Source organism: Pseudoalteromonas sp. S8-8, assembly GCF_000497875.1.
GTDB lineage: Bacteria > Pseudomonadota > Gammaproteobacteria > Enterobacterales > Alteromonadaceae > Pseudoalteromonas > Pseudoalteromonas arctica.
The window spans coordinates 1-57,671 of the sequence record NZ_AUTR01000027.1 but is presented as its reverse complement, the minus strand read 5'-3'; the positions used below and the strand labels follow the sequence as shown (position 1 = coordinate 57,671).

The 57,671-nt window shown below is 39.6% G+C and carries 53 protein-coding genes and 1 other RNA gene; 21 read left to right on the top strand and 33 right to left on the bottom strand.

Annotated elements, in window-relative coordinates; genetic code table 11:
* Window positions 1-110: 110 nt before the first annotated feature.
* The 3 genes from gcvH to L659_RS0108490 all read right to left on the bottom strand — a co-directional run bounded on the left by gcvH (window position 111) and on the right by L659_RS0108490 (window position 2,354).
* Window positions 111-500: a glycine cleavage system protein GcvH gene (gene gcvH / locus L659_RS0108500; protein ID WP_024590231.1), complete on the bottom strand. Its 390-nt coding sequence runs from the start codon at window positions 498-500 to the stop codon at window positions 111-113.
* Window positions 501-573: 73 nt separating this feature from the next.
* Window positions 574-1,656, bottom strand: a complete 1,083-nt coding sequence (gcvT, locus tag L659_RS0108495; protein WP_024590230.1) for a glycine cleavage system aminomethyltransferase GcvT — start codon at window positions 1,654-1,656, stop codon at window positions 574-576.
* 98 nt (window positions 1,657-1,754) lie between these two features.
* Entirely contained in the window at window positions 1,755-2,354 is a 600-nt protein-coding gene (locus L659_RS0108490) for a hypothetical protein (RefSeq protein ID WP_002958026.1), read from the bottom strand.
* A 126-nt stretch (window positions 2,355-2,480) separates the two neighbouring features.
* Here L659_RS0108490 and L659_RS0108485 point away from each other — a divergent pair, with 126 nt between their 5' ends.
* Both L659_RS0108485 and L659_RS0108480 read left to right on the top strand, forming a co-directional pair.
* Complete coding sequence (locus tag L659_RS0108485) at window positions 2,481-3,326, top strand: LysR family transcriptional regulator (protein WP_002958025.1); 846 nt, start codon at window positions 2,481-2,483, stop codon at window positions 3,324-3,326.
* A gap of 211 nt (window positions 3,327-3,537) precedes the next feature.
* Complete coding sequence (locus L659_RS0108480) at window positions 3,538-5,694, top strand: TonB-dependent receptor family protein (RefSeq protein WP_024590229.1); 2,157 nt, start codon at window positions 3,538-3,540, stop codon at window positions 5,692-5,694.
* Window positions 5,695-6,092: 398 nt separating this feature from the next.
* Here L659_RS0108480 and rlmB read toward each other — a convergent pair whose 3' ends face one another.
* The 5 genes from rlmB to L659_RS0108455 form a co-directional block, all read right to left on the bottom strand.
* Window positions 6,093-6,836: a 23S rRNA (guanosine(2251)-2'-O)-methyltransferase RlmB gene (gene rlmB / locus L659_RS0108475; RefSeq protein ID WP_007378377.1), complete on the bottom strand. Its 744-nt coding sequence runs from the start codon at window positions 6,834-6,836 to the stop codon at window positions 6,093-6,095.
* Complete coding sequence (gene rnr / locus L659_RS0108470) at window positions 6,833-9,328, bottom strand: ribonuclease R (RefSeq protein ID WP_024590228.1); 2,496 nt, start codon at window positions 9,326-9,328, stop codon at window positions 6,833-6,835. The genes rlmB and rnr overlap by 4 nt, the downstream gene beginning before the upstream one ends.
* Window positions 9,329-9,517: 189 nt before the next feature.
* Window positions 9,518-10,252: an enoyl-CoA hydratase/isomerase family protein gene (locus tag L659_RS0108465; protein WP_024590227.1), complete on the bottom strand. Its 735-nt coding sequence runs from the start codon at window positions 10,250-10,252 to the stop codon at window positions 9,518-9,520.
* A 262-nt stretch (window positions 10,253-10,514) separates the two neighbouring features.
* Complete coding sequence (locus L659_RS0108460) at window positions 10,515-11,129, bottom strand: response regulator transcription factor (RefSeq protein WP_010554318.1); 615 nt, start codon at window positions 11,127-11,129, stop codon at window positions 10,515-10,517.
* Entirely contained in the window at window positions 11,126-12,229 is a 1,104-nt protein-coding gene (locus L659_RS0108455) for a sensor histidine kinase (RefSeq protein ID WP_024590226.1), read from the bottom strand. The genes L659_RS0108460 and L659_RS0108455 overlap by 4 nt, the downstream gene beginning before the upstream one ends.
* Window positions 12,230-12,556: 327 nt before the next feature.
* On the opposite strand from L659_RS0108455, the gene L659_RS0108445 reads away from it, so the two are divergent.
* From L659_RS0108445 to queG, 4 genes are all read left to right on the top strand, one after another.
* Entirely contained in the window at window positions 12,557-13,423 is an 867-nt protein-coding gene (locus L659_RS0108445; protein ID WP_007579930.1) for a DMT family transporter, read from the top strand.
* Window positions 13,420-14,124: a glycerophosphodiester phosphodiesterase gene (locus L659_RS0108440; protein WP_024590225.1), complete on the top strand. Its 705-nt coding sequence runs from the start codon at window positions 13,420-13,422 to the stop codon at window positions 14,122-14,124. The genes L659_RS0108445 and L659_RS0108440 overlap by 4 nt, the downstream gene beginning before the upstream one ends.
* A gap of 45 nt (window positions 14,125-14,169) precedes the next feature.
* Window positions 14,170-15,390 (top strand): methyl-accepting chemotaxis protein, encoded by a 1,221-nt coding sequence (locus tag L659_RS0108435; RefSeq protein ID WP_024590224.1) that lies wholly within the window; start codon window positions 14,170-14,172, stop codon window positions 15,388-15,390.
* A gap of 66 nt (window positions 15,391-15,456) precedes the next feature.
* Window positions 15,457-16,590 (top strand): tRNA epoxyqueuosine(34) reductase QueG, encoded by a 1,134-nt coding sequence (gene queG / locus L659_RS0108430; protein ID WP_024590223.1) that lies wholly within the window; start codon window positions 15,457-15,459, stop codon window positions 16,588-16,590.
* Between the two features lie 46 nt (window positions 16,591-16,636).
* On the opposite strand, the gene L659_RS0108425 is transcribed toward queG, so the two are convergent.
* From L659_RS0108425 to L659_RS0108415, 3 genes are all read right to left on the bottom strand, one after another.
* Entirely contained in the window at window positions 16,637-17,764 is a 1,128-nt protein-coding gene (locus L659_RS0108425) for a response regulator (protein WP_024590222.1), read from the bottom strand.
* A gap of 53 nt (window positions 17,765-17,817) precedes the next feature.
* Window positions 17,818-19,812, bottom strand: coding sequence for a hybrid sensor histidine kinase/response regulator (locus L659_RS0108420; protein ID WP_024590221.1), 1,995 nt, complete (start codon window positions 19,810-19,812; stop codon window positions 17,818-17,820).
* Window positions 19,813-19,931: 119 nt separating this feature from the next.
* A complete protein-coding gene (locus L659_RS0108415; RefSeq protein WP_007579917.1) occupies window positions 19,932-20,420 on the bottom strand; it encodes a GNAT family N-acetyltransferase in 489 nt (162 codons plus the stop codon).
* 81 nt (window positions 20,421-20,501) lie between these two features.
* On the opposite strand from L659_RS0108415, the gene L659_RS0108410 reads away from it, so the two are divergent.
* The 6 genes from L659_RS0108410 to L659_RS0108385 all read left to right on the top strand — a co-directional run bounded on the left by L659_RS0108410 (window position 20,502) and on the right by L659_RS0108385 (window position 25,958).
* The gene (locus L659_RS0108410; protein ID WP_024590220.1) at window positions 20,502-21,077 is read left to right on the top strand and encodes a glutathione peroxidase; all 576 of its coding nucleotides are present in this window, start codon (window positions 20,502-20,504) and stop codon (window positions 21,075-21,077) included.
* Between the two features lie 86 nt (window positions 21,078-21,163).
* On the top strand, window positions 21,164-21,445 hold the full coding sequence (locus L659_RS0108405) for a peptidylprolyl isomerase (protein ID WP_002958009.1): 282 nt from the start codon (window positions 21,164-21,166) through the stop codon (window positions 21,443-21,445).
* A 64-nt stretch (window positions 21,446-21,509) separates the two neighbouring features.
* The gene (locus L659_RS0108400) at window positions 21,510-22,088 is read left to right on the top strand and encodes a glutathione S-transferase family protein (protein ID WP_007579913.1); all 579 of its coding nucleotides are present in this window, start codon (window positions 21,510-21,512) and stop codon (window positions 22,086-22,088) included.
* Between the two features lie 17 nt (window positions 22,089-22,105).
* Complete coding sequence (locus L659_RS0108395; RefSeq protein WP_007579911.1) at window positions 22,106-22,456, top strand: DUF2750 domain-containing protein; 351 nt, start codon at window positions 22,106-22,108, stop codon at window positions 22,454-22,456.
* 99 nt (window positions 22,457-22,555) lie between these two features.
* Window positions 22,556-23,236, top strand: coding sequence for a hypothetical protein (locus L659_RS0108390; protein WP_024590219.1), 681 nt, complete (start codon window positions 22,556-22,558; stop codon window positions 23,234-23,236).
* A gap of 148 nt (window positions 23,237-23,384) precedes the next feature.
* Window positions 23,385-25,958, top strand: coding sequence for a M1 family metallopeptidase (locus tag L659_RS0108385; protein WP_024590218.1), 2,574 nt, complete (start codon window positions 23,385-23,387; stop codon window positions 25,956-25,958).
* A 76-nt stretch (window positions 25,959-26,034) separates the two neighbouring features.
* On the opposite strand, the gene L659_RS0108380 is transcribed toward L659_RS0108385, so the two are convergent.
* Window positions 26,035-26,400, bottom strand: coding sequence for a hypothetical protein (locus tag L659_RS0108380; protein ID WP_007579906.1), 366 nt, complete (start codon window positions 26,398-26,400; stop codon window positions 26,035-26,037).
* A 75-nt stretch (window positions 26,401-26,475) separates the two neighbouring features.
* A complete protein-coding gene (locus tag L659_RS0108375; protein ID WP_024590217.1) occupies window positions 26,476-27,351 on the bottom strand; it encodes a hypothetical protein in 876 nt (291 codons plus the stop codon).
* A 157-nt stretch (window positions 27,352-27,508) separates the two neighbouring features.
* On the opposite strand from L659_RS0108375, the gene L659_RS0108370 reads away from it, so the two are divergent.
* The 3 genes from L659_RS0108370 to yjjG all read left to right on the top strand — a co-directional run bounded on the left by L659_RS0108370 (window position 27,509) and on the right by yjjG (window position 29,708).
* Entirely contained in the window at window positions 27,509-28,408 is a 900-nt protein-coding gene (locus L659_RS0108370) for a phosphoribulokinase (RefSeq protein ID WP_007579904.1), read from the top strand.
* A 66-nt stretch (window positions 28,409-28,474) separates the two neighbouring features.
* Entirely contained in the window at window positions 28,475-29,020 is a 546-nt protein-coding gene (gene yjjX / locus L659_RS0108365; protein ID WP_007579903.1) for an inosine/xanthosine triphosphatase, read from the top strand.
* Window positions 29,021-29,033: 13 nt separating this feature from the next.
* Window positions 29,034-29,708 carry a pyrimidine 5'-nucleotidase gene (yjjG, locus tag L659_RS0108360; RefSeq protein WP_024590216.1) on the top strand — a complete coding sequence of 225 codons (675 nt, stop codon included), beginning with the start codon at window positions 29,034-29,036 and terminating at the stop codon, window positions 29,706-29,708.
* A 93-nt stretch (window positions 29,709-29,801) separates the two neighbouring features.
* Here yjjG and lpxC read toward each other — a convergent pair whose 3' ends face one another.
* From lpxC to mraZ, 16 genes are all read right to left on the bottom strand, one after another.
* Window positions 29,802-30,713 carry a UDP-3-O-acyl-N-acetylglucosamine deacetylase gene (gene lpxC, locus L659_RS0108355; RefSeq protein WP_024590215.1) on the bottom strand — a complete coding sequence of 304 codons (912 nt, stop codon included), beginning with the start codon at window positions 30,711-30,713 and terminating at the stop codon, window positions 29,802-29,804.
* A gap of 106 nt (window positions 30,714-30,819) precedes the next feature.
* Window positions 30,820-32,067: a cell division protein FtsZ gene (gene ftsZ / locus L659_RS0108350; protein ID WP_007582938.1), complete on the bottom strand. Its 1,248-nt coding sequence runs from the start codon at window positions 32,065-32,067 to the stop codon at window positions 30,820-30,822.
* A 21-nt stretch (window positions 32,068-32,088) separates the two neighbouring features.
* Window positions 32,089-33,321: a cell division protein FtsA gene (gene ftsA / locus L659_RS0108345; protein WP_007582937.1), complete on the bottom strand. Its 1,233-nt coding sequence runs from the start codon at window positions 33,319-33,321 to the stop codon at window positions 32,089-32,091.
* Window positions 33,318-34,097 carry a cell division protein FtsQ/DivIB gene (locus tag L659_RS0108340; protein ID WP_024590214.1) on the bottom strand — a complete coding sequence of 260 codons (780 nt, stop codon included), beginning with the start codon at window positions 34,095-34,097 and terminating at the stop codon, window positions 33,318-33,320. Before L659_RS0108340 ends, ftsA begins: the two co-directional genes overlap by 4 nt.
* Before the next feature lies 1 nt (window position 34,098).
* Window positions 34,099-35,019, bottom strand: coding sequence for a D-alanine--D-alanine ligase (locus L659_RS0108335; RefSeq protein WP_024590213.1), 921 nt, complete (start codon window positions 35,017-35,019; stop codon window positions 34,099-34,101).
* A complete protein-coding gene (murC, locus tag L659_RS0108330; RefSeq protein ID WP_002957994.1) occupies window positions 35,016-36,467 on the bottom strand; it encodes a UDP-N-acetylmuramate--L-alanine ligase in 1,452 nt (483 codons plus the stop codon). The genes L659_RS0108335 and murC overlap by 4 nt, the downstream gene beginning before the upstream one ends.
* On the bottom strand, window positions 36,468-37,544 hold the full coding sequence (gene murG, locus L659_RS0108325; protein ID WP_024590212.1) for an undecaprenyldiphospho-muramoylpentapeptide beta-N-acetylglucosaminyltransferase: 1,077 nt from the start codon (window positions 37,542-37,544) through the stop codon (window positions 36,468-36,470).
* Window positions 37,541-38,716: a cell division protein FtsW gene (gene ftsW / locus L659_RS0108320; RefSeq protein ID WP_007582927.1), complete on the bottom strand. Its 1,176-nt coding sequence runs from the start codon at window positions 38,714-38,716 to the stop codon at window positions 37,541-37,543. The genes murG and ftsW overlap by 4 nt, the downstream gene beginning before the upstream one ends.
* Window positions 38,713-40,047, bottom strand: coding sequence for a UDP-N-acetylmuramoyl-L-alanine--D-glutamate ligase (murD, locus tag L659_RS0108315; RefSeq protein WP_024590211.1), 1,335 nt, complete (start codon window positions 40,045-40,047; stop codon window positions 38,713-38,715). Before murD ends, ftsW begins: the two co-directional genes overlap by 4 nt.
* Window positions 40,048-41,130 (bottom strand): phospho-N-acetylmuramoyl-pentapeptide-transferase, encoded by a 1,083-nt coding sequence (mraY, locus tag L659_RS0108310; RefSeq protein WP_007582922.1) that lies wholly within the window; start codon window positions 41,128-41,130, stop codon window positions 40,048-40,050.
* Complete coding sequence (locus L659_RS0108305) at window positions 41,130-42,512, bottom strand: UDP-N-acetylmuramoyl-tripeptide--D-alanyl-D-alanine ligase (RefSeq protein WP_024590210.1); 1,383 nt, start codon at window positions 42,510-42,512, stop codon at window positions 41,130-41,132. Before L659_RS0108305 ends, mraY begins: the two co-directional genes overlap by 1 nt.
* Window positions 42,509-43,987, bottom strand: a complete 1,479-nt coding sequence (murE, locus tag L659_RS0108300) for a UDP-N-acetylmuramoyl-L-alanyl-D-glutamate--2,6-diaminopimelate ligase (RefSeq protein ID WP_024590209.1) — start codon at window positions 43,985-43,987, stop codon at window positions 42,509-42,511. The genes L659_RS0108305 and murE overlap by 4 nt, the downstream gene beginning before the upstream one ends.
* Window positions 43,980-45,797 carry a peptidoglycan glycosyltransferase FtsI gene (locus L659_RS0108295; protein WP_010554293.1) on the bottom strand — a complete coding sequence of 606 codons (1,818 nt, stop codon included), beginning with the start codon at window positions 45,795-45,797 and terminating at the stop codon, window positions 43,980-43,982. The genes murE and L659_RS0108295 overlap by 8 nt, the downstream gene beginning before the upstream one ends.
* Window positions 45,794-46,120 carry a cell division protein FtsL gene (gene ftsL, locus L659_RS0108290; protein ID WP_007582915.1) on the bottom strand — a complete coding sequence of 109 codons (327 nt, stop codon included), beginning with the start codon at window positions 46,118-46,120 and terminating at the stop codon, window positions 45,794-45,796. Before ftsL ends, L659_RS0108295 begins: the two co-directional genes overlap by 4 nt.
* Entirely contained in the window at window positions 46,117-47,055 is a 939-nt protein-coding gene (rsmH, locus tag L659_RS0108285; RefSeq protein ID WP_008167099.1) for a 16S rRNA (cytosine(1402)-N(4))-methyltransferase RsmH, read from the bottom strand. The genes ftsL and rsmH overlap by 4 nt, the downstream gene beginning before the upstream one ends.
* 28 nt (window positions 47,056-47,083) lie before the next feature.
* Window positions 47,084-47,542: a division/cell wall cluster transcriptional repressor MraZ gene (mraZ, locus tag L659_RS0108280; protein ID WP_007582904.1), complete on the bottom strand. Its 459-nt coding sequence runs from the start codon at window positions 47,540-47,542 to the stop codon at window positions 47,084-47,086.
* Window positions 47,543-48,038: 496 nt separating this feature from the next.
* Here mraZ and L659_RS0108275 point away from each other — a divergent pair, with 496 nt between their 5' ends.
* The 3 genes from L659_RS0108275 to L659_RS0108265 are packed head-to-tail and all read left to right on the top strand — an operon-like array spanning window position 48,039 to window position 49,083.
* A complete protein-coding gene (locus tag L659_RS0108275) occupies window positions 48,039-48,377 on the top strand; it encodes a hypothetical protein (protein ID WP_010554292.1) in 339 nt (112 codons plus the stop codon).
* Between the two features lie 6 nt (window positions 48,378-48,383).
* Window positions 48,384-48,830 carry a hypothetical protein gene (locus tag L659_RS0108270; RefSeq protein WP_024590208.1) on the top strand — a complete coding sequence of 149 codons (447 nt, stop codon included), beginning with the start codon at window positions 48,384-48,386 and terminating at the stop codon, window positions 48,828-48,830.
* Between the two features lie 10 nt (window positions 48,831-48,840).
* Entirely contained in the window at window positions 48,841-49,083 is a 243-nt protein-coding gene (locus L659_RS0108265) for a hypothetical protein (RefSeq protein WP_024590207.1), read from the top strand.
* A 3-nt stretch (window positions 49,084-49,086) separates the two neighbouring features.
* Here L659_RS0108265 and L659_RS0108260 read toward each other — a convergent pair whose 3' ends face one another.
* Window positions 49,087-50,061, bottom strand: coding sequence for a glutathione S-transferase family protein (locus tag L659_RS0108260; RefSeq protein WP_024590206.1), 975 nt, complete (start codon window positions 50,059-50,061; stop codon window positions 49,087-49,089).
* Between the two features lie 21 nt (window positions 50,062-50,082).
* Complete coding sequence (locus tag L659_RS0108255; RefSeq protein ID WP_024590205.1) at window positions 50,083-50,925, bottom strand: pirin family protein; 843 nt, start codon at window positions 50,923-50,925, stop codon at window positions 50,083-50,085.
* Between the two features lie 201 nt (window positions 50,926-51,126).
* Here L659_RS0108255 and L659_RS0108250 point away from each other — a divergent pair, with 201 nt between their 5' ends.
* A complete protein-coding gene (locus tag L659_RS0108250) occupies window positions 51,127-54,231 on the top strand; it encodes a bifunctional diguanylate cyclase/phosphodiesterase (RefSeq protein ID WP_024590204.1) in 3,105 nt (1,034 codons plus the stop codon).
* A gap of 89 nt (window positions 54,232-54,320) precedes the next feature.
* The gene (locus L659_RS0108245) at window positions 54,321-55,208 is read left to right on the top strand and encodes a LysR family transcriptional regulator (protein ID WP_010554286.1); all 888 of its coding nucleotides are present in this window, start codon (window positions 54,321-54,323) and stop codon (window positions 55,206-55,208) included.
* A 3-nt stretch (window positions 55,209-55,211) separates the two neighbouring features.
* On the opposite strand, the gene L659_RS0108240 is transcribed toward L659_RS0108245, so the two are convergent.
* Window positions 55,212-56,165: a YihY/virulence factor BrkB family protein gene (locus L659_RS0108240; RefSeq protein WP_007582878.1), complete on the bottom strand. Its 954-nt coding sequence runs from the start codon at window positions 56,163-56,165 to the stop codon at window positions 55,212-55,214.
* 117 nt (window positions 56,166-56,282) lie between these two features.
* Here L659_RS0108240 and L659_RS0108235 point away from each other — a divergent pair, with 117 nt between their 5' ends.
* A complete protein-coding gene (locus L659_RS0108235; RefSeq protein ID WP_024590203.1) occupies window positions 56,283-57,362 on the top strand; it encodes a mechanosensitive ion channel family protein in 1,080 nt (359 codons plus the stop codon).
* A 74-nt stretch (window positions 57,363-57,436) separates the two neighbouring features.
* Here the strand turns inward: L659_RS0108235 and rnpB are convergent.
* Window positions 57,437-57,671: RNase P RNA component class A (rnpB, locus tag L659_RS1000000123205), an RNA gene on the bottom strand; the annotation flags it as partial.

Sequence of the window (57,671 nt, the reverse complement as noted above, 5' to 3'; positions counted from 1 at the left end):
AAATATTTGACGATTTAACAGCTCACTCAGTATGGAGTTGTGCGCTGTAAAATCATAAAAGCCCCATTTTTATACATTAAACGGGGCTTTTAGTTATCTTCAAAAAATGATTATTCTTCGTCGATAGTGTGCGAGTAACCTTCAGCGTCTAATAAGTTGTCTAGCTCAGACTCGTCAGATGCTTTAATACGGAATAACCAACCGTCGCCGTAAGCGTCGTTGTTTACTGTTTCAGGTGAGTCTTCAAGTTCTTCGTTAATAGCAACAATTTCGCCACTGATAGGTGCGTAAATGTCTGATGCTGCTTTAACCGACTCTGCTACTGCACAGTCTTCGCCAGCGTCTACTTCGTCGCCAACTTCTGGTAATTCAACAAATACCATGTCGCCAAGAAGTTCTTGTGCATGCTCAGAAATACCAACAGTAAATGTACCGTCGCCTTCACTGCGAACCCACTCGTGTGAAGGTGCGTATTTTAACTCGCTAGGAATGTTGCTCATTTTATTTGTCCTTTGGTTTATATTGGGAGGATATCAATCACTGTAATTACACTGATTGATATAACCAAATTATTTAAATTATTGATTTACCGTTACGTACAAAGCTAGGCTTTACTACTTTAACGTTTACTAATTTTTTACGCATTTCTACTTGAGCTGTATCGCCTGTTGAACGTGGTACACGTGCAAGGGCTACACTAAAACCAAGTGTTGGTGAAAAAGTACCAGAAGTAATAATACCTTCACCACCATCAACAATTACTTTAGAACCGCTACGCAAAACGCCTTTTTCTTCAAACACTAAGCCAACTAGTTTGTCAGTGCTTTTTTCTGCGCGTTGCTTAACAAGTACGTCACGGCCAATAAAGTCACGATCTTCTGGTTCCCATGCAATGGTCCATGCCATGTTAGCTGCAAGTGGTGATACGCTTTCGTCCATATCTAGACCGTAAAGGTTCATACCTGCTTCTAAACGTAGCGTGTCGCGTGCACCTAAACCAGCAGGCTTAACACCTGCGTCTAGCAGTTGTTGCCATAAATCGGCTGCTTGGTCGTTCGGTACTACTATTTCGTAACCGTCTTCGCCAGTATAACCCGTTGTGGCAATAAATAAATCACCTACTTGAACACCAAAAAACGGCTTCATACCTTCAACAGCGGCTTGTTGCTCAGCATTTAAAAGAGTGGCTGTTTTTGCTTTAGCGTTAGGGCCTTGTACTGCAATCATTGCAAACTCTGGGCGCTCTGTAACAGTTACGTCAAAGTCGCTCGATACGTTAGCTAAATGCGCTAGGTCTTTTTCGCGCGTTGCTGAGTTAACAACTAGGCGGTAAAACGTTTCACTAAAGAAATAAATAATTAAGTCGTCTATTACACCGCCTTGCTCGTTAAGCATGCCGGTGTAAAGCGCTTTGCCTGGTACGGTTAATTTTGCAACGTCGTTAGCTACTAGCTTACGTAAAAATGCTTTTGCTTGAGGCCCTTCAATATCAACAATAGTCATGTGTGATACGTCAAACATACCAGCATCGGTACGTACGCTATTGTGTTCTTCTATTTGTGAGCCGTAGTTGATTGGCATTTCCCAGCCATGAAAATCAACCATTTTTGCGCCCGCTTCTAGGTGCTTAGCATGTAGTACAGTTTTAGAAGTCATAACATTCCTTCACGTTTAAATTAACCCTGTTTAGGGCGTGGCTTAAATAGATATAAAAACAGGTAAACATTGTTATGCTCGCCTGTTGTTTTTATTCGTTATGCGGCTTCACTATGCATAAGTGCAAAGCCTTGCGCTTGCATGTAGCTTTGCCATTTTTGTAATTCTTGTTGTTTAGCTACTAATACAAAGTGTTGTTCGTCGTTTTTATCAATGGCGGTAATAAATACATCACCGCTTTGTGCACCGTAGCAAAGTTGCGCATCAGAAAGGCGCAAACCTGGTGTTAATTTAAAAGCATTAACTAGGGTATCAAATGCGTTGTCGCCACTTAAAATAAAGCTTGCTAGGTCCGTGCGTACTACATAATCAATATCAAAACGTAATTGCTGCTCGTTTATAAGCGCTTGTAGTTGAAGGCTTGCGTTGTGTGGTAGTACGAATCTAAAGGCGGTTTCGCTAAAGTAATAAACAGCAAAACTGTAGTCAGAATTATAGTCGCCATCAAGCGTGCCTTTTAAGCCTAAACCGCTGGCGGTAAGCTTAGTTAAATCAAGGCCTAAAATAGTGCTTAAAAATACACTGGTTTCGGTGCCGCTAAAATCCATTACAACGTGATTGTTGTTAGTTTGCAAAGCGTTAGTAACCGCACTACTTGCGTTGCTGTGGCGGGCAAACATTATTGGGTTAAAAGTCATAACAAACACCTGTGTATTTTCGATTACAAAAGTATATTGCCCACGCCTATCAACAACAAATTGTAATTATTTATCAATTGATAAATAATACTTATATATATGGCTATATAAATTGTAATTTTAAATATGAAAAACATATCAACAGACGGTTTACGTACTTTTGTAATGGTAGTTGAAATAGGTGGCTTTGCTAAAGCAGGCGATTTACTTGGCCTGTCGCAACCTGCTGTAAGTTTGCAAATAAAGCGCTTAGAAGACGTGCTTGGCTATAAACTATTTAAAAAACAAGGGCAGCGCCAAGTATTAAACCAGTACGGCGAGCTATTATTGCCTATGGCAAAACAAATGATGCAACACAACGATGCTATTTTGCAGCAGTTCACCTCAGAAAACATTGCAGGTAAAGTGCGCTTGGGTATTCCGAGCGAATTTGCAGCGCGTATTTTACCCTCAATTATTGGCGACTTTGTGGCGCTCTACCCTGAGGTGTCGTTAGAGGTTAAGTCGCGTTTAAGTAAGCATTTGCTTTCGGCTTCTCGCCAAGATCAGTTTGATTTAGTACTTGCGCTAAATGAGCGACTCAACTCTGATAAGTTTCCTATTTTTATGCAAGACGAACTTGTGTGGGTGGGCGACCTGTCACTTGCGCATAATGAGGTGGTTACCCTAGTTACCGCACCAGAGGGGTGTATTTATCGTCGCCGTGCTACTGATGCATTAAAAAGTGCAGGCATTAAATACCGAATAGTTTATAGCAACGCCGATTTAACCGGCCTTATAGCTGCATTAAAAGAAGGCTTAGGTATTACCGTACTTGCCAAAAGTACAGTACCGAGTGAGCTTAACTATCAGGTTCAAACCAAGCATTTACCAGCTCTTGGTAATATTGGTATTAGCTTGGTTAAAAGTTCGGGTGAGTCGGAAAATGCAGTAGATAAACTCGCTGAATTTATAGCCCTACGCTTGGGCTAGCGCTTACGTAGCATATATAATTCGTTCAGCCTTTATAGTTAGTAAAATAATACAAAATAATACAAAAGAAACAATTTAGTTAATTAAGTTGCATAAGCAGGTGTTTTTAGTTCTATTAAACTGAATAATTAAATAGTTAATAACATTGATTCGTATTCGTTAACGTGTTCAAATTACGCCAATTAAGATAATTGACATGATTAGGAACACAATGAACCCTAAGTTTTTAGTATCTACTTTGGCAACTGCGGTTGCTTTGTCTTTTAGTGCTACTGCAATAGCAAAAGACACCAGCGATAAAGAACAACGCTTTGAACAAATTACCGTTATTGGCTCAGAACAAGCAATTAACGATATTCCTGGTTCGGCTACGTTTATTTCTGATGAAGAACTTCAAAAATTCAAATTTACTGATATTTCTCGCGTTTTAGCGTCTGTTCCGGGCGTTTACGTGCAAGAAGAAGACGGCTACGGCCTTCGTCCTAATATTGGTATGCGCGGTACAGGTACTGGCCGTAACGATAAAATATCAGTAATGGAAGACGGTGTATTGGTTGCACCAGCACCATATTCAGCACCATCTGCTTACTACTTCCCTACTACGGGTCGTATGGAGTCTATTGAAGTATTAAAAGGCGCGGCATCAGTTAAGTATGGCCCGCGTACTACGGGCGGTGTTTTAAACTTACTTTCGCGCAGCTTACCTACGGAGCCAAATAGCTCAAAAGGTATGGTAGATGCAGCCCTTGGTGGTGATGGTTATTACAAAGGTCACGCTTACTTCGGTAAAGAAAAAAACAACACAGCAGGCTTAATTGAAGTATTTACTTACGGCGCAGAAGGCTTTAAAGAGCTGCCAGTAGGTAATGACAACACCGGCTTTGAAAAAACAGATTTACTATTAAAGTTTGGCCATACGTTTGGTCAAAACGATGCGCATAATCTTGAGCTAAAAATTAAGTACTCTGACGAAACATCAGACGAAACATACATGGGCTTAACTGACGAAGACTATCAAGAAAGTCCTTACCGTCGTTATGCTGCATCGCAAAACGATGAAATGAATACTCGCCATAACGCATACCAACTTAACTACGCGTACCGTTTTGGTGATGGCTATGAATTTTTAGCTACGGCTTACTTAAACGATTTTCATCGTAACTGGTATAAAGCCAGCAAAGTAAGCGAAAGCTACCTTGAGCAATACAGTGAATTTGAAGCAAACCCGACAAGCGAAGGTATTGAAGGTATTGGTATTAAAGCTAATAACCGCGACTACCAAGCTAAAGGTATTCAGTCTGAATTACATATTCCTGCAGGCGATCACTACGTGACTGTTGGCGTACGTTACCACGAAGACGAAATGGATCGTTTTCAGTGGGAAGACAAATACACACTTAATCAAGACCTAAGCTTAACACTTACAGAGCAAGGCGTTCCGGGCTCTGACAGCAACCGTGTAGATAGCGCAGAAGCAAGTACCTTGTTTATTCAAGACGAGTGGACAATTGATGCATTAGTAGTAAGTGCAGGTCTTCGTTATGAAGACATTACTATTACGCGTGAAGAGTGGTCTAAATCAGATCCAACACGCAGCAACGGTTTAACTAAAGATGTGTCGAACGACACTGAAATTTTAGTGCCGTCACTAGGTGCTACTTACACGCTTAACGAAAGCGTAACGCTACTTGCGGGCATTCAAAAAGGTTATGCACCAGCAGCACCTGGTAATGCTGACCAAGAAGAAGAAGAAAGTGTAAACATTGAGTTTGGCTCTCGCTTTAATATGGATGGCTTTAGCGGTGAAGTAATTGCGTTTTACTCTGACTACAGCAACATGCACGGTAACTGTACTGCAGCGGTTGGTTGTAGCGACGACAACATTGGCGACCAATACAACTACGGTGAAGTAGAAGTAGCGGGCTTTGAATTTAGTGCAGCACGTACGTTTGCAACTGATACAGCTATGTTCCCAGTTAAATTAACGTATACCTACACAGACTCTGAGTTTAAAAACGATTTTGATTCAGAAATTTGGGGCACGGTAGAAAAAGGCGATGCAATGCCTTACGTACCAGAAAACCAAGTAGCGTTATCGTTAGGTGCTGAGTTTTCTGCGTTTGTAGTTAACAGCCAAATACGTTACGTATCTGATGCGCATGCTAACTTAACGCAGTCGGGCTTAAACGCAATTGATAGCCGCGTAGTATGGGATTTAGCTGCTAAATACTTAATCGATGAAAATCAAAAAGTATACCTAAGCGTTGATAACTTGTTTGATAAAACATACGTTGCTAACCGTTCAAACGGTGGCATTCAACCAGGTAAGCCGCGTACCCTTCAGATGGGCTACACTTACTCATTCTAAATTGAAAGCTGGTTAAACGGTTCACTAACAGCGTTAATAATTTTTTATGTAAAAGCACTACACATCTAAATTATTGCCTTGTTATTAAACCGTTTACCTGCGCTTTGTATAGGAGAAATAGTTCACTAACAGCGTTAATAATTTTTTATGTAAGAACACTACACATCTAAATTATTGCCTTGTTATTAAACCGTTTACCTGCGCTTTGTATAGGAGAAATGGTTCACTAACAGCGTTAATAATTTTTTATGTAAGACCACTACACATCTAAATTATTGCCTTGTTATTAAACCGTTTACCTGCGCTTACAAAGTTAAAGCGTAAATTACAGACACAAAAAAGCCGAGATTGAATTTCAATCTCGGCTTTTTAATACATAAAACTTATCGTTTTATATATTAGTTATTTGCGTTACGTTGGCGTAATACTTCAAACAAACAAATACCGGTGGCTACCGATACGTTTAAGCTTGAAACAGTACCCGCCATTGGGATTTTAACGAGCATATCGCAATGCTCACGCGTTAAGCGTCGCATGCCCTCGCCTTCTGCGCCCATAACAATAGCCATTGGCCCCGTTAAGCTTGCATCAAATACGTGGTTATCAGTTTCGCCAGCAGTGCCTACAACCCATACGCCTGCATCTTTAATTTCGCGAAGCGTACGTGCAAGGTTAGTCACTTGAATTAGCGGTACTGTTTCGGCTGCACCACAAGCTACTTTACGTGCTGTGCCGTTAAGCTTGGCAGAGCGATCTTTAGGTACAATTATAGCGTGAACACCTGCAGCGTCTGCACTACGTAGACATGCGCCTAAGTTATGCGGATCGGTAATACCATCAAGCACAAGTAAAAACGGGGTGTCTTCACGAGCGATTATTGCATCAAGATCTTTTTCGTTAAACGTTGGCGCTGCTTTTACGTTGGCAATAATACCTTGATGCTGCTCACCCTTTGATTTGCTATCAAGGGCTTTACGCTGCATAAACTGTACTGAAATACCAAACTTACGTGCTTCATCAATAATCGGAGTTGAGCGTTTGTCGTCACGACCTTTAAGGGCGTAAATTTCTACAAAGCGCTCTGGCTCGCTTTCTAAAATTGCTTCAACAGAGTGAAAGCCAAAAATTAATTCATTACTCACGTATTATCTGCTCCTGGGCTAGTACTTTTACGGGCATTTTTGCCAGCTCTTTTAGGCTTTTTAACTGCCTTCTTCTTCGGCTTTTTCTTTACGGCAGTGTCTGCTGCTTTTTTATCTGCGGGTTTAGTTGCAGACTTATTTGCAGGCTTGCCTTTATCTTTATTTGCTGGCTTTTTTTTACCTTTTGGTTTGTCATCGCTGTGCGACTTTTTACCCGGTACTTTGCCTGCTTTTAATTGCGAACGCACACTTGCTGGCGCATGCTCAGATTTACCTGAACCTTTTTTTGGCGCACGACGACGTGAGTATCTGTCTTGTGCAACATCGCCTTTAAGCGTTAAGTTGATACGGCGATCGTCTAAACTAACCGACGCAACTTTTACTGTTACTTTATCGCCAAGGCGATAAACTTTGTGCGAGTGCTCACCTATTAGGGTGTGTTTTGCAGCGTCATGTGCAAAAAACTCGTCGCCTAAATTAGTAACATGAATAAGCCCATCAATTTGTAAATCGTCTAAACGAATAAACAAACCAAAGTTAGTGACCGATGAAATAACACCGTCAAACTCGTCACCTACGTGATCTTGCATAAACTCACATTTAAGCCAATCGGCAACTTCGCGAGTTGCATCATCGGCGCGGCGCTCTGTGGTAGAACACTGCTCACCTAGTTGATCAACTTCGTCGTCGGTATAAGCGTATTCGCCAGACGTTTGCTGACCTTGTGCTTTTATAACTGCTTTAATAGCACGATGTACTACTAAATCTGGGTAACGACGTATTGGCGATGTAAAGTGCGCATAAGCCGATAACGCTAAACCAAAGTGACCAATGTTATCTGGCTGATATACAGCTTGTTTCATTGAACGCAGTAGCATAGTTTGAATTAGTTCGGCTTCTGGGCGGTCACCTAGTCGCGCTAATACTTGGGTTATTTCTTTTGGTGTTGGCTCGTCGCTTAATGTGCTTTCGATACCTAACTCGCCTAAAAACTTAGTAAAGTTACCTAGCTTTTCGCTGTCTGGTTCGTCATGCACACGATAAAGCGCGCTTGCTTCGTGCTTTTCAAGAATTTTAGCCGCCGATACGTTGGCTAAAATCATACATTCTTCAATTAGTTTGTGCGCATCGTTACGAATAACAGGCACTATTGATTCTATTTTACGCTGAGCGTTAAATACAAAACGTGTTTCTAGGGTTTCAAACTCAATGGCACCACGGTCTTGGCGTGCAGCTTTAAGTGCCATATACATTTGCTGTAAGTCAGTTAAATGTGGCACTACGGCTGAGTATTCTTCGCGTAGTTTTTCGTCGTTTTGTAAAATGGCATTTACTTTGGTGTAAGTTAAACGTGCATGCGAGTTCATTATCGCTTCGTAAAACTTATAGCCCGAAAGTTTACCCGCGCTCGACACGGTCATTTCGGCAACCATACATAAGCGATCTACTTTTGGATTAAGCGAACATAATCCGTTAGAAAGCACTTTTGGTAGCATCGGAATTACTTGCTCAGGAAAATACACTGAGTTACCACGCAAAATTGCTTCTTTGTTAAGCGGCGTGTTCATTCCTACGTAATGCGATACATCAGCAATGGCAACCCATAAGCGCCAGCCACCTGATTTTTTAGGTTCACAATATACGGCGTCATCAAAGTCGCGTGCATCTTCGCCATCAATAGTTACAAGTGGTAAATCACGTAAATCTACGCGACCTTGTTTGTCAGCTTCTTCAACAAATTCACCTAGATGAGCAACTTGTGCTTCAACTTCTTCTGGCCATACATGTGGAATATCGTGATTGCGCAGTGCAACTTCAATTTCCATACCTGGGGCTAAATGCTCACCAAGTACATCTATAACTTTACCTACCGCGTTCATGTTACGGCTTGGGTTTTGCGTAATTTTAACCTGCACCATTTGGTTATGGCGGGCACCGTTTTCGTTGCCTGGTAAAATCATTATATCTTGCGTTATGCGCGGGTCTTCAGCGACTACAACAGCAACACCGTGCTCAACAAAGTAACGGCCAACAATTGGCGCGCGCTCGTTAGTAAGCACTTTTATAATACGTGCATCGCATTTTGAGCCAGAACCACGTTTAGTGCCTTTAGCTAGTACAATGTCGCCATGTAACACTATATTCATTTGGTGCTTAGCAATAAACCAATCTTTACTCTCGCCTTCAACTTCTAAAAAGCCGAAACCGTCTCTGTGGCCTATTACTTTGCCTTTGGTTAAACCGGCTTCGTCAATTAGGGCGTAGCATTTAAATTTATTGAAATACAGCTGTCCGTCACGCTCCATAGCGCGAAGGCGGCGTTTAAATGCTATTTGGCGTTCGTCATCGTTTACTGCTAGTTCTTCACATAATTGCGCGTAGTTAGCAGGCTTTGAACGCTCTTGAAGGTGAGTAAGTATAAACTCACGACTAGGGACTGGGTTTTCGTACTTTTCTTGTTCTCGACTGAGATTTGGATCTTGGTTTGACATTCACTATCTTGTTAGTTGGTTATGTAGGTATTTTAACCCATATAGTTATAATGAGACAGGTAAAAGCTATTAAACTTTTAAGAAAGCACTTTTACCTTGCTGTATAGTTTAAAAATCTAGCGCAATGGGGCTTAACGATCCCTTAACTGCAAAGTGTTTAGTCATCTCGTAGCAATGCTAAAACCTATACTATTTTTTTTGTAGGTTTTTCCACAGCAGTTTACTTATATTATCAATAAAGCTTGGGTCTTCTTCTTTCATCGTAAGTAAAATCTGCTTATTCATTTGTGTTTTATTTTGAGCGTAAATCCAACGATTTTTATTAAATTGCTGGGCAAACTCAAGTACACCTGCTTGTAGTTCATCGTTATTTGCAAACACAGCTTCAACCACTTTATTGTCTAGCAACTGCTGTGCACCAACACGCTCTCCTGACATAGCTAAACGATTAAAGAATGTTTGCGAAATAGCTTTATTAATTATAGGAAACATCGACGGTACAAACGGCACCATTACATCCACTTCAGGAAAACAAAAGAAGCCTTTATCTGACTTCATAAATCTAAAATCGCACGCACACGCAAGCACCGAACCATTGCCATAGGTATGCCCGTTTAACGCAGCAATAATAGGCATAGGAAAAGTAACTATGCGCTTAAACAAGTCACTTATTTGAATCATAAAGTCAGAAATAGCAGCAGGTAAAATACTTGGATTAGACATCCATTGAAGGTCGATGCCTAATGACCAGTTTTTGTCACTCGAAGACGTTAGAATAACTGACTTAATATTTTGATCTGCTTCAATGTGGTCAAGGTGTAAATTAAACTCAGCCAAAAACGCTGGATTGTGACGGTTTTCAGCGGTATTCATGGTGAGTATAGCGGTGTTATTTTTAGTTGTTAGTTCTATTATATTTGCCATTAAACCCTCTTTTAACGCTTTTTAAGCTAATTTTAAGCGCTGTTCGTTACTTTTATAAGTAATACCAACCTGCATAAATCTTTGATCAATTTAACGAATTAAATTTCACTATAACGTCGTTAAAAATTTTTTATTTAGAACAACTAGATACAAAAATTTTTGCCTAGTTCTAGCGTAATTTTCTTAACGTTAAATAGACCCCATATATAAGCAGATTGGTATAACATAGTAATACTTTGCTTATAATTTATAAACCTACTATTTAAAGCCATCCTTTTTGTTTAGCTATACGCGCAGCATCTATACGGTTAGTGGCGTTTAACTTAGCAATAGCGTCTGATAAATAATTACGTGTGGTACCTTCACTTATAAATAACTGCTTGGCTATGTCGCTTGTTTTAAGGCCGTCGCTTGCAAGTTTAAGTGCTTTGCGTTCTTTATCGGTAAGTGGATCTGCGTCGTCTAATGCATTAATAGCAAGCTCTGGGTCTATCACTTTTTGTCCCTGCATTACTTTTTTAAGCGCATTTATTAGCTCTTCACTGGGTGCTTCTTTTAAAATAAAACCTTTAACACCTGCTATAAGCGCTCGCCTAATATAACCCGCACGAGAGAATGTGGTCATAATAACCATTTTTATAGCGGGGAACTTAGCGGCTATTTTTTCACTCAGCTCTATACCATTCATAGTTGGCATTTCTATATCGGTTAAAATTATATCGGGATGTAAATCACTATCAAGCGCTTCAATTGCATTAAGTGCATCTTGCCCGTTACTTGCTTGCCCAATAATCTCAATATTAAAATCGAGTCCTAACAATGCTGCTACTGCGTCGCGCACAAGCGCTTGATCTTCCACTAAATACACTCTGATCATTGTAAATCCTTAGCTGAAATTGGTAGCATTACATTTAAAGTAAAAATATCGCCACAGGTAAATGTTGCACTACCATTGAGTTGCTCTGCTCGCTCTTTAATACCATTTAGGCCATTGCCCGAATTTAATGTGGAGCACGGTGCACGATCAATAACGGTAATGAGTAGATGCTGCGCTGTTTGTTCTATATTTATTTCGCAATTTTTTGTGCTGCTATGACGTAGCAAATTGGTAACGGCTTCTTTAATTATAAGGCCGGCGATGCCCTCTACTTTAGCGGGTAGAGTAGTTAAAACCACTTTAAATGAAACGTTAAAGTCTTGTTCTATTAATCTTTGTTTTAACTGTGCTACTTGGCTAACAAGGTTAAGCTGTTTTAAATCACTAACGGCGCTTCTTACATCACTGAGTAACTGCCTTGCCAGATCGGCCACTTGTGCAATTTCGCTATTTGCTTGAGCGTAACGCTCACCTTGGTTTAATTTATTGGCAAGCTCAGCTTTTAAAGCAATAGATGACAATGAGTGACCTAAAATATCGTGCAAGTCGCGGGCTATCCGTTCACGTTCAGCAATTGCTGCTAATTGCTCTAATTGGTTAGCGCTTTCTTGCTCACGCTTTTTGTACAGGCTCTCTCTTTTAGCTGCAATACCGTAACTAAATAAGGCTGCACATAAAATCAAAGCAACGGCTAAAAAGTATTGAACCTTCCCTATATCACCAATATATGCGCTTAATAAAACCGTAGATATAATTGCGAGTGCAGCATAAATTCTTTGATGGTAGCTGTATGCATAGCCTGCTACGTACGCTGCAAAGCCAAATAAAGTAGGAGTACCTGTGGTGTAAAACGTGGCGCAAAAACAAATTAATAGCATGGCTACAAACAACTTGGTCACCCCTGCACTTTTGCAGTTTATTGCTTTTACATATAAAAGAATAAAAGCAACATAAAAGGCTAAAGACATCGTTATTTGGTTAGCAGTAAAGCTCGCAAAATTAATTATTAGTGGGAGTAAATAAAAGCCTGTAAAAATTAAATGCCCATATTTCCAAAAACCTTTATCACTTTGTTGAGAAAAGGAGTTAAGCGAGCTCATACTAATACCTCAGGCATATTATTTTTACTTATAGGACTATTTTTATTAATAAATATAAATAACATAAAAATGCATGCCAGCATAAAGCAATCTGCGTACGTAATCGTAAAACTTAACGCCTCTAGCACTTCATTAATAGTTAAGCTGATTAAAATTAAAGAATTCATAATTATCCCCTGTTGAGTAAGGTAACTATGCCAGCGTATAAAAATAATAAGAGTGTGAAGTGTCATCAACTTTTATGACATTTGTCATGCGATAAAAAAATTCATCTTAAGAATTTTTAAGCAATGTTAATATGTTCAAAAAGTACAACAAGGAAATTAAATGCAATCTCAGCAGCAAAGTTTAATTTATTTGCACATAGCGGTATTACTTTTTGGCGGAACCGCTCTATTTGCCAAGCTTATTGGTTTAAATGCTTTAGATATTACCGTTTACAGAACTGCAATTGCAGGAATGGCTATTTTAGCCATGCTGTATTTTCAAAAAAAACAAATTAAACTCAACAAACCTAAAGACTACCTTATTGCGTTATTTTTAGGTGTTGCGGTGGGTATTCACTGGGTTACCTATTTTGCTGGTATGCAAATGGCCGGTATAACAATTGGGATGTTGGCGTTTTTTAGCTACCCCGTAATGACGGTGTTTTTAGAGCCCTTATTTAATAAAAGCAGGCCAAAAGCAAAAGATATAATAAGTGCGGCCGTGGTTGTTTTAGGTATTTACTTATTAGTCCCAAGTGCGAATTTAGGCGACGATGTGACCTTAGGTGTAATAACAGGTGTTATATCGGCATTGTTTTTTTCAATCAGAAACATTACCCATAAGCGCTACTTTAGCCAATATGGTGGCCCGCAAACTATGTTTTATCAAACCTTAGTGGCAAGCATTATGCTGTGCGCATTTATAGAAGTGCCGGTATATGAGGTTAGTAATCACGACCTAATTTTAATTGCCATAGCGGGTGTTATTTTTACAGCTACACCTCATTCATTATTTGCAGCAAGTTTAAAGCATTTATCAGCGGCAACTGCGGGGTTAATTTCTTGCTTACAACCACTTTATGGCACCATACTGGCTATAGTAATTATTCATGAACGTCCTACTGTTATGACGTTAGTTGGTGGAGCACTCATAGTTAGTGCCGCTTGTTTTGAAACGTGGTCAATCACTAAAAAGGCTCGACAATGAAAGTATTTGCACACCGTGGTGCCAGTGGGGATTTTCCTGAAAACACCGAAAGCGCTATTTTAGAAGCGTTAAAAGTAGGTGTTGATGGTATTGAAGTAGATATTCAAAGTTCCTTAGATGATTACATGGTAATACACGACTCATGGCTCGATAGAACCACCAGCGGTAAAGGTAGGGTGAGTAACTTTACGGCACATGAACTCTCTAAACTTGATGCTGGAAATGGTGAAAAAATTCCCACTCTTCAGCAGCTGTTTGATTGGAATAACAATAAATCTTTATTAAATATTGAGCTTAAACATACGTTTGAACTAGAAAGATTTGTGGCTCAACTTGAAGAAAACATTGAAGCTAACAAAATATCGAAAGCGAATATTTTAGTATCATCGTTTGATCATCATCAACTACAGTGGCTTAAAAGCAAGCTACCATGGCTTAAAATAGGCGCCCTTACTTCTTCTATTCCAATTAACTATGCAAAGTTTGCAAGTGATTTAAACGCTTATAGCGTACATGCAGATAAAACCTTTATAAATAAGGCTTTTGCTGATGATGCAAAAAAAAGAGGCTTAAAGATTTATGCTTATACGGTCGATAGAGAACAAGATATAGCGCTAATGCTTGAGTATGGCATAGACGGAATTTTTACAAATTACCCAGCGCGAACCAAAGCTTACTTGTTATCGTTACAAAGAAGCTAACTTACACCTCCCTAACTAAAATAAGAATCGTAGGGCTTAAGCATAATGAGTAGTTTTATGAAAATTTATAACTATATAGAGCAAACATTCTTTTTTACGTTAACGCGTAAAATAGTCGGTAATTTGAGTTTTGTATTATTGTTCCAAGCAATTACGTTATTTTGGCTGCATCAGAGCTTAAGCGAACAACAGCAAAGTACAGGGCTATTTTGGCTACTTACGCTTGTTATTATATCTGGTTTTATTTTTACTCTTTTTTATATGCGTTTTTTAATTGTTCGCCCTGTTACTGCTATGCGCGATACTTTGATAAAAATAAACCAACAAGATGCAAATTTAGCAGCAAAACTTCCCCACTTTTCGTATGACGAATTTAAAGATTTAAGTTCACAATATAATATATTTACTGCCCATTTAAGTGAGTTACTCAGCACAACATATAACAGTGCTCAAGCTAGTGCACACAGTAATATACAAGTCACTGAATCGATGAAAAATACTGAGCAATCAAGTGAGCAACAAATACAGTTAAGCCACAGTATTATTAATGCCAGTATGCAAATAACCCAAAGCTTACAAAACATAGTAAATAATACAGATAGCGTGCATAACGTTAATAATGAACACCTTAACTTTGTAAAACTATCTGCATCAGAGCTCGCTGCTTTAGTAAAGCAGGTTAAACTTATTACTAATATGCTAGGTAGCTTTTCAAATACAATTGCGGGACTGAAAGAGAACAGTGAAAACATTCGTAGTATTTTAAAAATGGTTGAAGAGTTTTCTGATCAAACTAATTTGTTAGCCCTTAACGCCGCAATAGAAGCAGCTAGAGCGGGTGAAGCTGGCAGAGGATTTGCCGTAGTTGCAGACGAAGTACGCACACTTTCAATAAAGGTAAGTGGCGCAACTAGGCAAATAAGCGACTTTATAAATCAGATGAATGATTTGGTAAACGAGACAAATAAAGAGTCAGAGCAATTAATGATTCACTCCAATAATGCACAAAGCTCAATTAGTGCAACCTCCGAGGGTTTTACAAAAATGCTTAGTGAGTTTGAGCACAACCAACAACAACTACAACAAATAGCCAGTGCTGTACATATGCTTGAGGGCACTCAAACTAATACTCACCAATCGGTAGAGCAAATAGTAGCTTTAGGTGAGCAAGCTAAACAGCAAATAGATACGGCATTAGCCGATAGCGAGCAATCTCAACAGTTAAGCTTACAGACCCAACAACAGTTAAAGCGCTTCGTGCGCTAAGAAGCGTTTTCGGGCTCAGAGAAATATGGTAAATTACGCAGCTATTAATTTAAGTGTGTGAAGTGTGTGAGCAACCCTACCCCAGACTATGAAAAATTAGCCCTACAAATAAAAACCTGGGGGCAAGAGCTTGGTTTTAGCGAAGTAGGTATTACTGATATTGACCTATCTAAGCACGAAGCCCAATTGCAACGCTGGCTTGATGCTGGCTACCACGGCTCGATGGATTATATGGCTGCTCACGGCATGAAACGCGCTCGCCCTGCTGAATTAGTACCAGGTACACAGCGTGTTATATCCGTAAAAATGAATTATCTCCCTCCCGATGCTGGCTTTGCAAAAACCTTAAAAAATAAAGAAAAAGCATACATAAGTCGTTATGCACTGGGTCGTGATTACCATAAATTAATGCGTAATCGTTTAAAAAAACTTGGCCAACAAATAGAGCAAGAAATTGGCGAATATGGCTTTAGGCCATTTGTAGATTCAGCCCCGGTACTTGAGCGTCAACTTGCCGAAAAAGCCGGTTTAGGGTGGCGTGGTAAGCATTCTTTATTAATTAACCAAGAAGCAGGATCGTGGTTTTTTTTAGGCGAGCTATTTATTGATTTACCTCTACCAATAGATGCAGAGAACACGTTTGAAGGCTGCGGAAAATGTGTTGCTTGTATCACTCTTTGCCCAACAGGTGCAATTGTAGAGCCTTACGTTGTTGATGCACGTAAATGCATATCGTACTTAACGATAGAACACCAAGGCCCCATACCCGAACAATACCGAACTTTATTAGGCAACCGTATATATGGTTGTGATGATTGCCAGTTGGTATGCCCTTGGAATCGTTATGGACAAATAACGGATGAAAATGACTTTCATCCCCGTACTCAATTAAAAAATAAAGATTTACTTGAGCTATTTGCTTGGGATGAGCCTACATTTTTAAAAAATACCGAAGGCAGCCCTATTCGCCGCATAGGTCACGAACGTTGGTTACGTAATATAGCGGTCGGTTTAGGTAATGCAGAGTTTAGCCCGGCTATTATTCATGCCTTACAAGATAAAAGCCAAATATGCAGCGAGCTTGTTTTAGAACATATTGAATGGGCGCTTGCTCAACAAAACGATAAACAACGATTACAAATTCGTAAAACGGCTAGGTTAATCAGAATCGTAGAAAAAGGCTTACCCAGAGATGCATAATGCAGTTGGAGTAAGCCTTAAAGTAACATTATTTGATTAAGTATATTTAGCTCTTTAAAAGCAATGACAGGTCTTGCTCAATTTCAGCAAAAGCTGCTTTTACCTTTTTAACAGACTCCTCTCTGGCCACTGAGTTTTGGATAGTTTCATCTACTTTTTTATAAATAAACACCTCCTGATCTTCATCTAATCCCATTGATGGGATACGTTCTTCGAGCTCTTCTTGTAACTGTTTAAACACTTTTTCGTTGTTTTGACGGTTGTCATTCAATAAGCTAATTAAGCCATGAAACTTACTGTGAACTGTACTTGCTACGGCATTAAGTTTTGCTTGTTGTGATTCAAGCATTTTCTTAGTCATGATGGCGCGTAGCTGCTGCTCGGTAACACTGACAATAAAACATACGTGGTCGCGTATACGCCCGTGCTTATCTGGATCGTGATCAGGCATATTTAAAATAAGTAAGCTAATCAATTCATAGTTAACTAAAATTCGATGCGAAAATTCATGTAAACGCCCTTTGTTTTTAAGCATTTCAAATAGCTCCACCACAATAGGTGAACACACGCCACTTAATGCAAAGTGACTAATTTCATCGTTCTCTCTAAACTCAACATTACTTTGCAAATCAAAAGATTGTAGGCAATCTATAAGCGCTTTACCTAGCTCTTGAGGGTCGTTAATAAAGCCTATGTTTTCAACGTAGTTAACTATCTGCCCCATTTCACTGCTGTTAGCCATGGCATTAAATGCAGTTGATGTAGCATCTTCAACTTGCTTTTCAAGGCTTTGTTTTTCAACAAGTACTTGGTTTAAATTTTTAAGCTTTGACTTAAGTTCATCATGGCCAAAGGGTTTTACAATATAGTCTTCTGCACCAACCGAGTAGCCTTCCATGCGCTCTTCAACTGTGCCACGAGCAGACACAAACATAACAATAATGTGTGCTGTATTTGGGTTTGCTTTAAGTGCCTTACATACTTCATAGCCGTTCATTTGCGGCATACTTACGTCGAGCAATATAACCTGAGGCATATAGCCCTCAACCATGTTTAAACACTCAGGACCACTCGTTGCTACTTGTAATTCAAAATCAAGATCCTCTAAAATTTCCTCAATAATTTCAAGGTTAAAGGGTTCGTCATCAACGGCAAGTATTTTAGTTAAGGCCATAATTTATCATCCATTCAAATTCTCAAAAAGTTACTTGGCTTGCCAAAAAACAATTAATTACTGTGTTGTATTAATTGATCTTCAGCCAAATGATCATCTAGATTTATTTCTAATGGCACCTGTATAGATATAGTTGCACCACCATTTTCGTTGTTACGTGCAGTGATCTCACCTTGATGTAAAGACACAAACTCTCTACACAATGCAAGGCCCAATCCGGTACCACCGGCACCGCTATTTGTTTTGCTGCTTTGTACAAACTTAGTAAAAATATGTTCCAGCTCATCTTCTGGTATACCGACCCCACTATCGGTAACCTCTATGGTAGCAAATCGACTATCTGACTCTAAATTTATCTGTATTTTACTTTTTGGTTCACTAAATTTGAGTGCATTACCTAATACGTTTCGAAGTAATTGGTTTATTTGCTCTTCATCACACTGCGAAATTACAGGTAGCGGCTGCGCGGTGAATACAACCTCAATTTCTTTTTCCATTGCCGTACCAGATACATCATCAATACTTGTTTTTATAATGTTCGCTAAATTATATGGACGAGGATTAAATGGAAACTTACCCACATCTAGCTTAGATAGGTCGAGTAAATTATTTAGTAACGACAGTAAACGCTCACCACTACTCTCTATTCGCGATAGGTATTTAATTAGTTTCTCTTTTGCAAAATCTCCAGTTTCTAATTTGCTTAAACCAAAACGTGAAAAACTTAAAATCGAATGCATTGGTGTGCGAAGTTCATGCGACATATTTGCTAAAAATTCTGATTTACTTAAATTTGCAGCTTCAGCAATATTTTTTGCATGTTCAAGCTGTGAAGTACGCGCTCTTACTTGCTCTTCAAGGATATCTTTTGCTTCAAGTAGTAAATCTTCTTTTTGCTTAAGGTGGGTTACATTTTTAAATATTACGGCAAGTGCTATTTCACCATGGTGATCTATCTCATTAAAAGATCCCACTAACGGTATATAGCCCCCTGCAGTTTTAGATAAACGTAAGTCGCAGCTAAATTGGCGATTACTATTTAATGTCGAAATTTTATTTTTAATACCTAACGTTGAATCATCATCTAAAAAGCTAAATACTGATTTACCTTCTAGTTCGTTAAACGGTAAGTTAAATAGTTTTAAACAAGCATCATTAGCTTCTATCACTCTACCGCATTTCTCAAACAACATAATTGCATCGGGCGTATGCTTATAAATAACCTGAAGTAGGCTGTCTTTTTCAATCAGGGCATCAACTGTATCTTGTAGCCTTTCGACAAGTTCTGCGTTATGGCGTTTTAATAGCTCTGTTTGCCACAGTTTATGTATTGATTGTAATAATGAGCTGTCGTTCAATGGCTTAATAAGTACGTCTTCTACACCTTGACGAATAGCTTCAATCATTGAAACTTGATCGGGACGTGAGGTAAATAATAAGCAACGGCAATGTGGTTGCATTATTTTTAAGTTTGAAAAAATTTCTAAACCGGTTCCGTCATCTAAAACAAAATCACTTATTAGTATATCGATTTGCTTTTCTTTCGTAATTTCTAAAGCTTCTGCAGAGGTGGTTGCTGTATGGGTCTCGATATGAGCACCGATCAAGCTGCTTTTCATTTTTTCGAGGCGCTCAGGAACATGATCGACGAGTAAAATAGCGGGTAATTGCAAAATATGATTAGAGCCTAATTCTAGTAGGCTCTCTAAAAGAGAAGTAATTTCTTTATTAGAAAAAAATGGATATATCACGGTTGCGTCAGGCGCAACATGATTTAGCTCACTAAACGCAGTTAGTTGCTCACCACTTTGTGCTTTTGGAGCAAGCAGCATAAAACGCTCTTGCGCTACTTGGCTAACAAGCGGTTTTATAGAATCAACAGGCACACCATGGGCAACAACAACTAAGTCGTAGTCGCCTATATTGGTATACATGTCTAGCATGCTGAAATGAATTAATTCGACTTCACATCCTATTAATTCTAAAAGCACTTTCACACGCATTGCGATGACACTGCTACTATCAACAATTAATATTTTTCGAATCATCAAGCTACACTTCAAATTAATAAACTTAATATGTTAATAGCGTAGACTATTTTTATTTAATTGGCATAAACCCTTCGTCTTATTTTGTAAAAAAATATTACAACATTATGAAAAATAATTTATTCCAGATGTTTTCCAAAAATAGTAAGGCTATACGCCTTATCATCCATTATGGCAACGCTTGGCAACTCACCCCATATTGCAAAATCAAAATGCTTAAACAATTTAACACTCGGTAAGTTATGACTAAAAATAAAGCCGAGTAATACTTTAATATTTAATTGCTTAGCTTGTGTTTGAGCAAATATCATTAGCTTTTTACCAAGCCCTTTACCTTGCGCTTTACTGGTAATGTAAATGCTCATTTCTACTGTGCCGTCGTAAGCTGGGCGCCCATAAAACGATTTATAACTTACCCAAGCAAGTACTTGGTTATTTTCGCAGTAAACGTAAATAGGCCTTTTATCGTTGTGGCTATTAAACCAGTCACGCTTTTCGTCAACGCTCACTTCTTGCGTATCTGCAGTTACCATTCGCCCTGCAATAGTTTCGTTGTAAATGGCTACAATTTCATTAAGATCATTAATAGTTGCTAAACGGATTGTCATAGGTCATTAGAGGGTTGATCAATTTGTTCCATATTAGCGTATGATTATCCAATCAAACAATCGTAAAGTTTAGGTAATGTAATGCTTAAAATAATTATAATAGGTTTAACGGCTTTACTTATTAATGCTCCCCTTCAAGCTCAAACACCATCAATCATAAATAAAACCTCTACACAGGACTGCCAAGATTTTACCAATGTAGATATACGAAAGCTTCGCTCAAAAGAATCTATTAACTTGTGCCAATTTAAAAATAAACCTTTGTTAATAGTAAACACGGCAAGTAATTGTGGTTTTACATATCAATTTAAAGGCCTTGAAGCGCTATATCAACAATACAAAGAGCAAGGTTTAGTCGTATTAGGGTTCCCCTCTGATGACTTTTTTCAAGAAGAAGACAATGAAAAAGAAACAGCGAAAGTATGCTTTGTAAATTATGGTGTAACTTTTCCCATGTTTGCCACCAGCAAAGTTCGTGGTAGCGAAGCAAATCCAATTTTTAAATATTTGAATGAGCAAACTAGCTCTCCAAATTGGAACTTTTATAAATACTTAGTGTCTGCTGATCGTAAAACAGTTTTACGGTTTAACAGCAAAGTGGCACCTAATTCAGAGCAAATGATTACTGCAATTGAAACTGCGTTTTCTGATAAATAAGTTTATACTGGTACAATTAGTTGAAACTAACTAGAATGATATTTCAATTCGGTTAAAAAAACACCACACTATACTCGGGAGATTTTATGACAGTAGCAAGCGCACGACATATACTTGTAGACAGTGAAGCACAATGCTTAGACTTAAAAACAAAAATTGAGCAAGGCGAAGACTTTGCTGAACTAGCAAAAGCACATTCTAATTGTCCTTCAGGTCAGGATGGCGGTGCTCTTGGTGAGTTTGGCCCTGGTATGATGGTTCCAGAGTTTGATAAAGTTGTGTTTTCTGCACCAATTAATCAAGTACAAGGCCCTGTGCAAACTCAATTTGGTTATCATTTACTTGAAGTTACTAGCCGTTCAGAATAAATTTAACTGTACTGTAAGTAACATTTGATAAAAGCCGCTTATGCGGCTTTTTTATGGAGTAATTATGCAATTAATTGGTTCTGTACCTTCACCTTACGTGCGCCGCATTAGAATTTGGGCACAACAAAACAGCTGCAAACTAGAGCTTGTAAGTCTCGATATATTTTCTGAGCAAGATCGCCCTACTATGGCCAGTAAAAATCCAGCTCGAAAAATCCCAATACTGGTAGATGGCGACTTAACTCTTAGTGACTCTAATTCTATATTGCGTTATTTACTTGAAAAAACAGGTCAGCCAAAACTAACGTGGCCTCAAGAGCACTTACTTACGACTATAAATGCTTGTAACGATTCGTTAGTAGAAATGGTGTTATGTAAACGTTCTGGATTTGACACCAAAAGCGATAAATTATTTTTTAATCTGCAAAACGAACGTATTGAACAAACATTAAGCTTTTTAAATACCCATTTAAGCGATGAAGAATTTAAAAGCTGTGAATACCTCAACATCAGTTTATACTGCCTGCTTGATTGGATTTGCTTTCGCGAATTAGCTGACTTTAGTCAGCATTCAGCGCTTGTTGCTTTTCATAAGCAATATGACGAGCGCCAAGCAGCAATAGACACCAATCCTCGTCACTAATTTAAAAGGGTAAACACATGAGCGATATCGAAATTGAATCACAACTAGTTAACTTCGTAGAAAAAGTACGTGTTAGCGAAGTAATTTGGGCACTTGGTGCAGAAGATAATGGCTTTGTAGTGTGCGATTCTAACCAATTTGACGAAACTGACGTACTACTGCTTTGGGAAAGTGAAGCAGCAGCTAAAGCACAGTGTAAAGAAGAGTGGAAAGATTACAGCCCAGTAGAAATCAACCTTGATGAATTTTTAGATGCATGGGTTGAAGACTTAAATGAAGATAACGCACTTGTTGGTATCAATTGGAATGACGACCAAGTATGTGCAGAAATTGAACCTACAGGTTTAGCTCGCGCATTGAGTGAATAATACTTTATACGCTTTACTCTAAAAGCGGATAAAACCCGACTAGCATCTACTGCTAGTTGGGTATAAAATAAAACACATCATTATTTTCAAGGTATTACGTTGAAAACCCATCTTGGTCGCCGGCCCTTTTCAGCCATGGAACTGCACACTCTTTATAATGGATATATATACGGTGATTTTAAAGTTGCACGAGAGCAACCAAAACACTGGCATTTTTGGCTCCCTTTAATTGCATATTATAGTGGTGCTTATAGCGATGAGATTGGTTATTTAACGCTTGACGATCTGTCCCTTGAAAAAAACGTCTTATGCTTTAATTTTCATACCCACGGTAAAATAAAACCTCGCTTAGTTCCTGTACATCAAGCACTTATAAATGCTGGATTTAATGAATATATAACGTTCATCAAATCGCAAAACCAACACCGATTAATGTTCGACTTACCGGCTAAAACTGGCAGGTACAGTGAAAAAGTCCGCATTTGGTTTTCAGGCGAAGGTGAGCGAGCCGGTTATCTGCAAAAATGTGATATACCAAACGTAGATCAACTCGGTATGAAAACAGCAATAAGCAGTCTTCGTCTTAACTTTGAGCAACAAGTGCGTATATACGCCCTACAAGCTAACTCTAAAGACGCCTTTAATTACTTGATGGGTTTTAACGAGTATCCACACGATGTGTTTAGCGATACCCACTTATTAAATACCGTTGTCCAACAAATACGTATTATTAACTCACACCTGCATTGGCAGCGTTTTATAACGCGCGAAAGCCACTGACAAACTTTGTTACTATTTCCCCTTAAAGTCACCGTTATAATCAATTACTCTATTTAAAAAAACTGTTAGGATATCTAACCCCCTAATTATATGAGCATAAAAAAGCCTATTTAGGGTAGTTTCTAACAACAACAATCTAGGGATCACTATGTTTCTTAAAAGCCTCTTAACAGTGAGCGTTGCTTTGGCAATGGGTGCTGCAAACGCTAACGAATTCGTTATTGAAAAACTCGCAAAACCAAGTTCACAACAGGTGTCGTTAACACTCGACCCGAGCCAAGATACATTCACAGGGATGACTGAGATTGCCCTAGAAGTACTAAAACCAACAAAATACATTGAGTTAAATGGCGTAGCTTACGCTGTTAAAATGGCGCAACTGCTTGGTGATGAAAACTGTGATTTAAACAATGAAATGCTTAAAACAGGTAAAGTAAAATTTAGCTGTGATGAGCAAATTCAACCAGGTAAATACACACTTAAAGTTGATTTTTCAGCGCCATATAACCGTCAAAGTGTTGGTTTATACAAAACATTAGACCAAGGCACTCCTTACTTATTTACTCAATTTGAAATGAGTGATGCACGCCGTGCATTTCCTGTTTTTGACGAGCCAAGTTACAAAATTCCATTTCAGCTAACGATTACTGCGCCTACATCACAAAAAGTATATTCAAATACGCCAGAGTTAAAAACAACAGTTAATGGCGATATGACCACACACTTTTTTGATAAAACACCGCCAATCCCTTCATACCTAGTAGCGATGGCTGTTGGCCCGTTTGAAGAATTAGAAATTAAAGGCATGCCAATTCCTGGTCGTGTAATTACCCCTCAAGGTAAAATTCACTTAGCCCAATACGCAAAAGAAAATATGCCAAAAGTACTGGGCGCACTTGAAGCGTATTTTGGTATCCCTTACGTTTACAAAAAATTAGACTCAGTAGCGGTACCAGAGTTTCCATTTGGCGCAATGGAAAACTCAGGCTTAGTGACCTACAGAGAAGATATTTTATTGGTTGATTTAGCTGCCGCAACACGCAGTAAAAAACAACGTAATGTATCAATTATTGCTCACGAACTTGCTCACCAATGGTACGGTAACTTAGTAACCATGAAATGGTGGAACGACTTATGGTTAAACGAAGCGTTTGCTAGCTGGATGGCTGCAAAAATTACTAAGCAGCTTAACCCTGAGTTTGAATCGCACTTAGACCTGCCACAAAACAACGTAATGGCACTTGATGCACGCCTAAGCACCAAGCCTATTCGTAAGCCAATTAAAACCGAAGCTGACATTATGGATGGTTTAGGTCTTGCTTACAGTAAAGGCAGCTCAGTACTTGCTATGGTTGAAAACTGGATTGGCGAAGATGCATTTCAAAAAGGTATTCAAAGCTACTTAAAAGAGTTTTCATATAAAAACGCAGAAGCGGCCGACTTATGGGAAGCACTTGGTAAAGCATCAAATAAAGACGTAGCGAGTGTTTTAAAATCGTTTATTGAACAGTCTTCTTTCCCACTAGTTAAAGTAACTCAACAAGGCAGCAAAGTAACTATTTCACAAAGCCGCTTTGTAAATGCAGGCGTTGATGCGCCAGAGCAGTTATGGAATGTACCGGTTGCAATTAAATATGGTGCTGGCGATAAAGTAAAAACAGCAAATGTATTACTTAATAAACAAAGCCAAACGCTAGACTTAGACTTTGAGCCAGAATGGATTTATCCTGACCAAGGTGCACTAGGCTACTACCGCTGGGTAATGGATGACGCACAATTTAGCGCACTTGTTAAAAAGGCGCCAAGCGTACTGAGTGACCGTGAACGCTTAGCGTTGTTATCGGCTACTGATGCACTACTTGACGCTGGTGTTATATCTGCTGCTAAGTTAATGCAAACACTTGAAGTGTTCGTAAGCGATAGCCACCCTCGCGTAGCAAATACCGCGCTAGGTTACTTAGTATCGCAACAACGTACTTTTAAAGACGATAGCAATAAAGACCTATGGCCTGAATTTATTCGTAATGCAGTAACGCCTGCAGCTAAAAAATATGGTTTAGAAGCTAAAGCGGGAGAAGACGGAGCTATTGCACAACTTCGTGCGGCCGTTGTATCACGCTTAGGTTTTGATGGTGAAGATCAAAACGTAATCAGTAAAGCGAAAGAACAAACACAAGTTTATTTAAATACTCCACAAAAAGTAGACCCTTACTTAGCCGGTACGTACTTAACTCTTGCTGCTTTTCATGGTGACAAAGCGCTGCTTGATCAATTCATGACAACGTTTAAAACAACGAAAGATCCACAAGTACGCACTAACATGCTTGCTGCAATGGGCTTTTTTGGCAAACCTGAATTACAAAAAGCGGTATTAGCTTATAGCTTAACGGATGAAGTAACTGCATCTGACATGCGTACTATTTTGTCAGGTCAAAGTTATACAGATGAGCGCCAAGCGTTATTTATTGACTGGGTTTACAGTAACTACGATAAAGTAACAGCAAGCTTACCGCCTTTCTTTATTCCTAACTTGCCGTACTTTACAACGGCGAGTTGTAATGCAGAAAGCTTAGCTAAAACAAAGACCTTTTTTAACGAAAAAGTAGCCGATGTAGCCGGTTACGCTCGTACATTAAGTAAGCTTGAAGAAAGCACAAACGATTGTATCGCGCTTAAAACACGTGAACTTGAATCGGTTAATAGCTTCTTAAAAAGTAAGTAACCCTTAGGTTTATTAAGCTATAAAAACACAAAAGCCGCTGAATATAAATTCAGCGGCTTTTTACGTTTATGTTTTACTAGTTACCAATAATCATCGTTAGCTTGGCTATAAAGTCTTTGGCTGCTTGCTCAGAATTTATTTTAAACGCCACACCGTAGTGAATAGGCTGAGCACTTTTAAAAATACGTGTAGGAAAGCGTGTCATCTCGCTGCTATGAAAGTAGCCTTGCGCACGAGTTACGCCATCAATATCACTAAAGTCATCGCTAAACACCTCAAATGCTGGGCGAATTACTATTTTACCCTTGCCGCTTTCGCTGTGGGTATAAAATGCTTCTTTAGAGTTTACTAACATGTACTCTGCAATATTTTTAATCTTAAAATTACTTCTACACTGTAATTTAATGAGCTGTTCTGTCAGCTCGTCTGCACTATAAGCCACGTGTAATCCCTATTAGTTAATTTGCGTATTAGATTAACGCATACACACAATAAAATCTGAATTTATTTGTCTGCTTTACTGCGTTATATCACATACAAAAGCGAGTTTTTCATTGTTGTAACTCATTCTTGTTATATTTGTTTCGCAGTAGGTGCTTAAATTAAGCCATTGCGATACTTCATCACTTCCATCAAGTTTACGCTGATAAACGCGGTTTTTAATAGCATAAGCGATAGTTTCATCATCTTTCAAAATAAAATCTTGAACTTGAGCAGGTAACCTTAGTAGGTCTTCAACTTGTTTATCCTGTGGATTAAAACTCGCTAAAATATGTTGCTCGTTTTTAGTGTAACTAAATAAAAATGCAGCTGTAGAGTTGTTATAAATAAGCGTTCGGCCAATATTACTGGCAGCTATTTTCCCCTTCGCTTGTGCAACAGAAGTATATTGAAGAGTATGAGGCTTTCCTAAAATAAACATTACTAAATCATTTTGAACACCCCATGCATGGTACCCAACAGGTTCAATCCAATCAAAAATACGACTTGGTGCATCTTCGCTTTTGAGTGGGTATTGCCACAGTTTTTGCTTACCATCTGCCTCTACAACAATCGCTGATACTGCATCACCACTTGGCATAACCGTTGGTGAATATTCGCTTACGGGAGAGTTACTGATATTAATAACTTTTTTTGATGTTAAATCGTAATAAGCAATATCGGTTTGGCTTTGCTCATCTGCAATCACCTCATGAGTAAAGTATAAACCTGTACTTGTTAAGTGCGGTTGGTTGTTATAACTGTTTTTATCACTCACTATATTAACTTGTACCCCATAAGGCGTATTTAAATCAGCAAGTAATACTTGGCTTTTTGGCATGCTAGCCTGCGCCATAATTGGGCTAAGCGCTACTATAGAAAATATCCCAAGTAATGGTTTAATAAGTTTCATGCTTTCTCTCGTTTTAATTTTAAGCACCTCATGATAACGTTATTTGCTGATGACGTCACTTGAGCTAAGTCAGTCAACTCTTAAGATACCCAAACGGCTTAAAATAATGTTAAGTTTAGTCTGGTTATAAAACCTGGTCCTAAAAAAGAGAATTAACATGTCAGCTAAAAATCCTATTATTGCGATTACGGGTTCGTCTGGTGCGGGTACAACCACCACAACCAATGCAATTAAACATATTTTCCGTAGCCTTAATATTGAAGCGGCTTTTATCGAAGGAGATAGCTTTCATCGTTACACTCGCCCTGAAATGGATAAAAAAGTACGTGAAGCACAACAAGAAAATAAACACATTAGTTACTTTGGCCGAGAAGCAAATGACTTTGGTGCTTTAGAAGCGTTGTTTGAAAACTATAGTGAAACAGGCCAAGGTAAGTTACGCCGATACTTACACACCTTTGATGAAGCCGTCCCATATAATCAATTACCGGGTACATTTACTCCTTGGCAAGACCTTGATAGTAATACTGATATATTGTTCTATGAAGGGTTACACGGCGGCGTAGTTGATCAAGATGTAGACGTAGCAAAGCATGTCGATTTATTAATAGGCATGGTTCCAATTATTAACCTTGAGTGGATTCAAAAATTAATACGCGACACATCCGAACGAGGCCATTCTCGCGAAGCGGTTATGGGCTCTATTGTGCGCAGTATGGATGACTATATAAATCATATTACCCCGCAGTTTTCTCGTACCCATATTAATTTTCAACGCGTGCCTACTGTTGATACATCAAACCCATTTAGCGCCAAAGATATTCCATCTCTTGATGAAAGCTTTGTAGTTATTCGCTTTAGGGGTATTGATGATGTTGATTTTCCTTATTATTTACGGATGATCGAAGGCAGTTTTATGTCTCGTATAAATACACTTGTAGTACCAGGCGGTAAAATGGGCTTAGCTATGGAGCTTGTACTTACCCCATTAATTAAAGATATTATTTTGAAAAAGCGTGCACTGGAAAACCTAGCACCACTCGATTTACCTATTTGATTACCGACTCTTTTTTGTTAAAGCTAACTCACGTACACTGCTGATTTTGCTCAAGGTGAGATCAGCATGTCACAACAATTAAAAATTATTGTCGGTTCTAAAAATCCTGTAAAAATAAATGCCGCTAAACATATTTTTACTATGTATTTTCCAGAATGTATCATTGACTGTGAAGGTGTGAATGCTCCCTCAGGCGTGCCCGATCAGCCTATTGGCGAAGACGAAACACGTATTGGCGCGCAAAACCGTGTTAATTATTGCAAAAAGCACCACCAAGCTCACTATTACGTTGCAATGGAAGGCGGTGCAGAGCAATTTAGCTATGGTGCAGCAACCTTTGCTTACGTTGTTATTGATAATGCCTTAAATCAAGTTGTAGGGCGTAGCAGCAACCTTCCTCTACCCCAAGTACTTTATAATGCATTACTTAAAGGTGAAGAACTTGGCGATGTAATGGACAAAGCATTTAATACCACCAACGTTAAACAAAAAGGTGGCGCTATTGGTCTACTTACCAACAATCATGCCACGCGCGAAAGTACCTATACACAAGCACTCACTTTAGCTATGGCGCCTTTTTTACACCCTGAGCTATACGGCCAAACAAATTAATTTAGGAAGTTTAATGAAGTACAACTATGTATTGTTTGATGCAGACGAAACCTTATTTAGGTTTGATATTTTAGCGGGCATGACTCGCATGTTTAAAGCTTACAACGTAGATTTTAGCCAAGACGATTATATTCATTATCAAAAAACCAATAAGCAGCTGTGGGTTGATTATCAAAATGGCACTATTAGCGCAGATTACTTACAAGTAACACGCTTTAATGAGTGGGCTTCAAAACTTAATGTGCCAGCAAAAGAGCTAAACGATGCTTTTTTAGATTCTATGGCGCAAATTTGCGAGCCATTACCTGGTGCTATTGAGCTTTTAAATAAACTTAAGCCAAATGCTAGATTAGGTATTATTACTAACGGATTTGCCCGCTTACAAATCGTACGCCTTGAGCATACTGGCTTAAAAGATATGTTTGAATGGTTAGTTATATCTGAACTTGTAGGTATAGCAAAACCGAATAAAGCGATTTTCGAGCACACATTTGAGCTAATGGGTAACCCAGATAAAAGCGAGATACTTATGGTGGGTGATACTGCTGCAAGTGACATACTTGGCGGCAACAATGCTGGTATTGATACTTGCTGGTTACAGCACCCTGGTGAGCAATTAGCCGACGGAATAAAGCCAACCTATACCGTAGCTAGTTTAAATCAGTTACAAGCTCTTTTGGAGCTATAATAAAGTATAGAGCTATTAAATTTCACACAAAAAAAATGACGCTAATTAGCGTCATTTTTTATAACTGTTTTTCGAGCTGCTCTTTTACTGCTTTTAGGCTGGAGCTAACTCAAGACCGGGTGCAGGCATCGTCACAGGCGTTTCAAATGTTGCCCACTCCCATGCTGACTCTGTAGCCATAATTTTACGAAGTAATTTATTATTTAAATCATGACCCGATTTAAATGCAGTTACTTTACCTAAAAGATTATGGCCTGTCATAAACATGTCACCAACACAGTCTAATATCTTGTGCTTAACAAACTCGTCGCTATAACGTAAACCGTTAGGATTTAAAACTTTGAACTCATCAAGTACCACAGCACTATCCATGCTACCACCTAGCGCTAGGTTGTTTGCATGCATGTATTCAATATCTTTCATAAATCCAAAAGTACGCGCACGGCTAATTTCTTCAATAAAGCTTTGCGTTGTTATATCCAACCCAATACGTTGGCGACTTTCATTGATAGCTGGGTGGTTAAATGCAATCTCAAAGTCGATATGAAAACCATCATATGGTTCAACTTCAGCCCACTTATCACCTTCTTCAATGCGTACTTTTTCTTTAATACGGATAAAGCGTTTAGCAATGTTTTGCTCTTCAATTCCGCCTTTTTGTAACAGATATATGAATGGTAATGCACTACCATCCATAATCGGTACTTCTGAGCTATCTAATTCTACAATTAGATTATCAATTCCCATTGCAGCAACGGCTGCAATAAGATGCTCAGTAGTCGATAAGCGAACACCATCTTTGTTAATTAAACAGGTACACAACTGCGTATCACCAACGGCTTCAGGTGTTGTTTCAAAATCAACAACCGGATCAAGGTCGACACGACGAAATACAATCCCAGTATTTGCGCTCGCAGGTCGGAGAGTTATTGTGACCTTCTCACCTTTATGAAGTCCAATTCCTATGGCTTTGACTACTTCTGCAATCGTACGCTGTTTAATCATAGGTATGCTCACTTTTAAATCAGTTACAGTTATATGGCGGATTTTAACATAAATCCTTTTGTCTTTCAATATTTGTACATATTTCAAACAAAAGTATTATTAAATGTTAATCAGCCTGCTTACGTAAAAAAGCGGGGATATCAAAATAATCACCACCTTCTGATTTATCCGCTTTTTTACTATTTTGTGCTGAAGAGCTTGATGCACTGCTTGAACTAGTTGTAGGCGCTTTTTCTTTGCTTTGCGTTTGCGCTTTAGCAGTGTTTTCTTCAGTGTTTGTATCTTGGCTTGCAAAGCTTGGTACGTACATACTGCTCGTTTGGTTTGATGTGCTTGCAACATCAGAACCTGATGCTTTTTTAAAGCCGTTATCAACAATACCAAACTGTGGACGACGATCGCCGCCTAAGCCAGTTGCAACAACCGTTACACGTAGCTCATCAGTCATTTCTGGGTCGATTACCGCACCAACAACAACCGTTGCGTTTTCTGACGCAAGTGCTTTAACGTGATTACCAACAATTTCAAATTCTTCAATCGCAATGTCCATACCTGCGGTGATATTAACTAAGATACCTTTAGCACCTGTTAAATCAACGTCTTCTAGTAGTGGGCTTGAGATAGCCGCTTCTGCTGCTTCTTGTGCACGATCAGGACCTGACGCGGACGCCGTTCCCATCATTGCAGTACCCATTGCAGACATTACAGTTCTAACATCGGCGAAATCCACGTTAATTAAACCAGAACGTGTAATTAGCTCTGCTATACCTTGTACCGCACCAAATAATACGTCATTAGCTTTAGCGAAGGCATCTAGAAGTGTAGTCCCTTTTCCTAAAACTTTAAGCAATTTATTGTTCGGAATTGTAATAAGTGAATCTACAATTTCTGACAATTCGTTAATACCTTGTTCAGCGGCTGCTGCACGTTTTTTACCTTCAAAATCAAAAGGACGTGTTACAACTGCAACGGTTAAAATACCGAGTTCTTTAGCAATTTTAGCAACTACCGGTGCTGCACCAGTACCTGTACCGCCGCCCATACCGGCTGCAATAAATACCATATCGGCGCCTTCAAGGCTGGCACGAATTGTATCTGCATCTTCTTCAGCCGACTTACGGCCTACTTCAGGGTTTGCGCCCGCACCCAACCCAGAGGTTATTTGCGTGCCTAGCTGAACTGTAATATCGGCAGCAGAGTTACGTAATGCTTGCGCATCCGTATTAGCGGCTATAAAACGCACGCCTTCTATTTGTTGTTTAACCATGTGCTCAACAGCGTTACCGCCACCACCGCCCACGCCGATTACTTTTATTACAGCTTCTTCGCTGTGTTGTTCCATTATATCAAACATGTTTACTCTCCGACTTGAGTCTTAAAACTCGCCTTGGAACCATTTAGTAATGCGGTTCCACCAATTATTGTTATCCTCTGCTTTCGACTTTTGTGCATTCATCGATTGCATGGTACGCCCGTATTGTAACAAACCAACAGCGGTTGCGTACGAAGGATCATCTACATAGTCTGTCAAACCAACCATCCCGATTGGCTTGCCTATTCTTACTGGCATTTGGAAGATGTCTTCTGCCACCTCCATCGCGCCAGTCATTTTAGCAGTTCCGCCTGTAATAACGAGACCTGCCGCAATTTGGTCTTCTAAGCCTGAACGACGAATTTCTTCCATCGCAAGCTCAAATAATTCTCTAAAACGAGGCTCTACCACCTCAGATAATGTATGGCGCGACATTAACCTTGCTGGTCGTCCGCCTACACTTGGTACTTCAATTGTGTCTTCGCTACTTGCCATTTGGCTACTAGCACATGCGTATTGTACTTTGAGTGACTCGGCATGTGATATAGGTGTGCGAAATATTTTTGCAATATCACCAGTAACTTGGTTACCCGCCACTGGAATAACCGCAGAGTGACGAAGTGCGCCATTAATATAAATGGTGATATCCATAGTGCCGCCACCAATATCAAGTACTGCAACACCTAGCTCTTTTTCGTCATCTGTTAGTACAGAATAACATGACGCTAATGCAGTAAAGATAAGTTGATCGACTTCAAGACCACAGCGCTCTACGCATTTCTCGATATTTTTTGCCATATCGTTTGAGCACGTAATAATGTGTGCACGCGCTTCCATACGAACACCACTCATACCAAGTGGGTTTTTAATGCCCTCTTGCATGTCGATACTGTATTCTTGCGGCAATGCATGCAGCATTTTACGCTCTGCCGAAATAGGCACAGAACGCGCAATATGAATTACATTTTCAATGTCTTCGTCAGTGACTTCGGTATTATTAATTGCCACCACGCCACTTTCGTTTTGGCACTGTATATGTTTGCCAGAAATACCCAAATACACAGAGCTAATACGACAATCAGCCATTAACTCGGCTTCGTCTATTGCTCGGCGAATAGACTCAGACACTAAGTTTAAATCGTTAACGCCGCCTTTATCCATACCATGAGATACTTGGCTGCCCACACCAACAATGCTGAGCTTGTTATCTGCGGTGATTTCACCTACCGTGGCAACCACTTTCGAGGTGCCAACGTCTAACCCTATTACTAGGTTTCTTTCTGCTGACTTAGTCATGCCTTACTCTTATTTTGTAATTGTTCTTCTTGCACTGGCTTAAAGCTGACTGCAAGGCCGGTATCATACCGTAAATCTATTGTATCTACTTGTGCATCTGCACGTTGTTCCATTCGTGGATAAACGTCTATAAAACGTTGTACACGCTTGGCTTTATCTTTACGTCCTAAATTTAAACGTATTCCGTTATCTAACCATAGTTGCCACGAAAAGCGCTCCGACAATGCCAAACTTGTTAACGTTAAGCCGTTAACTTTTAGCATTTCATCAAATTGCTTAAAAGCAATCCACGCTTCTTCTTCGCTGCCTTCTGGGCCATATAACTGCGGTAAGTCATGATCTAACTTATCGCTGCTGGCTTGAAATGCCTGACCACTTTGGTTGAGCAATAAGTCGCTATTCCAATGTGCTACTACTTCATGTTCAACAACATATACTTGTATAGTATCAGGCCATTGTTTACGCACCGAAGCGGTAGCAACCCAGGGTAAGTCTTGAACTAGCTGCTGCACATGCTTGACATCGAGTTCAAAAAAACTACTTAAATCGGCTTTTTTAATCGCTTTTATAATTGCCGTTTCATCTGTGTATTTAGGCTGCCCTTGCACTGTAAGGTGCTTAATTTGAGCATCTTTGTTTTCAACTAACCAATCCGATACACCTGTTGTAATTTGCACTAAGCCAATTACAACTATCAGAAAAAAGCTCACACCAAAAATCAGAGACCAATTAAGTTTCAGTTTGATTTCCTGAGCTTTTTCTAAAAGGGGATGCATATTAAAGCGTTTGCTCTAAAATGCGAACAACTAATTGTTCAAAAGTTGCCCCATTCGCTTTTGCCGCCATTGGCACTAACGACTTTTCAGTCATGCCTGGTACTGTATTTACTTCAAGCAGGTAAAAGTTACCTTGCTCGTCTTGCATCGCATCAACACGGCCCCAACCACTTGCGCCCACTAAATCAAATGCATCTAGCGATATAGCTTGTAAGTACTTAGTATCTTGCTCTGATAAATCTGCAGGGCAATGATACTGCGTTGTATTTGATTGATACTTAGCTTGGTAATCGTAAAAACCATTAGGTGTAGTCATCTCAATGACTGGTTGTACTTCGTCGCCAAGCACTGTAACTGTGAATTCACGTCCCGTGATCCACTGCTCTACAAGCACTTGATTATCAAATTTAAATGCATTAGCTAGTGCGTCTTCAAGTTCTTGTGCTGTACTTGCTTGCGCCATACCTATGCTTGAGCCTTCGTGCGATGGCTTAACCATTACCTTTTTAAACTCACCCATAATAGCTGCAGCATCAAAGCCTTTTTTAGCGTCAACTACGGCATAAGGTGCAGTGCTTAAACCCGCTGATTTAAATAAGTGCTTACAACGTACTTTATCCATAGCAAGTGCTGAACCCAGTACATTACTGCCCGTGTAAGGCAGGTTCATAAATTCAAGCGCACCTTGTACAGTTCCGTCTTCGCCACCACGACCATGCAAAGCAATAAAAACGCGCTCTATATTTAATTCTTTTAACTCCCACAAAGAACGACTTTGCGGGTCAAATGCAATTGCATCAATGCCACTATTTTGCAGCGCATTTAAAACAGCCTGACCCGATCGTAAAGACACTTCACGTTCTGCTGAGTTACCACCTAGCAGTACCGCTACTTTACCAAATTGTGTGTTTACCTGAGTCATACTTCACCTTGCTTAAGTTTTTCTATCGACATACCCGTCGCAGCTAATGTTTTAACTAACTGACCTATATTACCAGCGCCTTGGGTTAATACTAAATCATTATTTTGTAAATTTGCGGCCAAAACGCCTGCAAGCTCTGCATTTGTTGCTACATGCAGCGGCTCTTTGCCACGTTGACGAAGGCTACGGCATAAGCTTTTGCTGTCTGCGCCAACAATAGGATCTTCACCAGCGCTATACACATCAAGCAGTAGCAACTGATCTACATCAGCAAGTACTTTTACAAAATCTTCGTATAAGTCGCGTGTACGGGAAAATCTATGAGGTTGATATACCATTACTAAACGCTTATCAGGCCAACCTTCACGTACTGCTGCAATTGTTGCTGCAACTTCTGAAGGATGATGCCCGTAATCATCAACTAACATGACATTGCCACGCTCGTTTTCGAATTCACCATAGTGTTGAAAACGACGACCAATACCTTCAAACTTCTGCAGCGCTTCTAAAATTGCATGATTCGCAATATTTTGATCTTTTGCCACAGCAATCGCAGCGGTTGCATTAAGTGCGTTGTGTCTACCTGGCATATTCAACGTGGCAGTTAAACACTCACCTTGCTTGTTAGTTACTGTAAATGTGCATGTATTAGCTGATTGGCTAAAGTCGCTCATGCGATAATCAGCATCCTTTGATTCGCCATACGTAATAACTGGGCGACCAAAGCGCGGGATAAGTTCAGCAGCAACTTCAGAATCAATACATACAACAGCTAAACCATAAAACGGCAAGTTATGAATAAAATCTACATACGTGTCTTTCATTTTTTCAAGACTGCCGCCATAAGTATCCATGTGATCTTCTTCAATATTTGTGATCACCGAGACCATTGGCTGTAAGTGTAAAAACGACGCGTCGCTTTCATCAGCTTCGGCAATTAAAAAATCACTTTTACCTACTTTTGCGTTACTACCTGCGCTATTTAGCAAGCCACCTATAATAAAGGTTGGATCTAGCCCTGCTTGTCCATAAATACTCGCAATTAAGCTTGTTGTCGTTGTTTTACCATGCGTACCCGCAATTGCTATACCGTGGCGAAAACGCATTAATTCAGCCAACATTTCTGCGCGGCGAACAACAGGAACTCTTGCGGCTTTAGCTGCAATAATTTCAGGGTTTGTTTCATCAATCGCACTTGAAACAACGACTACATTGGCATCTTTCACGTTATTTTCATGATGGCCAATAAATACTTCTGCACCGGCTTTAATTAAACGATCTGTCATAGCGCTATGGGCAATGTCAGAACCTGTAATACGGTAGCCTTCAAAAGCGAGTACTTCAGCAATACCGCCCATACCTGCTCCACCAATACCAATAAAGTGGATGGTTTCTATTCGGCGCATTGCGGGGCGTGTGTGTTTTTCTTGTACTGACGTTTCTTTCACTTATTTTCTCTTATTTGTTACTTGCTCACAGTGCGTTGCTACGCTTGCTGTGGCATCTAAAATGGCTTGTTTTTTTGCATTTGTAGCCATTTCAGTAATTAATGAAGGTTGGGCTAAATACGGGCTTAATAGTTCAACAATTGATTGTTTATTAAACTGCCCTTGTGGCATTAATAATGCGCCATTAGCCATCACTAAATATTGTGCGTTCGCTGTTTGATGGTCGTCCACGGCATGTGGAAACGGAACAAAAACGGCCATTTTACCTGCCGCTGCAATTTCGCTAACAGTTAACGCACCAGCACGGCAAACAACAATGTCAGCCCAGCTATACGCTGCGTCCATATCATCAATAAATTCAGCTATTTTTGTATTACTGCCTGTAAAAGCATGCATTTTATAAGCTGCTTCTACGGTAGTTAAATGACCCTTACCTGTTTGATGCCATATACTTATTGGAGCTGTATTATTTAGTACTTTAAATGCTTCTGGTAATGTTTGATTAAGCACTTGTGCACCAAGCGAGCCGCCCACTACTAAAATATTAATAGGGCTTGATACATCGCGTTTGGCTATATTCATAACGCTTTGGCGAACTGGGTTACCTACTAGCTCGGCTTGACCCTGTGCAAAAGCATTTGGAAATGCAGCTAATACTCGTGTAGCCACCTTGGCTAGCAGTTTATTGCTCATACCCGCTACAGCGTTTTGCTCGTGAATAACCAGCGGGATACCTAAACTTTTTGCTGCAATTCCCGTTGGACCCGTAACATAACCGCCCATTGCAAGTACTACATCAGGACGCTGCTCTTTCAATACCTTACGCGCCTGCAATACTGCATTAATTACCATGAATGGGGCTTTAATAAGACGCTTTAATCCGTTACCACGAACACCTTTAACGTTAATAAAATCAATATCTATATTGTGCTTAGGTACAACGCTCGCTTCCATTCGATCTGGTGTGCCGATCCAGCTAACTTGCCAGCCCTGCTGTTTTAAATAATCGGCCACTGCAATACCGGGAAAAATGTGTCCGCCAGTTCCACCAGCCACTACTACTAATTTTTTACTCATCGCTTACCTCCGCGTGAGGTGGCTTGTTTGGTTGCCATTTTGGTTTCAAAATCTACGCGTAATAAAATACCCGTGGCAATAGTCATAATTAATAAGCTTGAGCCGCCATAAGAAATAAACGGCAGGGTTAAACCCTTCGTCGGTAAAATACCCGCGCTCGCACCTACATTCACCATGGTTTGAAATGCAAACCAAATACCAATGGCAAATGAAAAGTAGCCTTCGTATTCCTTGCCGCACTTAAGGGCTTGTTGGCCTATTAATAAGGCTCTAAATACTAAAGTAGCTAATACCGTTAAAATACTTACAACGCCTATTAAGCCAAGTTCTTCACCTATAACGGCAAAAATAAAATCGTTATGTGCTTCAGGTAAATATTGTAGTTTTTGTACACTGTTACCTAAGCCTTGACCAAACCAACCACCTTGGCTATAAGCCATTAGCGATTGAACCAATTGGTAACCCTTTCCAAAAGGATCATCCCAAGGGTCTAAAAAGCCGACAACACGCGCCATTCGATATGGTTCAACAATAATCAGTAATACAACCAAACCGACGCCAGTTAGAATAAGTACAAAGAACTGCCATAATTTAGCGCCAGCTAAAAACAGTAAACCAACCGTTGTTACAAACATAACAACCACTGTGCCTAAATCTGGCTGCAGCAGAATAAGCAGTGCATACACTGCAAATACAGCAATTGGCTTTGCAAAGCCTTTAATATTTTCTTGTACTTCTTCGCGTTTTCTTACCAAATAACCCGCAATATAACTAAAAAAGTACAACTTAGCGGCCTCAGCCACCTGAAAACCAACAGGTCCAATAGGTATCCATCGTTTAGCGCCGTTTACTTCACGCCCAATAATCAATACCGCTATTAATAGCACCATGCCTAGTATTAATAGATAAGGGTTTGATCGTTTCCACCACTCCATTGGCACACAAACGCTTATCCAAAAAAGCACAAAAGCCATTGCTAAAAACATGCTGTGGCGAATGGTAATATGGTACGGGTCATCAAATAACCGCTCTGCGGTAGGCATTGATGCGCTGGTCACCATGATAAAACCAACACCAATTAGCATTATTACGCAGTACAATAGCGGTACATCGTATAACTGCGCCGAAGGCTTAGGTGTTAATGCGTCTCTTATATCGGCAAAAGCAATCATAACGCCCCTGCCATTACACACTGAACAAAGTCATCACCGCGTTGCATATAGTTGTTATACATATCAATGCTGGCACATGCGGGTGCTAATAAAACAATATTGCCTGTACTACTAAGTACTTTGGCCAAAGTAACGGCTTCTTCCATATTGTTAGTTAAATAACTCTTATTGGTAATCGCAGCTAAGTCACTTGCATCTTTACCAAAACAAATTAATGCTTTTACATGCTGTTCTATGTAGGGTTTAAGCGCATTTAAATCAGCACCTTTGGCATCGCCACCAGCAATAACAATCAGATTTTCACCGTCACTAGCTAAACTATCTATTGCAGCAATGGTCGCTCCAACATTAGTTGCCTTTGAATCGTTAAAATACTTTACACCGTTAAGCTCAGCTACAAATTGGCAGCGATGAGCCAATCCATTAAATTGACCTAACGCATTTTTATATTGCTCTTTGCTGACTTCAAACGGACTTAAGAGCGCCATTACTGCAAGCGCATTTAAATAATTGTGCTTACCCACTACCGCAAGCGTATCAACAGGTAAAAAGGCATCGCCTTTAACCATAAAGTGAGTTTCGCCATTGTGCTGCGCTAAATGGTAATCACCTTGTTGAGCACCAAAGCTAATTAAAGGGGTTGTACCGCGTTCAACTGGATGTGTTTGACTATCGTCTGCGTTGACAACAATAAGCTCTGCGAAATTATAAATACTTAGCTTTGAGTCTATATAAGCTTGGTAACTGTCGTAGCGGTCAAGGTGATCTTCTGACACATTTAATACCGTTGCACTTACTGGTTTTAAACTCGTTGTGGTATCTAACTGAAAACTCGATAACTCAAGCACATACACATCAAAATCATCATTGAGTAAATCAAGTACCGCTGTGCCAATATTCCCACCCAAAGCAACTTTATAGCCGGCTTCTTTTAACACTTCATAAGCGAGCGTAACCACGGTTGATTTACCGTTAGAGCCCGTTACTGCAACAACAGGTTTTGAATTAATACGTGCAAATAACTCAACGTCGCCAATCACTTCAACACCTACGTTAATTGCATCTGCAACAGCTGGTATTTTTAAGCTAAGCCCAGGGCTTATAATAATCATATCGCTTGAACAAAGCTCTACGTCATCCAAATTACCGAAGTGGGTATCTAGAGTTGGCGCGTGCTCTTTTAACCAATCAATCCCCGGCGGGGTTACTCGGCTATCAACGACCTTTGGTGTTAGGCCATGAGATAATAGAAAACGCACAATGCCCAGACCGGTTACACCGAGTCCGAGCACTGTTATTTGTTTGTTTTTTATCTCGTTTAAATACTGCATTTATCGAATCTTTAAAGTAGCTAAGCCAGCAAGCACTAGCACAACAGAAATAATCCAAAAGCGCACAATAACGCGAGGCTCTGGCCAACCTTTTAATTCATAATGATGATGAATCGGCGCCATTCTAAAAATGCGTTGTCCGCGTAATTTATACGACCCCACTTGTAATATTACCGATAGCGCTTCCATTACAAATACACCGCCCATAATAATAAGCAGTAACTCTTGGCGTACTAAAACAGCAATAATACCTAATGCGCCACCAAGTGCTAATGAACCCACATCGCCCATAAATACTTGTGCTGGGTAAGTGTTAAACCATAAAAAGCCAAGCCCTGCGCCCACAATGGCAGTACATACAACCACAAGCTCACTCGCCAGCGGTAAATGTGGAATATGTAAGTAAGCCGAAAAGTTAATATTACCTGTTAAGTAAGCAATAATTGCCAATGCCGAAGCCACTAAAATAATTGGCACAATCGCCAAGCCATCTAAACCATCGGTCAGGTTTACCGCGTTTGATGTACCTACTATGGCAAAATACGTAAGCACGATATAAAACAAACCTAATTGCGGTAATACGTCTTTAAAAAATGGAACAACAAGTGATGTTTCAGATGCTTGTGCACTGGTAAAATACAAAGCAGTAGCTACAACTAATGCAATGACCGACTGCCAAAAGTACTTCCACTTAGCAATTAAGCCTTTTGGATCTTTACGAATAACTTTACGGTAATCATCAACAAAGCCAACAATACCTAATGAGCCAATTACAAATAGTGTTGCCCATACGTATTTATTTGATAAATCGGCCCAAAGTAGCGTGCTGGTAAAAATAGCCGCTAAAATAAGTAAGCCACCCATAGTCGGCGTACCCGACTTAGATAAATGCGATTGCGGACCGTCGTCTCGAACTGTTTGGCCTATTTGCATACGTTGCAAACCACGAATTAACTTAGGTCCTAAATAAAGAGACATAATTAGCGCAGTTAAAATACCTAAAATGGCACGTAGCGTTAAATACGAAAAAACATGAAAACCACTAAAATACTGTGTTAAATACTCTGCCAGCCAAACTAACATTATGATACTCCATTGATGGCTTGTTGCTGGCCATTAACTAAATCGGTTACTAATAATTCCATGCGAGAACTGCGCGATCCTTTCACTACTATTGTTGTTTTAGTATTCACTTTATTAATACTTTCTTGAATTTTTTGCTGCATCTGTTCGCGGCTCGAAAAGTGGCGATTAGGTAGTTCAAACACATCACTTGCGTATTTACTTAATACACCTAATGTAAATAACTCATCAATACCTTGCTCAAGTGCATACTCGCCAACTTCTTGATGGTACTTACGTGCATCTTCACCTAGCTCACCCATATCTCCGAGTGCTAAAATGCGGTGACCTTGCATATCACTTAACAAGTCAATCGCAGCCTTTACAGACTTAACATTGGCATTATAGGTATCATCAACCACGGTGAGTAAATCAGACACTTCAATTAAATTAACGCGCCCTTTTACATCAGCCATTGTGGCAAGTGCATTGGCTATTTCTTCAAGGGTTACGTTAAATTCACTGGTCAGTGCAGCAGCGATAAGTGCATTACTAATATTGTGCTTACCCGGAAGTGCCAAAGTAACAGGTACTTGCTTGTTTTTAGTGCAAAGCGTAAAGCTTGCACGCGCATTGGCATCAAGCGTGATGTTCTCTGCCCAAATATCTAGTTTTTCAGTTGTAGAAAAACGTTTAACATTACGCCCTTCAAGCTTATCTAACCAATATTGGCTAAATTCACTATCGCAGTTAACAATCGCAACGCCATCATCTTTAAGGCCATCAAAAATCTCACCTTTAGCTTTTGCGACGCCCATTAAACTACCAAAACCTTCTAAGTGGGCTGCTGCAACATTACATACAACGGCTACATCTGGTTTTGTCATTGCAGTGGTGTAAGCAATTTCACCTAAGTGATTTGCACCTAGTTCAATTACTGCAAAGCGATGTTGAGGCTCTAAGCGCAATAACGTAAGTGGGACGCCAATATCGTTATTAAAATTACCTTTAGTAGCTAATACATCACCGTGAACCGACAAAATTGCCGCACACATTTCTTTTACGGTGGTTTTGCCTACACTCCCTGTAATTGCAATTGTTTTAGGCGCCACCTGGGCCATAACAGCGGTGCCAATTACACCTAGTGCAATACGTGTATCGCTTACTATAAATTGTGGAATATCTACATCAACTTTGTGCTGAACAATAACGCCAATAGCGCCTTTTTGTTTAGCCTCAGCTATAAATTTATGCCCATCAAAATTTGGCCCTTTCAGTGCTAAAAACACTTCGCCATCGCACACTGTACGAGTATCAGTATTTATATTAAGCACGTGTTGATTATCACCTTGATAATCGGTTGTTAGCACATTAGCTAACCAATCAAAATCCATTGGGATCATTGTGTTATCCCTCTTACTGCTTTTTTTAGTTGTTCTTGTACATACCGGCGATCGCAAAAGTCGATTCGCTTATCGCCTATAATTTGATAATCTTCGTGGCCTTTACCTGCAATCAAAATAACGTCATCAGCTGTAGCGTTTTCTATAGCAAAACGAATTGCAGTTGCTCTATCAGCCTCTAAATGTGCATTTTGAGGATGGGTTAAACCGCCTGCTACATCTGCAATAATGTCATCAGGGTTTTCTGAGCGAGGGTTATCACTGGTAATAATAACTTTATCAGCGTTTTGCTCTGCAGCTTGCGCCATCAATGCACGCTTTCCTTTGTCTCTGTCACCACCGCAACCAAATACACAACTTACACCACCTGGCACATGCAACTGCAATGCTTGTAATGCAAGTGCAAGTGCATCGGGTGTATGGGCGTAATCAACAACACACGTTGGCATGTCAGCTTGACTAAATGCTTGCATTCGCCCAGCTACTGGCTGTAACTGCGCACAACCAGCAACTAGTTGCTCAAGCGGATAACCTAGCCCTAGTAATGTAGCGAGCGCTGCCGTTAAGTTATATAAGTTGAATTCGCCAAACAGAGGCGATTTAATCGACATATCACCCCAACTAGTCGATAACTGAGCCGAAATACCTTCACTTGAATATTCAACATCAGAAAAATAAACGTATCGGGCATTCTTAGGAGCTAAGTTTTTGCGGCCATAACAAATTAGGTTATTAAAATCATACTTTTCAAGCCATTGCTCTGCTTGAAAGTCATCTTGATTAAGCACTACAACTTGCGGTTCAAAGTCACGGAAAAGCATTAATTTCGCATCACCGTAACTTGCCATATCACCATGGTAATCTAAGTGATCGCGCGAAAGATTAGTAAACACAGCCGCTTTAAACTGACATTTAGCAACGCGTTGTTGCACTAACCCATGAGATGATACTTCCATGGCTACCAGCTTTTTATGCTGCGAATTTAAATCGCTCAAAATATGCTGTAAATCAACAGTTGAAGGCGTTGTGTTTATCAGTGGAATTAAGTTATCAGGATGGCCATAACCTAAAGTGCCTATAATAGCCGACTCAGTACTACAAAATTGTGCTAAGTGGGCAATCATTGCTGTGGTAGTCGATTTACCGTTTGTACCTGTCACACCAATTAAATCAAGAGCCTGACTTGGCTGGCTATAAAAGCGACTTGCTAATTCTGGAAGCTTTTTATCAAGCTCCGAAACTAAATATAGTGGCTCAAAACTTGTTTCAAATTCACATAATCTGTCAGCAATAATAGCTGTTGCGCCATTTTCAATTGCTTTATTAATAAATTGACCGCCATCAAGTGCATGGCCTTTAATAGCAACAAATACATCACCTGGCGTTACTTCACGGCTATCAAGGCGTAAATGTTTTACCAGTTGCGAGGGCGCATCTATTTCGATGTATTTTAAAATATCCTTTAAATCACGCATCGTTATCTTTACCTTGTACGTACGCAACCTCTTCCTTGTCAGGCGCTACGTTTAATATTCTTAATGCGTTAGAGATGATTTCTGCAAATGCAGGGCCAGCGGTGGCACCTCCATAGTACACATCACCACCTGGTTCATTAATCATAACTACCACGGCTAAACGAGGATTACTTGCCGGCGCTACACCTGCAAAATAACCTACATATTCATCACCATAACCACCTGCTACGGCTTTTTTAGATGTACCTGTTTTACCAGCTGCACGATACCCATCAACTTTTATGTTGCGAGCAGTACCGTCTTTTTCAAATACACTTTCCATCATGTGCACTACGGCTTCTACGTCTTTTTGTTTAAAAATACGTTCGCCTTCAGGTATATTGTCTTGCTTTAAAATAGTCAGTGGTCGATTAACTCCACCAGCGCCTAACATGGTATAAAAGCGCGCCATTTGCGCAGTACTTACCGAAATCGCATAACCAAATGATAAAGTGGCAATTTCAAAGTCAGACCAACGACGATTTGGATAAAACAAACCGCTACTTTCACCGACCATGCCTGTTCCAGTATCACTACCAAAGCCTACTTTTTGGTATAAACCAACAAGGTAATCTTTAGGCACTAACTGAGTAACCTTCGCAACTCCCATGTTTGAGGAGTACTTTAGTATTTCGCGCAGTGTTAGTTCGCCGTGATTACGAGTATCTCTAACTAAACTACCACCTAAACGCATCCAACCTGGGTAGGTATCAATCGTGTCATCTGCCTGAATGGCGCCGTAGTCTAGCCCAGCCAAAATGGCTAGAGGCTTAACAGTTGAGCCTGGTTCAAACAAATCTGTAATTGCGCGGTTACGACGTTTATGAGGTGCAGCATCGCTTAAGTTGTTTGGATTAAATGAAGGGCTATTTACCATTGCCAGTACTTCACCGGTTTTAACATCAACTACCATAGCTGAGCCCGATGTGGCTTTATAAGTCAGTACAGCTGATTTTACGGCCTTGTACGCAATAGCTTGAATTCGTTGATCAATACTTAGTTCTATACTTTCTGGCTCTACACGTTCACGTTCGTCAAGTACTTCTACCTCACGCCCTTGTGCGTCTTTACGAATGGTACGGCGGCCTTCCTCGCCCGTTAAAGCGTTTTCGTATAGCTTTTCAATGCCTTCAATGCCTTTGCCATCGATATTGGTAAAACCAATAACATGCGCGGTAACCTCACCGGCGGGGTAATAGCGTTTAGATTCATCTAGTAAATGAATACCAGGGAGGCGTAAATCACCAATATAATTTGCTACAGCAGGAGTAACTTGGCGCTTTAAATAAACAAAGCGACGCGAGGGATCGTTTAATAGTCGAGAGTTAATCTTCTTAGGATCAATGCGCAGCACATCTGCAAGCTCGCGCCAGCGTAAATCGTTTTTATAATAAAGTGCAGTACGCTTATCAAGCTCAACAGTGTTTTCAGTTAAAGATAAGTGATCTTCGCCGCTTTTGCGGGCTTGTTTAATTACTTTAGATACAAGCGATTTATGTAATGCTTTAGGATCAGCATATACACTTACCACAGGCACACTTACCGCTAATTCTTTACCATTGCGGTCAAAAATCATTCCGCGTTGCACATGCAGTTTTTCAACACGTACCGTGCGTTTATCACTTTCTGAACGTGCTTTATCGGGTTCTATTACTTGTAAATAAGCAGCGCGAGATACGAGTGTTACAAACACCATAAACACAACTGTACACACCAGCATAAAGCGCCATGTGATTAAATTAGTGACTGGTTTTTTGCCTCTATTTCTCATTGTACTATTATTACCTGCTCATCTTGACTAGTAGGTCGTTTCATTTTTAATTGTGATATAGCAACTTCTTCAATGCGTGCATGTTGCGAATAAAATTCTTCTTCAACAAGTAAGTAGCGCCACTCTAAATCGAGTTCATCACGTTCTTGTAATAATTGATCTTGCTTTATAAGTTGCCCACGAGCTAAATGTGTTGTTTGCACAACAGCTAAACTAGAAGCGAATATCACAACCAACAAGGCCGAGGTTAGCTTGTTAGCACCTAGGCCTTTTAATATTTCAAAGAATAAATTGGGTTGACGATAGCTCGCTTTTTTACTCATCCCAACCTCTGTGCAATCCTAAGTACAGAACTACGAGAACGTGGATTACGTTCTACTTCAACAGTACTTGGCTTAATAGCCTTACCCACTGCTTTTAACGTCAGGTTTTTATTTATTTGTGCATCAGTTAAAGGCAGACCTCTGGGTAACACTTCTCCCCGACTCTGTTTTCTAATAAACTGTTTTACAATACGATCCTCTAGTGAGTGAAACGAAATCACCACTAAACGTCCGCCTGGCTTTAGCACTTTAACTGCAGACTGTAGCGCTGTTTGAATCTCTTCAAGCTCGCTATTAATATAAATACGAATCGCCTGAAAAGTACGTGTTGCAGGGTGCTTAAACTTATCTTTTACCGGTACTGCTTCATCAACAAGGTCAGCAAGTTGCTTTGTTGTTGTGATTGGCGTGTGCTCACGAACTTCGAGTACTTTGTGCGCAATACGTTTACCAAACTTTTCTTCGCCCAGTTTTTTAATTACGTGGGTAATATCATCTAACTCGGCTTCTGCTAACCACTGTGCAGCACTGCGACCTGTTGTTGGGTCCATGCGCATATCAAGTGGCCCATCTTTCATGAAACTAAAACCACGCGCAGCGTCATCCAGTTGTGGCGACGAGACACCAATGTCTAATAAAATGCCATCCACTTTACCAATGAGATCGTTCTGCTCTGCTACTTCGTATAAATTTGAAAAACGAGTATGTGCAATCGCAAAACGTGGATCATCAGCAAATTTTTCGGCTGATTGTATCGCTTGTGGATCTTGGTCAATTGCTTGCAAGCGACCTTCATCACCAAGGCGTGCTAAAATTTGTCCAGAGTGGCCGCCACGTCCAAACGTACCATCCATGTATATACCGTCTGGCTTAATTGCGAGGGCATCGATGGTTTCGTCCATTAATACGGATACGTGTTCAAATTGCGCTGTCATTAGCTATTATTTGCCTTTTTTTGTGCTGTTAGAGTGTAAAATTATCTAAATCTTGGTTAGGTTCAAAATCGCCAAGCCTTTCAAGCTCAGTATCTTGCTGCATTTGCTCGTGCCAACGCGCCTCATCCCAAATTTCAAATTTATTCATCAAACCAACTAGCATGATTTTTTTGCCAAGTGATGCATGAGCCCTCAGTGACGGCGCAAGCAAAATTCGACCATTTTTATCAAGTTGATATTCAGTAGCATTCCCGAGCAACATACGCTGCATTCGACGGGCTCGTGGGTTCATATTGGAGATTTTAGCTAAACGGCTTTCTATTTCTAGCCACTCAGCCAGCGGATACAACCATAAACACGGCTCATTTAATGCGACGGTACAAATAACCGTTCCCTGATCTTCAGACAATAGAGATTCTCGGTACTTAGTCGGTACCGCAAAACGCCCCTTATCATCCAAACTCAGTGAACTCGCGCCACGAAACATAAAAAACCTACTTTAAAATTGTTTTATTCAACTTTTGTTTATTTTTATCCAGTGTGATCCACTAAAAACCACTTTTTACCACAGTGCTCCAGTTTAGGGCTTGACAAGCCATTTTGTCAAGTAAGCTGACCAGCTTTAGTAAGTCCCAAAGCTAGAAAAAATAAGGGCTCAAGCGAAGCGTTTGAATTACGTGGGAAAAAGTGGGATTGTGATGAAAAAAATATCTATTCTGTTTTTTATAACTTTCTGTTTACACGCTTTGCTTACTGAATAACCAATGAATATTTACAACTTTTTAAGCATTTTCACTCCCTTTGTAAAATTTACCTAACCGTGTAGTAATAGTTACTGTTTGCTTTAAATTACCAAATATGAAAAGTTATATATAAACAATAAAAACCAATAAAATCAATAGGTTAAAATAAATAACAAGTTTGGTTTAATCATTGCATCATCTAAATCACTATTTAAATTTTTAACTTATTAAGGATTGATTATGGCTACTGCAACAAATACGAAACCAAACACAACTTCAGATGTTAAGCCTGACGTTAAACTAACAAATACTGAATCACCTCTTACAGAGAAAGCAACATCAGCGGCGCACGATGCTGTAGATGCACTTTCTAGCAAAGCAGCAACAGCTGAAAGCAGTGTTCGTAAAGGCGCTTCGAGTTCAGCAGAAGCACTAAGCGAAAAACAGCTTATTGCACGCGAAAAGTTAAGTGAATGTACAGCTAAAACCCGTGCATTTGCTTCTGAAAATCCATTAGCAACCGCGGGTATTGCTTTTGCTGCGGGTATGCTGATTACATCACTATTTCGTCGTAAGTAATCAGTGATGAATAACCCACAAACAAGCGCAGCCAAGGATGGTGAAGCGCAAAACCAAACAACTGAGCAGCAGAGCCAAAAGGACGATTGGCAAGATCATATTGCAAAGCTTTTAGAGTACTCTAAGCAGCTCAAGGATGATTACCAAACTCAAGGAAAGATCACCCATCAGCTTGCTAAAGCTGAATGGCGGTTATCGCTTAGATCGCTTGCATTGATCACTATATTTTTAGGCTGTTTTGCCAGTGGTTTGGTTTTGTTGTGGGCAGGATTTCTAGGTGCTGTTGGATACGGTGTATATGATCTTTTTGGGTCAGTATGGCTAAGTATTGCAACAGCTACTTTGCTGCAAGTTGCTTGTTTAGCATGGCTTTGGAAAAATACGGTTTACCTAAGCAATAAAATTGGCTTTAGTAAAACACTTAAAAGCTTAAAACAACTGTTTAACTTATAAGGAAATTACTATGTTAGTTAACTACTTAATTAAAGCACCTAATGAAAACGTTGATGCTCTGAGTAAGCAAACGGATACGCGCAGTGAGTTAAAACGCCAACATCATGCAGCGTTTCAATATAGACTAAAGCGTTTTGCCGCAACTAAAGTGGGACTAACAAGTGCCTTTTTAGCCGGTGCAGCTGTACAAGCAGGAAAAGGCGAAACCAGCTTGGTAAGAAAATACGGCTGGCTTGTTAGGTTGTTTGCTTAAACGTTAAACGTTTCTACCGTGATCAGATAAGTAATCAACACTTGGGCCACTTGGCACAACTTGTGTTGGATTGATCATTGTATGGCTAAAATAGTAATGACGTTTAATGTGGTAAAAATCAACTGTCTCTGCTACTCCCTTAACCTGATATAACTCTCTAAGGTATCCGCTCAAAGCAGGATAGCTTTCAATTGTGCGTAAATTACATTTAAAGTGACCAACGTACACACTATCAAACCGAATGAGAGTGGTGAATAATCGCCAATCTGCCTCTGTGAGGTTATCCCCTGTTAAATACCGCTGCTTGCTCAGTATCCCCTCTACTGTATCGAGTGCTTTAAATACATCATTAAATGCCTCTTCATACGCATCCTGAGTTGTTGCGAACCCCGTACGATAAACACCATTATTTATACTTGGATAAATCAACGCGTTTAATTCATCAATTTTTGGTTGCAGCGTCTCAGGATAGTAATCATCTTTATTACCTGTTAATTCATTAAATGCACTATTGAACATACGTATAATATCGGCAGACTCATTACTGACAATTTTATTTAACTTTTTATCCCACAATACAGGTACGGTGACTCGCCCGGAATACTTAGGATTATTTTTTGTATACACTTGATGTAAGTAGTTACTATTAAATAAAGCATCACCAGTACTGTGGTTTTGCGTATCAAAAGCCCAACCACTATCAAGCATATCAGGGCTAACAACCGACACCGTAATTAAATCTTGTAACCCTTTTAACGCTCTAAATATAAGCGTTCGATGCGCCCAAGGACACGCAAGTGATACATATAAATGATACCTGTTCGCTTGTGCTTTAAAACCGGCCTCGCCCGTTATTCCAGCGCTACCATCAACAGTTACCCAGTGACGTAACTGCGCAGTTTCGCGTTCAAACTTACCGTTACTTGAATCGGTGTCGTACCATTTATCTTGCCATTGACCGTTAACTAATAATCCCATAAAACTCTCCTAAAAATACCGTTAAATTTTGCCAAACTCGCCGTTTTGATAATCACGCACTGCTTGCTGTACTTCAGCTTGAGTCGTCATTACAAACGGCCCCATATGAGCAATCGGTTGATTGAGTGGATCGCCGGCTAAAACCAATACACCAGCGCCTTGTTCAGAGCTAATATTAATATCACTACCTGGTTCTAAAATAAGTAACTTGCCCGTTGGTATTGTTTGATTGTCGCTCATTATTAGTGAGCCGCTATGAATATAAAGCATTACTTTTTGTTGGCTAATAGGTTCTAAATTCATGCTTTTACCAGCGGGTAATGTAATATCAGCGAGCGCCGCATTAGCAGCTAAACTTTGCAGAGCGCTTGTAAGCGTTTCACTTTCGAACTGCCACGATCCCGCAAGTGCTTTTAACGTCACACCTTGCGTATTTGTAAAACTCGGAGCTGGGTTTTTAGTAGTATCTTGATAACGTGAATCACGCATTTTTTCTGCGCTTGGCATGTTGATCCAAATTTGAAAGCCATGCAAACCGTCAACAGCATCCGCGAGTGGCATTTCACTGTGCATGACGCCGCGCCCTGTACTCATCCATTGCACATCACCTGCTTTAATTGCTTCTCTGTTACCCATTTGGTCACGATGTTCAAAGCCACCTTTTAGAATATAAGTAAACGTTTCAATACCTCGGTGCGGATGCCCAGGAAAGCCTCCCATATAATCTTTTTTGTCGTCTGACTTAAGTTCATCAATCATTAAAAAGGGATCTAAATATTTACCATCAAACCCAGGTATACGGCTAATACTCACACCATCGCCATCTTGAGTTGCATAAGCTGTAAGTATTTTTGATATTTTCATTTATTAATTCACTCTAAAGAATAAGTTTATGGGGTTATTAAATCATCCATTAAACAAAACAACTATGTCTTTAAATCGACCTTAACATTCCAAAAAATAGAACTATAATGATTCATTGGTTACATTTTCAACCTTATAATTACTATGGTTATTTGGAGTGAATTTGGCTACAATTGTTATTGCAAAATACAAAACTAAGGAATGGTTATTTTTACTTATTCTCTCAAACATCAGCTTTATCGTTTACTTATATTGCTAAGTATTCCGGGCACCGCTGTAATTATTTTTACACTGCTGCTTGAACGCGATCACTCTATTGAGCAAAGTGAAAAAAAAGTAGAAAATATTGCTAAGCAATTAATTTTACAGCAAAAGCACTTAGTCGATGATATTGACCGTTTAGCGCGTTATTTGGCTAAAGAGGAAAGTAAGAAAGAAAATTTAGCAACGACCTGCCCTAATTATTTTAATCAATTTAGATCTATTTACGCACATGTTGCCAATATCGGGATTATAGATCCAAATGGCATTGTTATATGCACAACAAGCGGGTTAGCCAAAACAATTAATATTGCCGATCGGGCGTATTTCCAAAACGCCTTAAAAAGTAACCAATTGTCGGTAGGTTATTTTCAGCACGACCGAAGTCTGCAAAAAAACACCCTTAATTTTGCGTTACCTATTATTAATAAAAAAAATGTAATTCAGGGCGTTGTAGTTATCGTTGTTGCGCTTGACTGGTGGAACAATGCTTTTAATGACATTGAACTTCCGCCAGGCTCTATTGCTGCAATTGCTGATTCTAACGGAAAAATTTTAGCGCGTTATCCACCTACAACGGCCGCTCTTGGCGATAATATTGCACAGACTTTATTAGCAACTGATTCTTCGATTGATAATGAGGCATCAACAAAAATAAAATCTATTGAAGGTGAAGCCCGAATGCTTCATCACTCTGTTATTTACAGCGATCCAAGTAATAACAGCTTAAATATACATATCGCACTTCCTGTCACACATGCTTTAAAGCAAATAAATAATAATTTTTTTATAGCGATTGGTGTGTTTATTTTATCGCTGCTGATGCTGTCTTTAATTGCACGTAAACTACTTAAAACCAGCATTATTGACCCAATTAATAATCTAACAAATGCAACAAACGTATTGGCTAAGGGCGAGATGCCCGCACAAAAAATACAACCCAATAATCCAGAGCTAAATACTCTCTATCAGCGTTTTAAATCAATGGCGCAAACTCGGTTAACAGCTGAAGCTAATTTAAAAAACAAGCATGATGAGCTTACTAGCTTGCTTAATACTCTGCCCGATAGTTACGTTAGAATTAACATCCATGGCGATATTCTCAACATAACAGGACAGTTTAAGCCCCAAGTAAATCCTAACAGCACGGTAGTACCTCATTTATCATCAATACTTTCACACAGCAATGTTCAGCTTTTGTTATCGCAGTTATCTAAACTTGATGTTTCGAGCAATTTAGAATTCACACTCGAAAAATCAGATCCTAAACGCAGCTTTGAAGCACGTATTAGCGCAATGCAAAGTAAAAATGAATACGTTGTTGTGCTACGAGATATAACACAACGAAAAGTAAATGAAGAAGCACTCCACCTTGCCTCACTAGTGTATAACAACAGTAGTGAAGGCATGGCAATCACCGATCCAACGGGCATTATATTTGATGTAAATCCTGCGTTTTGTAAAACGACTTTATATAGTAAAGAAGAAGTTATTGGCCGGTCCTCTTCAATTCTTTCATCAGGAAAACATGATAAGAATTTTTACAATAAAATGTGGTCTGAATTACAGCAAACAGGCCGCTGGCAAGGCGAGGTTATTAACCGTAAAAAAAACGGGCAGCTTTATTCTGAGTGGCTCACAATCGATACTATTTATGATACAAATAACGCACCTATTCGTCGTATCGCGATATTCACAGACCTCACAGAAAAAAAACAAGCTGATGAAACCATTTGGCGACAAGCTCATTTTGATCACCTAACTGACTTACCAAATCGTTTAGAGTTAAAGGAGCGATTAAATCAACGATTTTCAAATGTTGTTACTCCAGATAATCAATTGGTTGTCATGCTTTTAGATATTGATCACTTTAAAGATATTAATGACACATTAGGCCATCACTATGGCGATAACTTATTAAAACTCGTATCTCAGCGTATAGTCCAGTCGGCAAAAAACGCTGAGTTTGTGGCACGAATTGGGGGAGATGAGTTTGTTATTGTATTTAGTCACATTAAAAGTACGCGCCATATTAATCAAATTGCGAGTAATATTTTACTTAGTCTATCGTCAGCTTTGCATCTTGAAAACGAAGAGTTATTTATTAGTGCAAGCATAGGCATTGCTTGCGCTCCTAATGATGGTGAAAATACTGAACAGCTTTTAAAGGCAGCCGATCAGGCTATGTATAAAGCAAAAAGTAATGGTCGTAACTGTTTTGAGTTTTTCTCTGCTGACATGCGCGAATATGCACACGCGCGCATGGTGCTATTAAAAGACTTACGAAGTGCCATAGAACTTGAACAGTTTGAGTTATTTTATCAGCCCATAGTTGCTTTAAATGATTTACATATTCATAAAGCGGAAGCGCTTATTCGTTGGCAACATCCCGAAAAAGGCCTAATTAGCCCTATCGCATTTATCCCACTTGCTGAAGAAACCAGGCAAATAAATGCAATTGGTCAATTTGTATTTGCCCAAGCTTTGCAAACACTTAACGATATAAAAACACTAACCGATGATACTTTTCAAATAAGTGTAAACGTATCGCCAGTGCAATTATCCACGCCAGAGAGTGGCATAGATGAATGGTACGATATGCTAAAAGCAGCAAAACTGCCTGCTTCGTCAATTGTCGCAGAAATAACTGAAGGCTTAATGGTTAACCCTGAAGCACTTACGCAAAGACGCCTGAAAGAAATAGTAAAATCAGGTATGCAGCTTGCTCTTGATGATTTTGGTACCGGGTATTCGTCGCTCGCTTACTTACAAGAAATGGACACCGACTATTTAAAAATAGATAAACGTTTTGTTGATAATATTCAAATAGGCAGCCAAGAACTTGCATTGTGTGAAGCCATCATTGTTATGGCACATCAGTTGGGCTTAAAAGTAATCGCCGAAGGAATTGAAACTAAATTACAAATGCAGCTACTACTTGAAGCAGGATGCGATTACGGTCAAGGTTATTTATTTTCAAGACCTTTAAATAAAAGCAGTTTTATGGCACTTCTAGCTGATAAAAAAGTAGCTTTATTAAAATAAATAGACAAAAAATCACTGTTACGCAATAAATAATGCGTCTGCGCGGTCAAGTTAAGCAATCAGATATAAAGTAGTAACAGGATTTAAAAATGGCAAAAGCAACATTAGAGCAATGGCGAATGTTTAAAGCGGTTGTGGATCATGGCGGGTTTGCAGGCGCAAGCGCAGCTGTACATAAAAGTCAGTCAACCGTACACCATGCTGTGCAGAAACTTGAAGCCGCCTTGCAAATTAAGTTGCTTGAAGTAAAAGGCCGTAAAGCATTTTTAACCGATAGCGGTAAGCTGATTTTACGCAGAGCCGAGTTTTTAATTGAAGAAGCGACTAAAATAGAATCGGTAGCAAGTACACTAAGCGAAGGCGTGGAAAGCACGTTAAAAATAGCTGTTGATGAGGTTTTTCCACACGCTATTTTATATCAAGCACTTGCTAAAACGAGTGAGCTTTACCCTCTTTTAAAAATTGATTTAGTAGAAAGCGTGCTAACCGGTGCAAACGAATTATTACATAACTCAGTGGTTGATTTAGCTATTTCGTCAATTCCTATCTATGGAATTAGTTGCAGTACGTTATGCGATATAGAGTTTATAGCGGTTGCGCATAAAGACCATGTATTACACCAACATACTGAACAACTCAACTTTCGTGATTTAAAGCTACACCGGCAGATAGTAGTGCGCGATTCAGCAACCCACACCAGTCACAATGAAGGCTGGCTAGGTGCAGATATGCGCTGGACAGTAAGCCACTTACGTAACTCTATTGATATGGTTAGTCAAAATTTAGGTTACGCTTGGCTGCCAAAAACACAAATTGCACATTTAATTGAAGATCAAACCCTCATCGCACTTAATTTAGACCAAGGTACAACCCGCACTCTTAATTTATATTTAATGTGCAACGACAACGACAGGCTTGGTCCTGCAGCACAAGAGTTTAAAGAGCAAATTACTGCACTTACTAATTTAGCTAATTAATAGCTATTCATTTTTTACATCGAGGTGATCTGCTACATAGGCGCCTCGCTGCCCACGCTCTTTAGCCGGCCCTACAGTGCTATCTTTACCTGTTTGCTGCTCAGTAGCTGCATTAATTACAGCACCTAATGTGATTATGTAAGCGCTGATATACAACCACATCAGCATAATCACTACACCACCTAGTGAGCCATACGTTTCGTTGTAACTAGAAAAGCGCGATACATAAAATGAAAAACCTATAGATGCCAAAATCCAAAGCACGGTAGCAATAGACGACCCCATTGTGATCCAACGCCATTTAGCCGGTTTACGATGTGGGGCATAACGATATAAAAGTACCAATGCAAAATTAAAGGTAAAAGCTAATAATGGCCAAGAAATGAGTTTAATTAATAAATCTATACTTTCTTTTAGTCCCACTAAATTAAGTACAATAGGTAAAATACCAATAATTAATAGCGCAAAAATTGCGACTACAATCGCTCCTACCGAAAATAAAAAGCGCACTAGTTGAGCCTGAAAAAATGAGCGTTTTTCATACTCACGATAACTAATATTACATGCAGTAATAAGTGCTTGGCTGCCCTTTGAGCTACTCCAAATAGTAAGTATGAGCGTACCAATTGCACTTAAGCTCAAGCTTGCACTTGATGTTTTAGCTAGGCTAGAAACCTGAGATAAAATTAGTTCACTGGTGCTTGGTGGAAGCAAAGTAACTATTTTACTTAAGTGCTCACTAATATCTGTTGGGGATGAAAAGTACGCATACACTGATACCATCGCCGCAATGGCTGGAAAAATAGCAAGTAACGCATAAAATGCCACACCGGCAGCCACTATAGATAAGTTATCTTCACTCATTTGCTTAAAAATACGTTTAACAATATCCCACCAACCTATAAAAGGGATATGTGCAGGCTGCTCTGCTTGCTGTCCTCGTTTAGCTTCTTTCATTCTAAACCTCAATATTTGTATTACGTTACTACAGCAAAATATTTGCCAAGTTATAAGTGTTTGGTACCAAACTTGCTAATATTTATCTATAAATGACTCTAACACGGAAGATAAGCCATGCTCGGCATCCTAAAAAGCAGTGTAGCGCTAAATAATACAACACCAATAACTGAAGTGATCAAAGTTGATACACTTTCGTGGAATTTCTTTTATGAGCAAGGCGTGCAATTACTTCACGTAACAGCGCAAATATTACCCACTCTTTTACTCGGCATAATGCTTTTAATACTCAGTTACTTAATTTCAGGACCACTTTCTAGATTACTAATCAAACCCATTGACTATATGACTGACAGCAAGCTTGTTCACCTAGTCATAAGGCGCAGCATAAGCACCCTAATAATTTTATTTGGGGTGTATTTATTTTTACGTTTGGCAGGGCTTACTCAGTTTGCTGTTGCGATTATGAGTGGGACTGGGTTAATAGGTTTAATACTCGGCTTTGCTTTTAGAGACATAGCAGAGAACTTTATTGCTAGTTTATTACTGAGCGTACAAAGACCTTTTAAAATTGACGATGTAATTGAAGTAGATGGCCGATTAGGTATTGTTAAAAAAGTAACCGCAAGAGCAACCACGCTTGTTGATTACGATGGCAATCATATTCAAATACCCAATGCGACTGTATATAAAAATACCATTAAAAACCTGACTGCCAATCCAAAAATGCGCGGAAAAGTAGAAATTGGTATTGGCTACGATAACGATATACGCAGCGCACAAACCCTCGCCCTAGATATTGCCAATCAACAAAATGCAGTACTTAGCGACCCACCCGCGCAGGTTTTAATAAAAAACTTAGGCTCATCTACTATTAACTTCGTTTTGTATTTTTGGGTTAATAGCGAGCAGCACAGTCCATTAAAAGTAGCCTCCCAGCTTATGCGCGAATTAGTCAATGAGTTCACAAAACAAAACATCAGCATGCCTGATGACGCACGAGAGAGAATTATACTCACCGACCCTAATGAAAGTGTTTCTAGTTTAGAGGAAGAACAACCATCGCAAATACAAAGCGAAAAAAATGAAACTGTTGAGCAAACTAAAACGCTTGATGATGTAAGCAGTGATACTGACGAAATACGTGAACAAGCAGAGCAATCTCGCGATCCAGAACAAGGGAAAAATATTATTTAATAATGCTGAAGTTGTATTAACTAAAATTTAGACACAAAAAAGCCCGCAGTATTAACTGCGGGCTTTTTATTGAATGAGTGAGTCAGCCTATAAGCCGGGTTTTGTCCTTTCCGAAGAAAGTGATAATCATTCGTCTAGGCCATAAATCGCTCTATGGCTCAAGCAACCTACCCGGTTCCAACGTGGGCCACGCCATAAGGAACCCTATTTGGTCTTGCTCCGAGTGGAGTTTACCTTGCAACCGACTATTACTAGCGGCCCGGTGCGCTCTTACCGCACCCTTTCACCCTTACCAATCGAGATTGGCGG

Coding starts and splice junctions, on each gene's coding strand:
- gcvH (WP_024590231.1), bottom strand. CDS start 500: ATGAGCAACATTCCTAGCGAGTTAAAATACGCACCTTCACACGAGTGG.
- gcvT (WP_024590230.1), bottom strand. CDS start 1,656: ATGACTTCTAAAACTGTACTACATGCTAAGCACCTAGAAGCGGGCGCA.
- L659_RS0108490 (WP_002958026.1), bottom strand. CDS start 2,354: ATGACTTTTAACCCAATAATGTTTGCCCGCCACAGCAACGCAAGTAGT.
- L659_RS0108485 (WP_002958025.1), top strand. CDS start 2,481: ATGAAAAACATATCAACAGACGGTTTACGTACTTTTGTAATGGTAGTT.
- L659_RS0108480 (WP_024590229.1), top strand. CDS start 3,538: ATGAACCCTAAGTTTTTAGTATCTACTTTGGCAACTGCGGTTGCTTTG.
- rnr (WP_024590228.1), bottom strand. CDS start 9,328: ATGTCAAACCAAGATCCAAATCTCAGTCGAGAACAAGAAAAGTACGAA.
- L659_RS0108465 (WP_024590227.1), bottom strand. CDS start 10,252: ATGGCAAATATAATAGAACTAACAACTAAAAATAACACCGCTATACTC.
- L659_RS0108460 (WP_010554318.1), bottom strand. CDS start 11,129: ATGATCAGAGTGTATTTAGTGGAAGATCAAGCGCTTGTGCGCGACGCA.
- L659_RS0108455 (WP_024590226.1), bottom strand. CDS start 12,229: ATGAGCTCGCTTAACTCCTTTTCTCAACAAAGTGATAAAGGTTTTTGG.
- L659_RS0108445 (WP_007579930.1), top strand. CDS start 12,557: ATGCAATCTCAGCAGCAAAGTTTAATTTATTTGCACATAGCGGTATTA.
- L659_RS0108440 (WP_024590225.1), top strand. CDS start 13,420: ATGAAAGTATTTGCACACCGTGGTGCCAGTGGGGATTTTCCTGAAAAC.
- L659_RS0108435 (WP_024590224.1), top strand. CDS start 14,170: ATGAGTAGTTTTATGAAAATTTATAACTATATAGAGCAAACATTCTTT.
- L659_RS0108425 (WP_024590222.1), bottom strand. CDS start 17,764: ATGGCCTTAACTAAAATACTTGCCGTTGATGACGAACCCTTTAACCTT.
- L659_RS0108420 (WP_024590221.1), bottom strand. CDS start 19,812: ATGATTCGAAAAATATTAATTGTTGATAGTAGCAGTGTCATCGCAATG.
- L659_RS0108415 (WP_007579917.1), bottom strand. CDS start 20,420: ATGACAATCCGTTTAGCAACTATTAATGATCTTAATGAAATTGTAGCC.
- L659_RS0108410 (WP_024590220.1), top strand. CDS start 20,502: ATGCTTAAAATAATTATAATAGGTTTAACGGCTTTACTTATTAATGCT.
- L659_RS0108405 (WP_002958009.1), top strand. CDS start 21,164: ATGACAGTAGCAAGCGCACGACATATACTTGTAGACAGTGAAGCACAA.
- L659_RS0108400 (WP_007579913.1), top strand. CDS start 21,510: ATGCAATTAATTGGTTCTGTACCTTCACCTTACGTGCGCCGCATTAGA.
- L659_RS0108395 (WP_007579911.1), top strand. CDS start 22,106: ATGAGCGATATCGAAATTGAATCACAACTAGTTAACTTCGTAGAAAAA.
- L659_RS0108385 (WP_024590218.1), top strand. CDS start 23,385: ATGTTTCTTAAAAGCCTCTTAACAGTGAGCGTTGCTTTGGCAATGGGT.
- L659_RS0108375 (WP_024590217.1), bottom strand. CDS start 27,351: ATGAAACTTATTAAACCATTACTTGGGATATTTTCTATAGTAGCGCTT.
- L659_RS0108370 (WP_007579904.1), top strand. CDS start 27,509: ATGTCAGCTAAAAATCCTATTATTGCGATTACGGGTTCGTCTGGTGCG.
- yjjX (WP_007579903.1), top strand. CDS start 28,475: ATGTCACAACAATTAAAAATTATTGTCGGTTCTAAAAATCCTGTAAAA.
- yjjG (WP_024590216.1), top strand. CDS start 29,034: ATGAAGTACAACTATGTATTGTTTGATGCAGACGAAACCTTATTTAGG.
- lpxC (WP_024590215.1), bottom strand. CDS start 30,713: ATGATTAAACAGCGTACGATTGCAGAAGTAGTCAAAGCCATAGGAATT.
- ftsZ (WP_007582938.1), bottom strand. CDS start 32,067: ATGTTTGATATAATGGAACAACACAGCGAAGAAGCTGTAATAAAAGTA.
- ftsA (WP_007582937.1), bottom strand. CDS start 33,321: ATGACTAAGTCAGCAGAAAGAAACCTAGTAATAGGGTTAGACGTTGGC.
- L659_RS0108340 (WP_024590214.1), bottom strand. CDS start 34,097: ATGCATCCCCTTTTAGAAAAAGCTCAGGAAATCAAACTGAAACTTAAT.
- L659_RS0108335 (WP_024590213.1), bottom strand. CDS start 35,019: ATGACTCAGGTAAACACACAATTTGGTAAAGTAGCGGTACTGCTAGGT.
- murG (WP_024590212.1), bottom strand. CDS start 37,544: ATGAGTAAAAAATTAGTAGTAGTGGCTGGTGGAACTGGCGGACACATT.
- ftsW (WP_007582927.1), bottom strand. CDS start 38,716: ATGATTGCTTTTGCCGATATAAGAGACGCATTAACACCTAAGCCTTCG.
- murD (WP_024590211.1), bottom strand. CDS start 40,047: ATGCAGTATTTAAACGAGATAAAAAACAAACAAATAACAGTGCTCGGA.
- mraY (WP_007582922.1), bottom strand. CDS start 41,130: ATGTTAGTTTGGCTGGCAGAGTATTTAACACAGTATTTTAGTGGTTTT.
- L659_RS0108305 (WP_024590210.1), bottom strand. CDS start 42,512: ATGATCCCAATGGATTTTGATTGGTTAGCTAATGTGCTAACAACCGAT.
- murE (WP_024590209.1), bottom strand. CDS start 43,987: ATGCGTGATTTAAAGGATATTTTAAAATACATCGAAATAGATGCGCCC.
- L659_RS0108295 (WP_010554293.1), bottom strand. CDS start 45,797: ATGAGAAATAGAGGCAAAAAACCAGTCACTAATTTAATCACATGGCGC.
- ftsL (WP_007582915.1), bottom strand. CDS start 46,120: ATGAGTAAAAAAGCGAGCTATCGTCAACCCAATTTATTCTTTGAAATA.
- rsmH (WP_008167099.1), bottom strand. CDS start 47,055: ATGACAGCGCAATTTGAACACGTATCCGTATTAATGGACGAAACCATC.
- mraZ (WP_007582904.1), bottom strand. CDS start 47,542: ATGTTTCGTGGCGCGAGTTCACTGAGTTTGGATGATAAGGGGCGTTTT.
- L659_RS0108275 (WP_010554292.1), top strand. CDS start 48,039: ATGGCTACTGCAACAAATACGAAACCAAACACAACTTCAGATGTTAAG.
- L659_RS0108270 (WP_024590208.1), top strand. CDS start 48,384: ATGAATAACCCACAAACAAGCGCAGCCAAGGATGGTGAAGCGCAAAAC.
- L659_RS0108265 (WP_024590207.1), top strand. CDS start 48,841: ATGTTAGTTAACTACTTAATTAAAGCACCTAATGAAAACGTTGATGCT.
- L659_RS0108260 (WP_024590206.1), bottom strand. CDS start 50,061: ATGGGATTATTAGTTAACGGTCAATGGCAAGATAAATGGTACGACACC.
- L659_RS0108255 (WP_024590205.1), bottom strand. CDS start 50,925: ATGAAAATATCAAAAATACTTACAGCTTATGCAACTCAAGATGGCGAT.
- L659_RS0108250 (WP_024590204.1), top strand. CDS start 51,127: ATGGTTATTTTTACTTATTCTCTCAAACATCAGCTTTATCGTTTACTT.
- L659_RS0108245 (WP_010554286.1), top strand. CDS start 54,321: ATGGCAAAAGCAACATTAGAGCAATGGCGAATGTTTAAAGCGGTTGTG.
- L659_RS0108240 (WP_007582878.1), bottom strand. CDS start 56,165: ATGAAAGAAGCTAAACGAGGACAGCAAGCAGAGCAGCCTGCACATATC.
- L659_RS0108235 (WP_024590203.1), top strand. CDS start 56,283: ATGCTCGGCATCCTAAAAAGCAGTGTAGCGCTAAATAATACAACACCA.